Source organism: Micromonospora sp. CNZ286 (genome assembly GCF_014207755.1).
In genome coordinates, this window is the sequence record NZ_JACHIZ010000001.1 from 6,661,518 (window position 1) to 6,716,794 (window position 55,277).

Here is a 55,277-nt window from a genome sequence, read left to right on the forward strand (position 1 = left end):
GTGGACGTACCATTTCGCGACTGGCCTCGCCGATCCACCCTGGCGCGAGATCCGCGAGATGGGTCTGCGCGTGCCGTGCCGCGACGGCGATTGGCTCCCGGCGGCTGAGGCCCACCTGTCCAAGGACTGGGGCGGCCCTGAGCCCGCGCTGCTCGACGACCTGCTGCGCCACACCGCCGAAGAGTTCCCCGAGATGGCCGCCCTGCGGCGCCGCATCCTCGCCGGGCCGGGCGCTCCGCCGTTCTCCGGCCACCCCCGGGAGCGGTGGCGGGAGCTCCTCGCGCACATCGGCGTGCGGGCCGGCCTGGTCCCAGATCCGGTGCCGGATTCGCTGCTGAACGGGCGCGGCGACGCCTTCATGGGCAATTACTTCACCCTCCCGCGCGCCTTGACCGCCGAGACCGGGAAGCTTTGGCGCCGGGCGACCGGGCGCGCACGGCCGCAGGGACGCCGGCCGCAGACCACATACCTCAGCCGAAGCCCGCTCTATCGTCTGGCCGGCCAGGACGACCACGCGCGCTTTCCCGGTCCCGCCCGGATGGCGTACGCGCGGCTGATCGCCCACGGTCTCGCCACCTGGCCTGACGAGACGCTCACGGTGACGGTGCGGCGGCACAACGACGGCGCGGACGCCTTCGATCTGCCGACTCCGGCCGCGGCCTTCCTGAGTGAAGCGGACTGGCTGCCGGTCACCGCCCCGCGCGACCGCAGCACCATCACCTATCGCAAGGCCCGCGAGGCCTGGTCGGATCGGGGGGACGCGCTGCCGTTCGCCGCCGTCATCGCGTCCCGGGTCCGCAGCCTGATCCACGCCCGCCCGGTCGCTGAGGCACGAGCTACCCGCCTCGGCATCCGCACCTGGGACGACCCGGCCACCGCGGCCGACCGAGTCCTCCTGCTGGCCCAACTGCTCGAGACCGGGCACGTGCCGGACACGGTGGTGCCCCCGTTCCGCAACGCGTACGAGGATGCCTGGACGGACTTCATCCGCCAGCGCTCCGCCGGGACGCCGCTCGACCACCAGAGCCGGGCACCGCTGGTCGTCACCCGCGGCACCACCATCGACGTGATCGATCTCGCCGCCGAGACGGCGACCGATCCTGTGTTCGTGCAGGACACGGACGAGCGGCAACGACTCCGGATGCTCGAGCAGTGCGGACTCCCGGTGCTCCGCCTGCGCCGCCCGGAGGCGTCCGCCGTCGCCGACCGGCTGGTCGCGGCGTTCGGCGCTCGGGTGCAGCGGGTCTCCGGCGTGCACCCGGCGGTGACCGTCGACGGCATCCCGTTCACCCCGTCGGACGCGCCGCCGCTGCTGGTGCAGCCGGACCAGGACTGGTTCGCTGACCTGGTTGCCGCGGTGATCGACCTGCGGGGGCGCAGCGTCCGGGCCAGTCGGACGGACGTGCTGCGCCGGGCGAACACCATGCTCCGCCGGATCCGAGTCGTAGAGGCCGACCGGATCGAGGCGGGCTTCGGCGGTAATACGATCGAGGCGCGGCACTTGGCCGTGCCAGACGACACCCATCCAACTGTCCTGCTGCTGCGCTCGCCCGACCGCCAGCGGCTACTGGAATGCGCCGCCCCAGCCGTCGGCGAACTGCTCGGTCATCCGTCGCTGGACGAGTCCCTCCGGCTCGCCCTGATCGAGCTGGCCCGAGACGGCTACGGACCCGACCAGTCCCCGTCGCCGGCCGCGATCGCCGACGTACTCGGCGAACCGGTCGCCAGGGTGGAGGAGGTGCGCGCCGCGATCCGCCGGCCCGACGAGGTCACCCTCGAGGTTCTCGTCCCGCTGGTCGCCGCCCTCGACCCGGCCCGCGCGCACGATCTGGACGGCGACGACACGGCAGCCACCCCCGGCGAGATCGCGGCATGGCTGTGCGACCGCAGCGACGCCACGGCCACGCCGGACGCCCTGCTCCAGGCCGCCGCCGAGGGCCTGGACGCGGCTCGGCGGTTGCTGGGTATCGAACTGCGCCCGTTGAACGCGGCGATTCGGGCGCTCGGGGCGCCGTACCATCCTCTGACCGACCCGGAGGGGATCGCCCAGCAGTTCCGGGCCTTCGTCGCCGAGCGCACCGGGCCGATCCTCGATGCCCTGCGGGCGGCCTTCCTCGCCGACTTTCGGGCCGGCCGCCCGCTGGACCGATACGTCGCGCACCGAACGCTGGCAAACCTCGGCCCCGATCCGGATTGGGCACTGGACTACTATCCCGCCGTCCCCGTCGCCCAGATGATCAAGCGAGTCAACGCCTGGCTGGCCGCGTCCGGCGCCGATGATCTCGGCGTTAGTTCCGGGCTCGAACCGCTCGACCGGCTACGGATTGTCAATCGCACTGCAGCACTGAACTGGGCCACCGATGCCGCCCGGGCCGTCCGGGCGTACGAGACCCATCGCGGCCTTACCCCGTCCGGCCTGCCGGGTGAGCCAACCGCGGTCGCCGACGCGGCTAGTAGCGCAGGCATCCTGGACTTCGAGCCAGTCGACGCGGACCGCTTGCTGGCCTGGGCAGCAGACACCAAACGCTGGCCGGCCGACATGCCGCGCTCCACCGACCTGGGCACGCTCGGCCTGCCCGCCGACGCCCTCGACCTGGCCCGAAAGCAACAGCGGGAGATCCACGACCGCCGCGAGCTGGAACGTCGGACCGTCCAGATTGACGGAGTTCGGCTGGTAGCCGACGAGACGAACTACGCACAGATCGCCACGGCCGTTCGGGCGAGCATCACGCCCGAGTTCCGCGCCGCCAACGGTCGCACCTCACTGGAGGCCGCCGCACGCCCGTCGCGCCGTGCACCCGGGTGGGGCGGCCCCGGGACGACCGCCGCCCGCCAGAGCCGGCCGCCAGAGGCCAAATTGGCTGCAATCGGTCTGGCCGGCGAGATCGCGGCGCTGGAGTGGCTCAAGGAGCGCTACCCCGGCCTGAACGAGCTGCAGTGCTGGCATTCCGGCTATCGCAACCAACTGCTCGGCGACGACGGCGGGGACGACACCCTCGGATACGACATCCTGGTCGAGCAGGGCCGCCGGCGTCTGATGTTCGAGGTCAAAGCAACCGAAAGCGAAGCATCCGAGTTCCTGCTCACCCCGGCGGAGATCACCCGAGCACGGGGCCTAAGAAAGAACGAACGCTACACAATCCTCTTCATCACAAACGTCTTCGGAGCCGCCGAGCGGCGGATCCATCTTCTACCCAACCCGTTCGACCCAGCTCACAGCGGCGTCTACCGGCCAGTCGGCGACGGCGTCCGCTACCGGTTCACCATCACCTCACCGTGACCTAAGGAGGCAAGTCCTTCGCCATCGACACAACCTCCGCCAGGGTGGCTCCGGGTGGACACCTGACGTCCCCTACCTCGTCAGCGCACGATGTGGTCGCCGTCGACGGAATCGCTTCACCGCAGGAACTGGTTCGGCACCGCCCCACGCTGCGCCCGTACACCCACGACCGGCTCGACGTTCCGGCGCCACCCGGCCGGCCCGCTCATCCGCAACCAGCTCAACGCCCATCTGAGATCGCTCGGCGCGGGCGACAGCATCGCAACACCGCACCTGCCGGGGGAGCTCGGCTGAGTCAACGGCCGAGGTTAGTGCTGTCGGGCTCGTGCGCCTTGACGATGGTTTCGAACGTGTCGTCGAAGCCGTGACCAGTTCGGCATCCCACGGGTGCCCGTCGAGGTAGGACGCCCAAGACGCCGCAAAACTCGGTGCGCCGGCTCTCGGCGCGGTCGAGTCGTGCGAACGCCAGGTCGAACAGTTCGCTCATATGATCGAGTTTACGGTGGGCCGTCATCGGGTTTGATCGACGCAGGGCGCCAGCTCCACACTACCGACAGCCCTCGCTCTGGGCCGACCGTGCCGCCCGGCCCGTCCGGGCGCCAACCAGGTCAGAACGTCGCGCAGTTCTGTTAGGCGCGCATAGCCTTAGGCATGGACCTTGTTGAGGTTCAGGCGCAGATGACCTTCGCACTGAGGCGCCGGGAACTGGGTTGGCGGGTACCGTCCGAGACACGGATACCCGGGGATGATGCGGACCATTTGGCGCTGCTAGATGGCCATGTAACCGCCGCCGTGGTCTCCCACGCCCCGTGGCCCTACCCAGACGAACCTGAGACGTCAGCCCGATACTTCTTCGGCATGGCGGTGAACGGCCGCTACCAGCGGCAGGGGCACGGCCGCCGATTACTGGCAGCCGTAGCAGACCGAGCGCGTGCGGCCGGCCAGCCTCTTCTCTGGGCAGAGGCACGGGAATCCGCCATCGGCTTCTACGCCAGCTGCGGTGCCCGCTGCACGGCGGCCTTCATCAACGAGGCCGGCCTGACCGTCCGCCGTGTGGTATTCCGCCTCTGACGCCCTGATGGCGACCGATACCAGAGCTGGTCATGGGGCTCCGGCCGGGGGCTGGACCAGCGGCATCCCTGCGGAGCTTCGCCTCGACGGCCCGGCTCAGCAGGCAAGCTGCGCTGGCCTAAGAAGCGGGCTGGGCCGGGGCCTTCGCAATCCTCGCGTCTCCGTCGAGTAGGCCAAGCAGGCCGGCGGTGAACAGTTGCCGCCGGACCGCGGGCGGGATGTTGGTCAGCCGCAGGGTGCCGCTGCGGACGTGTACGGCCCGGTGGCAGGCCACCAGCGTGCTGGTAGCGGCGGCATCGAAGCGGTCGAGGCCGGTGAGGTCGAGGTCGACGTCCCTGACGGTGTCGACGCGCAGCGCGGCGAGCACGGCGTCGTACACGAGCCCGCTGCTGGCTGCGCTGAGGCGGCCGGTCAAGCTCAGGCGCACGAGCGGGCCCTCGCCGCTGGTGGTGATCGTCAGGTCCATGATTCCTCGCTCCGCACTTCGCCGCCAAAGGGAGGGGGTTGTGAGACGCGGCCGAGTGCTGGGTGACGACTGAAGGTTACTCTGCGCGTCGGCGTGGCGTCTGACCGCGAGGAGCCGGCGGCGTCAGTCGGCGAGGGGTGGCAGGTCGATGCCGTCGTCGGTACCGGGCAGCGGCACCCATCCCGGGCCGCCGGCGGCGGGCATCAGGTGCGCGGCGGCGGGCCGGGAGCGGCCCAGGCGAGAACGGTTTCGCGGGTGCCCTCGACCTGGTCGATGCCTGCGGAGTGGCCGTTGATCTCGTCGACCCAGGTGGCGGCCCAGACGACACGCCGGTGCAGGTCCCGGCCTTTGTGCACGTAGACGGTGCCGTAGCCAGACCGGGGCTGTTGCTCGGGTGCGATCTCCTGGTCGCGGAGTTCCGGCGGCAGGTAGTAGGCGTTCTCGCCTCGGCGTGGGGTGTCCACGACCCCCATCGTCGTGTCACCGCGCGGCGTAGGTCGCCCAGGCGATGGATCCTCACTCGGCCGACATTCGGATGAAGAGGGCTGCGCCCGCCCGATGCGGGCGGGCGCAGGTCACGCGGCGCGTGGCGGTGCGGTTTGGTGCAGGCGGAGCAGGCGGGCGAGTGTGGCGGCTTGGTCGACGGTGGGCAGGCCGGCTTCGGCGGCGAGGGCTTGGATCTCGGTTTCGGTGGCGGGGTCGGTCAGGTAGCGGGCCATCGACAGCGTTCCCGGCAGGACCGGGGGGTCGGTGTCGGGGTGTGCGGTCGGGGCCTCGCCGTCGGTTGTCCGCGTGGGCGGGGTCGGCGGCGACGGGTGTGGTGTGTTCGCGCGTGATGTCTGGTCACGGCGGGTGGCCATGTCCCTCCCAGGACGGCTCGTGGCGTGAGGACGTGGTGTGGGGCCATGGGCGTCTCCTTCGCGTTGGTAGGAACTCTCTGGAATCGATCGCCGGACCGCGCCGGTCAGGGGCGACGGCGAAGTCGGTGTCGGTGAAGGGCCGCGGACTGTAGCTCCGGTGGCCGTGGAAGTGAAGACGTTCGCCACTCACAGCGACTCACAGCGGCGCCGCTGGTGTGAGTGGGCAGGGCGGTCTCACCGTCCGTCACCGAACAGCGTCCGGCGACAGACGGTGACCGCTTCCGGGCACCGCCGCTCCGCTGCCGCCCGGCGCGTAGCCCGGCCTGGTCGCCTCGGTGAGGGCCGCAGGGCGGGCGGTGACGGCTGCCCCGGGGTTGGGGCGGGCGGGGCGGGTTCGGCGGCGTGGCGGCGCGTGGGCCGCCCCGACGCGCCGTCCGTTTCGCTCCGGCCGCATCAGGCGGCCCGGTCTTCCTGGTCGGGGGCGGTGTGGGTAAGGAACTCGTTGTCGTGGCGGGTGTCGGTGTAGGGCAGGTCGATGAGGCGGTGACGGCCGCTGCGGTCGACCAGTTGCCAGACCTGATGTGCGGGGCTGGCGGCGAGTGCGCCGCGCAGGACGGCGGTGGTGGTGGCGACGACCGATTCCAGGCCGATGCCGGCGATCCGGTGGTGCAGGTTCGCCTCCCGGCGGGCGGAGGGGAGGTGGAACAGCACCGGCCACGCCCAGGTGCTCATCGTGTACAGCCGCTCGTACTTGATGACCTTGTCGATGAGGATGTGCAGGTGTTCGAGCCCGGTGTCGTACTCGAGGAAGAACGGCACGGACCGTCCGTCCTCGGTCCACACCCCGGCGCCGTCCGGTCGGGGAAACCCGATCGCTCCGGCGACGATGATCTGCGGGTCGCCGCCTTCGCGGTAGAGGGTGCCGGGTTCGTGGTAGGCCGACGCGGGCTGCCAGCGGACCAGCTCGGTGTCGGGGTGGGTGCGGGCGTGGGCGGCGAGGTCGATGAAGACCTGGTTGCCGCCGAGCAGGTGCGGCAGGTCCGGCCGGGAGGTGAGGGACTGTTTGCGGCGGCGGGCCTGGTCCCGGCGGGGCCGGCCGAGTCCGCGTTGGGCGTGGACGTGGTCGTAGCCGAGCTGGTCCAGGACGTAGTGGTACGGGTGGGAGCCGCCGTCGGCCTTGTTGGGCCGGAACCGGTCCACCGCTCGCAGGGCGGTGAGGCGGCGCAGGCGGCGTTGGGTGAAGTCCAGGGACGGGAACAGAGCGGCGGCGATCTGATCTGTGGTGAGCACGCCGTGGTCGTAGAGCCAGTCGAGGAGCCGGTCGTCGCGGGCGGTGATGCTGGCCTGCAGGCGCAGCAGCGGATCCGCGGTCGGTAGGTGTTTACCCATGGGCACAAGCCCCTGGGGGGAGACCCGAGACTGGAGGGTCTGTCTGGAGCGGTCCCGCACTGCTGACAGCGGGGTTGACCTGGGCTGTGAGCGGCTGTGGGGGGTCAGGTTGGGGGTCAGGATCAAGACGGACGGTAGAACGGAGATCCGCGCTGACCCCTACACCGCCGGACACACCGGGTCCGCGGTGAGAAGCAGGCGGGAGTGGATGTGAGTCTCGCCGGTGACGGGACAATCGACGAAGGTGAGCGTTGTACTGCGGCATCATTATTGCTGCTCCAAGGTCAGGTAGAGGTGAGTGGGTGTGCGGTGCGGCGCCGGCCGCTGGGCGGGCGGGCACGCGCTGACAGGTCTGGTCAGGTGGTGTCAACTGCCGGGTCTCCTGACAGGCACGGGACTGACAGCGGTGAGCCGGTCTGACAGGCGGCATGGCGTCGACGTTCTGTCACGCGGCCTCCGGCGGTGACAGATCCGGTGCGGGTGCAGTGGTCTCGGCGCGCAGGACGCGCACGAGCGCGGAGGCGGTGGCGTTGGACAGCTGGTGCCCGTCCGCGCGGAGCTGGTGTGCGAGGGCCTTGCGGGACAGCGGTGTGCCTTCGGCGGTGAGGGCGCGGACGGCGGTCCGGGCGGCCGGGACCAACGCGGCAACCTCCGGACCGCCCTCGTTCGTCGACGCCTCGTGGTCCGGGCGGTCCAGGACCGCCGGTGGTTGGTCCGCGACGGCGGGGACCGCCGCCGTGGAGTCCGGGACCGCGGTGGCGGTGACGGGGACCGGCGGGTGGATGTTCGGGACCGACGCTTCGACAGTCAGCGGCGGTCCGGACTCAGCCGGCACTGGCTGGCCGGTCGGGCGGGGTGGGGTAGGGTCGGCGCGGCCAAGTGCGATCTTCACCATCGCCAGAAAGCCCAGGGCCGGGAGGGCGGCGGCGATCCAGCCGATCACCGATGCCTCCGCCTCCACCACCTGCGCGGCCAGCGACAGCGACACCGCCACCACGAGCACCGCGGCAGGGAAGACGACACTCGTGCCCACGCGCCGCTTGCGACGCAACTCGAGACCAGCGGCGATCGACATCAACTCCAGCACGACCGCGTCGGCCCAGGCCAGCCAACCCGGCTGCCCATGCCCAGCGGCGACGTCATGCACGTGCGTGAACGACGCCGCGCCGGCCGCACCACCGATCAACAACATGATCGACACCTGGACGCGGTCCTCCCACCGCCCCCGCCCCGCGCCCGGACGGACAGGTGGGCCGGGACGCCGTCGGTCAGGTGTCGCCAACGGCCCACCACCTGGCTCCAGGCCGCGAGTGCACGGCCGCGTTCAGCGTTGTCGTGTAGAGGCGGGCCGCGGCGGCAGCCGCCTCCGTGCAGTTGTTGGTTGAGGTCACGTTCTGCTCCCGGAAGAAGTGGTTGAAGGGTGTGGTTCAGGTGGTTAGGGTTCCGTCCCAGGCCGCGCCTGCCCGGCTTGCGGTCAGTTCCCGGGCAGGCGCGACCCTGCCGGGTGACGCCCGGCCGGGCGGACCCCTCGCGCATGCGGGGGACGACAAACGTCACTATGGTCGAGTCAACGAACACGCCAGACCCCGCGCAGGGGCAGGCATCAGGGCAGCAGGCGTCGCCACAACCCGCACAGCAGGCTCTGGTCAACACGGGCGGGCACAGGGCAGGCGGCCTAGCCGAGCCACAGAGGATCAACACTCACCACCGGCAGCGCCACAGCAGCGCTCAGGTGGTGTGGTACGGCGGCTCAACTCGCCGACGAACGGTCCTTCATGCGGGGGCCTCCCATCTCTGCACGCCCCTTGCGCGGCGTCGGCACGAACAACGGCAGGCACCCCCGGTGGGGTGCCTGCCCGCTGCATGTGTGGCCGACCGCGCCGGTCGGCGCTGCGGGAACGTATTTCCATTACGCCCCGGGAATCTGACGGAGTCAACCCCCGATTCGCGACGGATCGCCACCGAGTCTTGCCAACGGTCCGATTAAGTGCTAACGAGTCCGCCTGCGTCCGTCGTTGTGCCGGCTCGTCCACTCCACGTGGGCAAAAGATTTCCCCGACCGGTCCACATGTTGAGATGCGAGCGTCCGAATGTGGGCCTGGCTGTTGGGGTTAGCGGCGCTCGCCGGGCCTCACCTCAGCGTCTAGCCGGCTGTGGCGGCTTTGGGTTGGGGTTGGGGTTGGGGTTGGAAGATCAAGACTGCTGTCAGCCGGCGTCGGATACTGCGACTGACCTGCTCGTTCCCTCGGCTCGCGTCGACGTATGGCCGGCTAGGTCTGTTGGCTTGGCTGTACGGTTGGCTGTACAGCCAACAATGGGACTGTGCACGCCGAACCGACGATGCTCCTTGTCCACAGTCCGCTCCTCACCTCGGCGATGTGGGACGCCCTGCGGCCACACCTCGAAGCAGCCGGGTGGCGCACGGCGGTACTGAACCTTCGTCCCTTAGTCGAGGCACCGTCCTTCCACGCGGCGGTCTGCGCGGAAGCGGCAACCAGCATCGCCCCCGGCGCACTTACCGTCGTCGGTCATAGCCGCGCAGGTCCCTACCTGCCCGGCACCGCCGACGCAGTCGGCAGCCACCGGCTAGACGTCGTCTTCCTCGACGCCCGCCTGCCGCACCCCGGCGCCAGCTGGGTTGGGTCACTACCGCGGGAGCGGGCCACGTGGCTGCGGGAGATGGCGGTCTCGGGTCGGCTGCCGACCTGGCATACCTGGTTCCCCACCACCTCCCTTGCCGATCTCCTACCCGACCCCGACCACCGGCGCCATGTACTGCGCGACTTGCCCGAGCTGCCGTGGAAGCTCGCTTCCGAGGTGCTGCCCGTGCCAGGTGCGGCGTGGAACTCCGCCAGGCGGATCTACATCCAACTGAGCGCTGCATACGGGTCCACGGCAGAGCAGGCGGAAGAAGGCGGCTACCTGGTCCGGCGCATGGACGGCGATCACCTGGCGATGGTCACGCAACCCGCGAAGGTCACGGATCTGCTTCTGTCGGCGATCGGGACGTCCGACTGAAAATCGGAAGGTCGGCGGTTCGGCCCCGCCCCTGGCCCCATAGCCTTTCGCCGGCTACCGAGACCCACCAGCGGAAACGCGGGTGGAGATCTTGCTCATGGCACCCCTGCTGCCCCGATCGTCGTGGTCCGTCGTTGACCGCTCTTTGCCGATGATCACCGCCACATGCACGTTGGCGCACGCCGACGGGCCGGGGTCCTTGTGTCACCTCCGGGGAAGGCGCAGCATCGGGCAGTGGATGACGCATCAGACCAGGTGGCACCGAACCCGGTGTTCAGCCGCGATCTCTCCGTGCTCATCGGCGTCCTGGCCGAGCTCGAAGGCTCGTTGATGGGCAATGGCGACATGACCCAGTACCTGGCCGACAGGCTCCGCCACCGATTTACTCAGAAGGGCCTTCTCGATCCCGGGGCCGACGAACGAGCCTTCCGGCAGGCGATCAATGACCTGAACCACCGCCTCCGCTACGGCTTGGGCGAATACCCGGAGCTGCCACCGCCCATCCCAGTTGTTGATCTGACGTAGAGCGCGCAGCAGCAAACCGCCACTGCCTGCCATCCCGCCACCCACGAACCGGAACCGTTAGGCAACTCCATCTTGGAGTCGTCTGGCCCCCGCCGAAGGCATGCCCCTTGAACGGCTGGCCCGCCGGCCGACGCCAGCGCTTGCGCCGCCGCCAGCAGGCCGAGCGCGGCCAGTTGTCGGCGTACGGGTTCGGATGCAGAGCCAGGTACGCCAAATGTGCAGAGGCCTGGCGAGTGGTGCTGGGGGACCTTGTGGCGCCCGGTCGCTCCGGCGACGCACGTCCGTTGCTCACGATGAGTAGCCGGTGGACGTGGGCCGTCGCCCGAATCGCGGCATGCCCTTGCGTCGGGCCTGTACCCGAAAATGCGAACATCTTCGGCATGACCGACGAGCAAGAACCTACGACGACAGACAGCGACAGGGATCGACGCGAGGTCATCAATCTCGATGACATCAAGCATGTGCCCACCGGGGACCCGCTCGTCGACCGCGGCATGCAGATGACCCTTGATGAGATCGAGGAAGCTGAAGCCGATACGGACCACCCCGACCATGAGGCGGCGAAGGCTGCCATGCTCCACATCAACAAGAGGCTGGGCAGCATCGTCAGCTCGGTGTACGGGGATCAGTTACGCCGCATCAGTGAGAATCTCGCAGCAGCGCTAAAGCCTAACCTTGGCAATCTGTTCACTGCGCCGAACGTCAAGTTACTTCCCACCGCAGCGGAGCAGGCGGGTCCCCCTGTTCCGACTATGCGGGAGATGCCCGAAGCCGAAGAGTGGGAGATCGACGAGACGCCGCAGCAGACCCTTCAGGCATTGCTGGAGGTTTCTGAGCGCATGTCGGAGATGGTGCGTGTTTCTGCCGAGCACCGCGACGTCGCGGTCCAGCAGATGTCGCACTTCAAAGGGGAGGCGGACGCGTCGCGCAAGTCCGGGCGGTGGATGTTTTGGCTCGCGATGCTGGCGCTCATAGGCACCTGGGCCGCAGTGGTTGTCGCCCTCGTGGCGCTGTAGGGAACGGACGCGGAGAGGGTTCGACTGGACGTCGGATGTCGGCGAGTCCTTTGGCGCGCCGTCGGTGGCTCCGGGATGTCGCGCCGCGAGCGCGATCAGCGCGCCGAGCAGGCCCGTCGCGGCGAAGCCCCAGGCCGGCGCGGTGGCATCGATCACCGCCCCGGCCAGCGGGGCGCCGAGCGCCACTCCCACCACCATCGCCGAGCCGTGCAGGCCCATCGCCTCACCCCGCACGCTCGCCGGCACCAGCCGGCTCACCGCGTCGGCGGTGGCGGCTACGGTCGGCGCGGTGAGCGTCCCGGACGGCAGCAGCACCAGGGCCAGCAGCAACCACTGTCCGCTGCCCACACCGACCGGAATGGTGACCAGACCGAGCACCACGGCAAGGGTCAGCGACGGCACCGGACGGGAAAGCGCACCGTAGATGAAACCACCAACCAGCGAGCACGACGCCCAGAGCGCCAGCACCACACCGGTCCAGTCGACCTGACCGGCGTCACGCAGCACCGCCACCCCGGACACATCGATGCCGGCGATCACCAGCGTGCCCGCCGCGCCACCAGCGAGCAGCCCGATCAGCCGTGGGGTCATCCACTTCCGCCGGGGCAGCATCTCCGCTTGCGTCGTCCCCTCGTCACTCGCCCGGGTCGGCGGTTTCAGGACCAGCAGGGTGAGTCCGGCCAGCACGATCCCTCCGCCGACGGCGTACATGGTCAGGGTGGGCGAGACACTGGTGGCCAGGGCCACCGCCCCCGCCGGCCCGACCATGAAGCTCACCTCGACCGACATCGAATCCAGCGCGTACGCCTGACGGCGCTGGGCCGGCGGGACCAGCGCGGCGATCGACTGTCGGACCACCGAGAAGACCGGGAGAGTGAGCAGCCCGCCGAGGAAGGCGGCACCGAGCAGCAACGGATACGGCAGGACCGGCGCCGTTGCCCAGAACAGGGCCGAGACCGCCGTGGTCAGCAGCAGCATCGGCCGCAGGCCACGCCGGTCGACCAGCCGGCCGAGCAGCGGTGCGCCGAGCGCCGAACCGACCGTCAAAGCGGCCCCGACCAGTCCGGCGGCGAAGTAACCGCGGCCCAGATCGAGTACATGCAGCGTCATCGCCACCGCCGTGGCCGCCACCGGCACCCTGGCCAGGATCGCGACCAGCAGCAGGGGCCGCAACCCGGCAGCGCGAGTGCGTCCCGGTACGGCTTCACGTCCAACACGGTCCGCACCTCCCGGGTCGCCCTGCCCCAAGACGAGTAGCTCCTAGATCCAGCTCCAGCGGGGGTCGCCGTGCGCGACGCGTGACCCATCACCGGTCGAAGACGATCCAGTAGCGCCGCACTGGACCGTGCTCGGTGTCGCGGATGCCCTCGAGGACGCCGCCGTTGCGTTCGATCGTCCGGGCCGACGCGATGTTGTCGGCCAGACAAGAGATGAGGACGCGTTCCAGGTCCAGGACGACGCGAGCCTCCGTGAGCATCTCGCCGAGTGCCCAACTCGCTAGTCCTCGGCGGCGGGCGGACGGCCGGATGCCGTAGCCGATCTGGCCGATCTCGTCGTCGATGTGGTGCCGGAGGGCGATTGCCCCGAGTACGTGGCCGTTCTCGACGATCCACCGGGGTGAGGCGTGCTGTTCGTCCGGGCACGGGTCGCTGACCGGATGGGTCAGTCGGACCCGCTCGCGCACCCATGCGGCGAAGCCTTCGGGCGAGTCCACGTCGGCGTCGGACCCCAGGCCGAAGCCGTCCTCGTGGAGGCCAGGCCCCCAGTCATCGCGGCACTGCAAGAACGCGGCGTGCAGGCGGATCGTCGGCAGAATCAACTCGGGCATGCGGTCACGGTATGGAAAGCCGGACCGCTGAACGAGCCGCTTCCTACCAGCATCGATCATCCCCAGAAGCCGATCCAGCTCCCTGAAGTCCACGCGCTTCGACAGCTACCAGGAGGCGCTGTACGGCCCTACTCGGCAGTGTCAGCCCGGCAAAAGACGTAATCCAGACGAGGAACGCCGCGAACTGAGTAGGCCTCACGCGCAGCGATTGTGTGACTTGCGTCATATCTGAGCTGGCTGTAGCCGTCGACGTCATCCGACTGGCCGCCCGGGTGCCGCCACCATGACCGGCTCGCCGCGGATCAGCCTGCCGTAGCGTCGCCAGACTGATCCGATCCGCGAGCAGCATCGGCGCTGCGGCACCGGTCACCTGACCACTACCTGTGGATCATGACCGCCGTCGCGGTGACCGGCTGCTGCCGCTCCTCTGGCGTCATGGCGGTGGCCGGCACCATGCCGCCCGCCGCCCCTCACGGTCTAAAGCCGGCCGAGCGTCCAGCGGAGCAAGGCGCGCAGTACCCGCCGGGCAGCCCGGCGGCGCCGGGGGCACTTCGACCAGACCGCCGGATACACCACCCCGTACAGCACGGACGCCAACAGGATGGCGCCGGTGACGAGCACCAACGTGTTGTGCAGTGCTGCGGTGAACCATGCGGCTAGGATCGTCCCGGCCGTGGCGGGCAGTATCAGTCGGGCGTGGGAAGGCCGCAGCGACTGGTCGTCGCGCGGGTTCGGATCGCGGTCTGCGTCGCGCGAGGAACGGCTTCCGGGCATGGTGAAGCTCCCTGGGAGCGCTGCTGGGCGCTGCCCAAAGAGCGGAAACCCGGAGCGGCGGGCCGCAGACCCGTCCATGCTGCACGGACGCAGGCTGGAGTTCTGCGGGCAAGAGTACCCTCTGCCCCATGGTGACGGGCAACCCAGGCGCGGGAATCGTCAAGGTCCGGTGCGACGACAGGGGCAACGGCGGTTGCGGCCGGCCCATCACCGAGCTCACGCGGGATGGCAACGGTCACGTGATGGTGCTCGGCGCGTTGGAGGCACAGAACGGGGACCCCGGCGGGCGCCTCACGCACCGGGTGCCGGGCATGAAGATCACCCGTCGGCGTCGCGACGCGGTGGTCGGCGACACCACGGACCCGGCGGACCGGAAGCCGCCCGAGCCACGGATAGACCTGATCGAGGTGCGCCTCATGGCCCACGAGGCCGGTCAACCGTTCACCGACGGGCTGTGGTTCGAGGAGGGCGTTGCCGCCGACCGCGCGAAGTACGAAAAGCTCGTCGCCGAGTGGGATCCAGCCGGAGTCTCCTCAGTAAGGGGTCGGCGTACGGTCGCGTGCAACTGCCGGGGGAAGCGCGTGGCAACGGTGACCCAGGAGCAGCTGAACGCCGCGTACGAGGCGGCGATCGCCGCAGGCCGCCGCTCGATCACGCTGAACGACCTGCGGAAGTCGCACCTTCCGGCGGACCGTTGATCCATTGCGCGTCGCAGACCATCGAGCAGCGGTGCACCGCGACCCGGACGGCGATGACGCTGCCATCGTCACCATCACCGCAGCATGGACCTGATCAGCCGCATGAACCGATACACGTCATGCCGGAAACTGGCTTGGCTAGTCCTGCTGTCCTCGCCCCTGGCCATGCCGGCGCCTCGGTGGCCGAGGTACTACAACATTGAATCCTTCAGGTACATCAGCACGTGGAAGGCGATCCAGGCGACTTGCAGAGCCATGCCAACTGCGCCGCCCGCCACTCCCAGGACTGCCACCGCGCGGCAGAGAGGGTGAGCGCTTGCGCGTATCGCGAACAGGCCGAACACGACGCCGGCGGCTCCGGGGAGCGCGCCGAAATCGAAGTGCGGGAACAGCGGCATCCAGATCACGCCTGCGGCCAGCGCCAGGAGCGACAGGATCGGACCTGTGTAGTCGACAACCGGACTGCGGTGCCCGGGCTGCGGCGGCGGCAGGTCCGCGACCAGAGCCTCCAGCTCGCCGTAGGTCTTCGCGGCATAGGCCTGCCCTGATCGATCGCCGAACTCGGCGAGGGTCAATCGTCCCTCAGCGGTAGCGGTACCGAGCCGGGCCATGACGGCTTCCCGGTCACGGTCGGACACCCGCAGGTCGTTCACAAGCGGAGCCTACTGATGACCTGGTCACGCTGACGGGATCTCGCCAAAGATGCCCCACCGGATGTGCGAGGTCGGCGTTTGTCCGTCAACGGAGGCCGGGGCCGCTCACGCCACCGCACGCCTCGAATCCGACCAGCACGGCAGCGCCTCCGGACGGCTGGTCGGGCGTGTCGCCTCGACCGGTGAGCGTGCGGTGAACCAGCCGGCGAAACTGGATGGGCCGACAACTGTGGCGCGGCCCCGAGGAGGTAGCGGGGGCGGCGCGGTCATACGCGGTGCCCGCGCCGCGGTCATCGCGCGGCGGGCGGCGTGAGCGGCGGCGCACATGCCGCGCTGCCCGTGGCACTGGAGGTTGCGGCACTCGCCGCGCTCGTCGGGCTGGTGTGCGGAAGCGACGTCGAAGGCGAGCCGCCACAGCAGCGGATCGGTGACATCGTCGGGCAGCACGGCCAGGGTGCTGAGTCGTTCGCGGGGCACAGCTGAACACCTTCCGTCGACGGATCACGCCGCCCGCCTCGGTGGGCGGGCGGCGGACACCACCGACGCTCAACTCTTCCCGCAGGTCAAGTCACCCATCACGGCTCCCAGCTCAGCATTCGCCGAGTTCAGGCCGCCTGTTGGTCTTGCGGGCCGAACTTCCACCGCCAGTCGAGGCGGTGGCGGCCGAAGGTGCGGCGTTCGCCCTTGAACCCGGCGCGCAGGAGTTTGATGTCGGCGACGAGGCGGATGATCTCCCGCTTGACCGCAATGTCGTCACCGAGTTCCCGCCAGGCCTCCACGGCTTGGTCGCCGATGCGTCCGCGCAGCACGGCGGGGATCCCGGCGTCGGCGGCGCGTTGCTCGTACTCGGCGATCTGCGCCAGGAGGCCCTTCTCGGCGCGGGCGTAGGCGATCGCGGTGACCTCGCCCTCCTCCCCGAGCTTGCGCCAGTCCTCCAACTCGCCCCGCAGGCGTTGCGCTTCGGCGCGGGCGTGGGCGACCTCTTCGTCGGTGGCGCTGGCGGCGGTGAGGATGTCGTGCACGTCGGGGCGGGCCAGCCACGCCACCACCGTGCGCTGCACGTACTCGTCGAGAAATTCGGCCTTCACCGCGGCGCAGCGCTTGTGCAGGCAGGAGTACACCTGCCCGGTCCAGCCGTGCCGGTTCACCCGCTGTGACGACAACGGGCCGTCACACACGCCGCAGCGCACCAGGTACGACAGCAGATGCACCGCGCGGGCGGGCCGCGTGGTCGTGCGGGACGGGTCGCCCAGCATCCGTACCACCGACCAGTACGTCTCCTCCTCGACCAGGGCGGGCCAGATTCCGTCGCCGACGATCTCGCCGCGCAGCACCCGCTTGCCGATGTAGGCCGGGTTCATCACCTGCTTGCGCAGAATCCCGCGCCGCCAGATCCCGCCCTGCGAGGCAGGAATCCCGAGGCGGTTGAGTTCTGCCTCCCGGACGGTGAGGGGCATGCCTTCGGAGATCTTGCGGAAGTTGTCCCGCACCACCTGAGCGTGCGAGTACTCGGTGACGCTCCCGTCCGCGGCGACCGCGGTGCGGATCTCGCTGTCCGGCTCCTGCCGCAGCAACGCCTTCGTGCGCTGGTCGTAGATCCGCCGGTACCCGTAGGTGATCTTCCCATGCGGGCGGCCCGCTTCGGCCGCGCCGACGATGCCGCGCAGCACGTTGTCGCGGATCGAGTCGGCCATCCACTCGGCCTGCACCGCCTGGAAGCCGAGCATCATCCGGTCGTTCTTGTCCCGCAGGTCGTACAGCACCCCGCCGACCAGCCAAAAGTTGAGACCGACCTCGTGGCACATGTCCCGGATCTTCACGAACACCGCGAGGTCGCGTTCCTTGCGGGAGATTTCCCAGACCACGAGCACGTCGCCCTTGCCCGCGCGGATCTGCTCGATCAGCAACTCGAACTGCTCTCGCTCCTTGGTGGCGCGGCGGCTGGCCGAGCGGTGGTTGTCGGTGAACGACCCGGCGTCGGTCCAGGACCGCTTCGTGATCTCCGCCAGGTTGAGCACTCCCTGGTCGTGGACGCTTTTGCCCTGCTCCTTCTTGTCCTGACTGGCGCGCTGATACCGCAACGCCCGCACCTCTACGCCACCGGCCAGCAGCGCGTCCTTGCTGTCGAACCGGCCCCGGTTTCCCGACCGGGCCTTACGCCGTACCATCAGAACCGTCCCCCTAGATCGACGTTCGTGTCGGCAACATCGACCATAGCTTCTAACGATTCTTGACAGTGCCGACGGTCACGCCGAGCAGGTCGGCGGCCTCGGATTCGGTGCGGTCCTCGAAGAACCGCAGGACCAGCACGGCCCGTTGCTTGGCGGACAGCCGGGCCAGCGCGGCCCGGAGAGCCAGCCGGAGCGTGGTCTGCTGGGCGTGGTCGGGGGCCGAGTCGCCTCCGCGCGGCTCGGGCATGTCGCCCGGCATCGACTCGGCCACCCGGCGGCGCCGCCACCAGGAGACCTGCAGGTGGTACATGGTCTTCCGGGTGTACGCCTCCGCGTTGCCGGTCTCGTGCAACCGGTTCCAGGCACGGTGGGTACGGGCGAGGGCGGACTGGACGAGATCCTCGGCCAGATGCTGGTCGCCGGTCAGCAGGTAGGCGGATCGCAGTAACGCGGGGGTGCGAGTTCGGACGAACAGGTCGAACTCATTCAGGAGAGGGTCCACACGAGCCGGTCCTTGGGGTCAGGTGGTACATCAGCGTGACGCCTTCCGAGACGCCACCTGTGCACGCCATGGTTGCCGCCGCCGGTGACTCTTTCTCGGCAGCCCTCGGCCGGGCGTCAGCAGTCGAAGACCGACCAGCAGATGTCGTTGCGCAGGCGCTGGTCGTCCAGGACCAGGTCGCGGATCTCCGCCGGGAGCTGGTCGCGCTGCCACCGGCACTCGTCGCGCCCGGCCGCCTCGCCGAGACCGGCGGGCGCCGCCGCGCGTACCGCCTTGATCGCGTACGCGGCGGCACCGAGTTCGTGGGCGGCCACGTGGGCCACGACGGCGGCCTGACCGGCGGCGTACGCGGCGTTGCGTGCCGCCCCGCGCAGGTCCCGGGCCGCACCCATGGCGTGACCGCCCGCCGCACGCGCCTCCATCATCCTGACCTCGCCCCGCACCCAGGCCCGGGTGTGCTCGATCGCCTCGCGCGGACGGCTGTCCTCCGGCCGGACCGCCTCGAACAGGCCGAGGACGTGCTCGGCGCAGGTGGCGGCCCAGAGCGCCAGCAGGTGGTGGTGCTCGTCGGTGAGAGTGCCGCCCCGGCGGATCGTCGTGAACCGGGGATCGCGGACCTTCGGCAGGATCACGACGCGGCCTCCGGCCCGGCGGTGCCCTGGCGCAGGTCGTGGTCCAGAGTGCTCATCAGCCGGGCGACCCGGCTGCCGCCGCCGGTCAGCGGCGGATAGCGGCGGAGCACGTCGACGAGCACCGGCGTGGCGAGCCGTCGGGACCGGTCCACCTGCGAATCCCCGACGGCCTCGTCGCCGCCGGCCTCCAGTTCGGCGACGCGCGCGGCGTTGGCGGCCGCCCGCAGGATGTGACCGACCTGGGTGGCCTTCGCGATCGGGTGCAGGTACGCGGCCGCGGCGGCGTCACCCGCGGCCCGGGCGGCCAGACGCGCGGCCTCGGTGGGCGCGGACCGGGCGGCCCGGTGCGCGTCGAGGGACGTGACCCGCTGGAGTCTCGTCCGGGCGGCGCCGCGCGCGAACGTCCAGGCCGCGTCGACAGCCGCGCGGGGACGCGGGTCACCGGGAACCGCCCGCTCGTAGACCGGGAGCACGTCCTCCGCGTGCCGGACCGCGTACCGCGCCACCTCGCGCAGCTCGTCCGTCGTCAGGTCGAAGTCCCCGGGCGCTGTCATGACGCGGGCATCGTATCGGTGATGCTGCGCCGGTACGGGCCCCAGCCGACGAACCGCTCGAACAGCTCGCGCGGGGTCGGCCCGTCCTGCGGGTTGAGGCGGAACAGGTCGTGGGTGGCCTCGTGGTAGAGCCCGGACAGGTAGACGGCCAGGTCGACGGGGTGGTCCGCGTACTCGACCTTGAGCAGCAGGCGGGCCTGCGCGCAGGGCCACGGCCCGCCGCAGGCGCGACAGAGCCAGAGCGGCCGGATCGGTAGGTGGGCCGGGTGGTCCGGCGGGTAGGGGCGGGGCCGATCGGGGTACGGCCCGAGCCGCGGTACGGGAAGGTTCATGCGTGACAGTCTGCTGACGACACCACTACGCTCGGAAGTCGTCGCGGCCGGTCCGGGGAGAGACCGGGAGACCGGCGGCCGACTGGGGAGGGCGTGTGGAGAACGAGCCGACCGCCGAGCTGATCCGTGCGCAACTGCGGCGGCTGCGGGTGCGGGCCGAGCTGAGCCAGGAGGAGTTCGGGAGGCTCGTGCACTTCTCCGGCTCCCAGGTGTCGGCGGTCGAGCTGGGCCACCGGCCGCTCGACCGGTTCTTCCTCGCCCGGGCCGACGAGGTGCTCGGCACCGGCGGGCTGTTGATGTCGCTGCTCAAGCTCGCCGAGCGCGACGGCCAGCCGAGCTGGTTCCGCCCGTGGCTCGAAGCCGAACGCCAGGCGCAGCAGTTGCGCTGCTATCAGCCGAGCCTCATCCCGGGCCTGTTACAGACGGAGAACTACGCCCGCGCGATGATCCGCACGGACGACATGCTCGCCGAGCAGGAGGCCGAACGGCGGCTCGCGGTCCGGCTCGACCGGCAGACCGTTCTGGCCGGCGCCGATCCACCCAAGTTCGTCGCGGTGATCGAGGAAACCGTGCTGCGCCGCGCCGACGAGAGCTTTCGCGGGTTGATGAGTCAGCAGGTCGCGCACCTGATCGAGGCGAGCAGCCACCCCCATATCGCGGTACACGTCATTCCGGCCGACGTGGGACTGCACATCGGACTGACCGGACCGTTCACCCTCGCCCGAGGTGGTGACGGCGGTTGGATCGGCTATCTGGAGAACCAGCTCGGCGGAACAGTGATCGACAAAGATGAGCACGTGGCTATCCTGCTGTCCAGATGGGAGAGCGTCCGAAGTGAGGCGTTGTCCCGTCGCCAGTCGATCGAGCTGATGAAGGAAGTGGTCGAGTCGTGGAGCTGATCGGCGCGCTCTGGCGCAAGTCCAGTCGTAGCGGGCAGAGCGAGTGTGTCGAGGTGGCGGACAACCTGGCCGGAGTGGTCGGGGTGCGGGACAGCAAGGACCCGGCTGGGCCGGTGCTCACCTTCACGCCCGACGCCTGGCGCACCTTCGTCCGGCTCAGCGGGCGCCGCGCGTCGAGCTGATCAGCACTGTGTGCTTGCGTACCCGGAAGGCGCCTTCGGCGTCGATGCGGGCCTGGATCGCGGCGCGGGCGGCCGCCTCCTGCGCGGCGGTGAGCGGCCCGATCATGCTGGCGACGTACGCCAGGATCGGCTCTGCGGCGGGCACCACCAGCTCGTCCGGGTAGCGCTCGACCGTCACGTCGTCGAAGTGGGCGGCGACCCGGGCCGGTGTCGCCTCGGCGGTCACGTCGTTCCGGTCGTGGAACCGGACGGCCAGGTCCGGACGGCCGATCACCGGGCCGAGCGTGTTCAGCTCGGCCAGGTGGTCGCGGCCGTTCACGGCGACGGCCAGCCGCCCGCCGGGGCGCAGCACCCGGGCGAACTCGCGCAGCGCGGCGTCCGGGTCGTCCAGGTGGTAGAGCATGCTGTTGGCGATCACCGCGTCGGCGACGCCGGCTCGGAACGGCAGGTACGTGGCGTCGCAGCGCAGCACCCGGGCGCCGGGCACCTCGCGCAGCCGCGCGCACATGGCGGGTGAGAAGTCGGTGAGGGTGAGCCGGCCGCGACGGCCGACCCGGCGCCACAGCTCGCCGGTGCCGGCACCCACCTCCAGCACGTCCCCGGTCAGCGGCAGCCGCTCGCCCAGCCAGGCGAACCAGCCCTGCGGGTTCGTGCCGTACGAGTGCAGTGCGATGCGGGCGGTCAGGTTGCCGGTGGTCGTCGCGTACTGGCTCACGGCGCGAGCCGACGGAGTGGTGGTCATCCGCCGAACCTAGAGGAAGCGGCTCTCCGGGATCCCCGGTATTAAGCGTTGCTAGCTACCGGTACCTAGTGTTACTTTCTACTGGTACTCAGCGACGCTTGATAGCGAGGGGACGAGGACATGGCCAACCAGATGACGGAGATGCTGAAGGGCACCCTCGAAGGCATCGTCCTGGCGATCCTGGCCCGCCGATCCGCGTACGGCTACGAGATCACCGCCTGGCTGCGCGACCGCGGATTCTCGGACATCGCGGAAGGCACCATCTACGCGCTGCTCGTCCGCGTCGAGCAACGCGGTTTCGTGGACGTGGAGAAGGTTCCCTCCGAGAAGGGGCCCCCGCGGAAGGTGTATTCGATCAACGCAAAGGGGCGGGATCAGCTCGCCGAGTTCTGGCGGACGTGGAGCGTCCTCGCGGAACGCATCGACAACCTTCGTGACAACGACGACCGGCATGATGAAGGAGCATGAGCATGGCCGCGAAGTGGATCGAGACGCTCGTCGGATCGCTCGACCAGAAGAAGCAGTACAAGCGGCACATGGCCCGCATGGAGGCCCTGCCGGAACCCCATCGCAGCGCGACCAAGGCGCTCCAGCGGTACTTCATGTACCAGGGCGGGATCGTCGACGGGAACACACTCGTCGCGATGCTCGGCGACTCCGTGGACCTCTGGGAGCGCGCGGTCGCCGACAACACGCCCGTCCGCGCGATCGTCGGCGACGACCCGGTCGAGTTCGCCGAGACGTTCGTGTCCGCGTACTCCGGGAGGCAGTGGATGGACAAGGAGCGCGAGCGCCTCCGGAAGGCGATCGACGCCGCCGCCGGCAACAGCGGGGAGGAACACTCATGACCACCGCGACGCGCGAACCCGCCATCCGGGTTCGGGGCATCATCAAGTCCTACAAGGACCTGCACGTGCTGCGGGGCGTCGACCTCGAGGTGACGGCCGGGAGCATCTTCGCTCTGCTCGGCTCGAACGGCGCCGGAAAGACCACGCTCGTGCGGATCCTGTCGACGCTGCTCAAGGCGGACAGCGGCACCGCGACCGTCCACGGCTTCGACGTCGCTTCGGTTCCCGCCGAGGTACGCAAGTCGATCAGCCTGACCGGCCAGTTCGCCGCCGTCGACGAAGTGCTCACCGGCCGGGAGAACCTGGTCCTGGTCGCGAAGCTCCGCCACCTGAGGAATCCGGGTGCGGTCGCCGACGACATGCTGGCCCGTTTCTCCCTCACCGACGCCGGGAACCGCCGGGCGGGGACGTACTCGGGCGGCATGCGCCGGCGGCTGGACATCGCGATGAGTCTCGTCGGCAACCCGCCGGTCGTGTTCCTCGACGAGCCGACCACCGGCCTCGACCCGCAGGCCCGCATCGAGGTCTGGCGGACAGTGCGGCAGCTCGCCGAGGACGGCACCACCATCCTGCTCACCACCCAGTACCTCGACGAGGCCGAGCAACTCGCCGACCGGATCGCGATCCTGCACGAGGGAACGATCATCCAGAACGGCACTCTCGCCGAGCTGAAGCGGCTCCTCCCGACCGCGAAGGTCGAGTACGTCGAGAAGCAGCCGACCCTTGAGGACGTCTTCCTCGCCCTCGTGGGCCACACCGCCAGGGCCTCCGACAAGGCAGCCGTGCCCGCAGGAGAGGAATCCCGATGACCATCCACGTCCTCAGCGACACCGGAACCCTCACCGGCCGTTCCCTGCGGCACATCCTCCGCAGCCCGGACACCATCATCACCACGGCGGTCACCCCCGTCGCGCTGATGCTGCTCTTCGTGTACGTGCTAGGTGGAGCCATCAACACCGGATCCGGCGAGTCGTACATCAACTACATGCTGCCGGGCATCCTCCTCATCACGATCGCGTCCGGCATCGCCTACACGGCGTACCGCCTGTTCCTCGACATGCAGGGCGGCATCTTCGAGCGCTTCCAGTCGATGCCGATCCCGCGGCCCTCAGTGCTCTGGGCGCATGTCCTGACCTCGCTCGTCGCCAACCTGGCCTCGCTCGTGATCGTCACAGGCGTCGCCCTGATCATGGGATTCCGGACGGGCGCATCGGTGGTCGGCTGGCTCGCCGCAGCCGGCATCCTGATCCTGTTCACCCTCGCCCTGACCTGGGTCGCCGTCATCGCGGGCCTGTCCGCCAAGACCGTCGACGGCGCGAGCGCCTTCAGCTACCCGCTGATCTTCCTGCCCTTCATCAGCTCGGCCTTCGTCCCCACCGACTCGATGCCCGGCCCGGTCGCCTGGTTCGCCGACAACCAGCCGGTGACATCGATCGTGAACACCCTCCGCGCGCTCTTCGCTCAGCAACCCGTCGGCAACGACGTCTGGATCGCGCTCGCCTGGTGCGCCGGCCTGCTCCTGGCCGCCTACACCGCCGCGACGGCGATCTACCGCACCAAGGTCAGCTAGCCGGCCGTAGGAGCCGGTCACCCGTCACAGGTAGAGGCAGAACGGGTGACCGGCCGGGTCGAGGTGCACCCGGACGTCGTCCTGCGGCTGGAAGTCGGCCAGTGTCGCGCCCACCGACACCGCGTACGCCGAGGCGGCCTCCAGGTCGTCGACCTTGATGTCCAGGTGGGTCATCATCGGCGGGTCGCCGGGCCCGGCGGGCCATACCGGGCGCACGTAGGCCGGCTCGTCCTGGAAGGCCAGCCAGGTGCCGCCGTCCGGCGGAGCCAGCACCACCCAGTCGGACTCGTCCTCGCGACGGGACCAGCCGAGCAGCCGCTCGTAGAACGCGGCCAGGTCCTCTGCGGACGGCGCGTCCAGCACCGTGGTCGTCAGCTTCATCAGCGGTCGCTCAGCCATGCCGCATTCCTACCCGACCCCCGCGACGTTTGCTGGACCGTCCGCGCCAGCTCGGCGGGGTGGCGGTATCGACACCAGTCGGATGCCGCCACCTCGCCGAGCTGGCGACGATCGATCCGACACGAGCGCGGAAAGGGATCGCCCGGTCGTCCGCTCGCGCCATAAGCTGCGCCAATGCTGCTGCGCATGTCGACCCTGCTGCTCCGGACCCTGCGCGAGGACCCGGCCGACGCGGAGGTGCCGAGCCACCGGCTGCTGCTGCGCGCCGGTTACGTCCGCCGGGCCGCGCCGGGCGGCTACACCTGGCTGCCGCTGGGCAAGCTCGTGCTGGACCGGATCACCGCGATCGTGCGGGACGAGATGACCGGAATCGGCGACCAGGAGGTGCACTTCCCGGCGCTGCTCCCGGCCGAGCCGTACCGGACAAGCGGGCGGTGGACCGAGTACGGGGACGACATCTTCACGCTCGCCGACCGCAAGGGCGCCGAGCACCTGCTCGCGCCGACCCACGAGGAGCTGGCCGCGCTGCTGGTGAAGGACCTGTTCACCTCGTACCGGGACTTCCCGGTGACGCTGTTCCAGATCCAGACCAAGTTCCGCGACGAGGCCCGGCCCCGGGCCGGTCTGCTGCGCGGGCGCGAGTTCCTGATGAAGGACGCCTACTCGTTCGACCTGGACGAGGCCGGGCTCCAGGCGGCGTACGACCGGCACCGGGCCGCCTACGAGCGCGTCTTCACCCGGCTCGGCCTGGACTTCACCACTGTCCACGCGATGTCCGGCGCGATGGGTGGGTCCGCCTCGGAGGAGTTCCTGGCCGCCACGCCGGTCGGCGAGGACACGTTCGTCGGCTGCACCGCCTGCGACTACGCGGCGAACACCGAGGCGGTGGTGACCCGCGCCCCGGCCGCCGGCGACCCCGACGCGTACCCGCCCGCCGAGGTGCACGACACCCCGGAGACGCCGACCATCGCTGCACTGGTCGAGCTGGCCGAGGCCCGGGAGCTGGGCGGGCGCACCGGCTGGACCGCCGCCGACACGTTGAAGAACGTGGTCCTCACCGTCCGACGGTCCGGCGCCGAACAGGGCGAACCGCTGGTGATCGGCCTGCCCGGCGACCGCGAGGTCGACCTCAAGCGGGTCGAGGCGGTGCTCGCCCCGGCCACGGTGGCGGTCTTCGAGGACTGGGACGCGCACCCGGAGCTGGTCCGCGGCTACATCGGCCCGCAGATCCTGGCCAAGCACGGCATCCGCTACCTGGTCGACCCCCGCGTGGTGCCCGGCACCTCCTGGCTGACCGGCGCGAACGAGCCGGGCCGGCACGCCACCGACGTGGTGTGCGGGCGCGACTTCGTACCGGACGGCACGATCGAGGCCGCCGAGGTGCGGCCCGGCGACAGCTGCCCTGCCTGCGCCGACGGCGAGCTGACCATCCGGCGGGGCATCGAGATCGGGCACATCTTCCAGCTCGGACGCCGGTACACCGACGCGTTCGCGGTCGACGTCCTCGGCCCCGAGGGCAAGCCGGTCCGGCCCACGATGGGCTGCTACGGCATCGGCGTGTCCCGGGCGGTCGCCGCAGTGGCCGAGCAGCACCACGACGACCGGGGGCTGGTCTGGCCCGCGGCGGTCGCGCCGTGCGACGTACACCTGATCGCCGCCGGGAAGGGGCCGCAGCTCGACGCGGCGCTCGACCTCGGCGGGCGCCTCGCCGCCGCCGGCCTGCGGGTGCTGGTCGACGACCGCACGCACGTGTCCGCCGGGGTGAAGTTCACCGACGCCGAGCTGATCGGCATCCCGCGCGCCGTCGTGGTCGGCCGCCGCCTGGCCGAGGGGTACGTGGAACTGCGCGACCGGGCCACCGGCGAGCGCACCGAACTGCCGGTGGAGGCCATCGTGGAGCGCCTGCGCGACGAGGCGGGCGCGACGCGCCGCGACGGGGTGTAGCGAGCGCGCCACCGGGTACCGCAGACGGATCGACCAAAGCGTTCGGAGGCTCTCATGTTCCGCGTCAGTGACGTGATGACCAGGCAGGTGGTCTACCTCTCGGCGGAGACCCCGTTGGACGAGGCGGCCCGGGTGATGAAGGAGTCGGACATCGGCGACGTGGTGGTGACCGACGGCGCCACGCTCGCCGGCATGCTGACCGACCGCGACATCGTGGTCCGGGCGGTGGCCGAGCGTGCCGACCCCGGCACCACCACGATCGGCTCGATCATCACCCGCGAGGTGGTGATGATCGAACAGCACTGCACGGCGAACGAGGCGGCGGCGCTGATGCGCGAGCGCAACATCCGCCGGGTGCTGGTGTGCGACAGCGACCGCAAGCTCGTCGGCATCGTCTCCCTCGGTGACCTCGCCATGCAGCTCGACCCCCACTCGGCGCTCAGCGACATCAGCGAGGCCGCGCCGAACGTGTGAGCGCGGGCTCCGCACGTGCGGCGGGGCCCCGCTCGGCACCGCCGGGTGGCGACGCGCGGCGGCGGATAGCCTCGACCCATGCCCGAGATGCCGACCAAGCTGGCCGAGATCGTCGACGAGTTCGCCGCCGCGCCCCGCGACGTCGTCCTGGAGATGCTGCTGGAGTTCGCGGACGTGATCCCGCCCCTGCCCGAGGGTGTGAACCGGGAGGAACTGGAGCAGGTCCCCGAGTGCCAGACCGCGTTCTTCCTGCGCGCCGAGGTGAACGCGGACAAGACCGTGAGCACTGTGTTCGACTGCCCGCCGGAGGCGCCCACCACCCGGGCGTTCGCCGGCATCCTCGCCGAAGGGCTGGCCGGGGCGAGCGCCGAGGAGGTGCTCGCCGTACCGGACGACCTCTACCAGCGGATGGGCCTGGCGCAGGCGATCAGCCCGCTGCGCGTACGCGGCGGCACCGCCATCCTGGCCCGGCTCAAGCGCCAGGTCCGGGAACAGATCTCCTGACCCGCGGGTTGTCGCTGGTCATGGACATCGAGATCTACGCCGACGTGGTCTGCCCCTGGTGCTGGATCGGCAAGCGCCGGCTGGAACAGGCCCTGGAGTCGTACGACGGCGAGGTGAACGTCCGGTTCCGGCCGTTCCAGCTGGACCCGACGCCGGTCACCGAGCCGAAGCCGCTGCTGGAGGCGCTCGGCGACAAGTTCGGCGGGCGGGACAAGGCCGAGGGAATGGCCGCGCACGTGACGGGCGTCGCCGCGGGCTCGGGCCTGGACCTGCGGTTCGACCGGGCGGTGGCCGCGAACACGTTCGACGCGCACCGGCTGGTGCGTTTCGCCACCGAGCACGGGCGCTCCGCCGAGATGGTCGAGCGGCTCTACCGGGCGCACTTCCACGACGGCGTCGACGTCGGCTCGATCGACGCGCTCGTCACGCTGGCCGGCGAGGCCGGGCTGGACGAGACCGAGGCGCGGCAGTACCTGGAGTCGAACCTGGGCCGCCGGGAGGTCGCCGCCGACCTGAGCACCGCCCACCAGCTCGGCGTCTCCAGCGTGCCGACCTTCGTGCTGGCCGGAAAGTACGCGGTCACCGGCGCCCAGGAGCCGGAGACGCTGCTCGCCGCGCTGCGCGAGGTGGCGCAGCGCGAAGCGGCAGCCTGATGTTTCACGTGGAACAAGATCGATGCGGATGAGGACCTAGGCCGGCCTGGCCAGGTCCTCCACCACCCTCGCCCCGGGCAGCGCGCCGAGCGCCGGCCCGGGCAGGGCGATCTTGCTGTGCCGTACGCCCGAACCGATGATCACGTGCGGCGTGGCGATCACCCGGGAGTCGACGAGGATCGGCCAGTCCGCCGGCAGGCCGATCGGCGTGATGCCGCCGTACTCCATGCCGCTCGACTCGACCGCCTCGGCCATCGGCGCGAAGCTCGCCTTGCGCACGTCGAGCAGCTTGCGGACCACACCGTTGACGTCGGCGCGGGTGGTGGCGAGCACGACACAGGCCGCGTACCGGGTCTCGCCGCCGCGCTTGCCGGCGACCACCACGCAGTTGGCCGACTCCTCCAGCCCCACCCCGTACGCCTCGCAGAAGGCAGCGGTGTCGGCCAGGTCGGCGTCGATCGGGGCGACCAGTACGTCGTCCACGTCCACCGGGGCCTCGGCCGGCCAATCCTGCAGGGCCGCGGCGACCGGCGGGGCGAGCAGGTCGAGCCGGGTCCGGGCCGGCTCCGTCTTCAGCGTCCCCATCATGCCGCGATCCTCGCACCCGCCCGGCGGATCGACCGGCCGGACCCCGCCCCCGCCCTTCAGTTGGGATTGGTGAGGAACGCGTTCTCCTGCGCGAAGTCCCGGCTCTCGGTCGTGGTGAGCTGCCGGCGGCGCAGCACCTCGGGACGGTTCGCCTCGGCGTCCTCGATGCCGTGCCGGACGCCGACCCGGATCACGCCGTAGAGGAAGACGAAACCGAAGACGTACAGGACCACTGTGGCGACGAAGACCAGCATGCGGTCACCGTAGGCCGGTGCGGACCCGACCGTTTCTCATCTTCCGGCGGTTCCCCCGTACGTGTCCGCGAGGTGGTCGGCCCAGGTCCGGGTGCCGGTCGGCGTGGCGGTCGTGGTGAGGCCACCCGCGCGCAGCTCCCGTCCGAGCCGGCCGGGGATCCGGACCGGCAGCAGCGGACGGCGTACCCGCCGGGCCGCGAGCCAGGCGCGGGCCGCGTCGTCGTAGCGCAGCACCTCCGGTCCGCCGAAGTCCTCCACCCGGTTCGACGGTCCGGCCAGCAGCAGAACGGCGAGCCGGTCCGCCACCTCACCGGGGTCGACCGGCTGGGCGAGCACGGCCCGGTCCCCGATCACCGGGCCGAGGCGGCTCGCGCCGCTGAGCAGCCCCTCCAGAAACTCCGGGAACTGGGTCGCCCGCAACACGCTCCACGGCACCGGTCCGGCGGCCACCACCTGCTCAGCCGCGAGCTTGTGCCGGTAGTAGCCGAGCGGCACCCGGTCGACGCCGACGATCGACACGAAGACCAGGTGACGTACCCCGGCGTGACCGGCCGCCACCGCGAGCCGGCGGGTGCCGAGCACGTCGATGTCGTGGGTGCGCCGCTGCGGCGACGAGGCCAGGTGCAGCACCGCGTCCACCCCGGCGACCGCCTCCGCCAGCCCGGCGCCGGTGGCCAGGTCGGCGGTCACCCACTCGACCCCGTCCCCGGTACGCGGCCCGCGGCTCATCGCGCGCAGCGTGAAGCCCTCGTCCCGCAGCCGCGGCACCGCCACCCGCCCGAGCCGCCCGGTCGCCCCGGTCACCAGCACCCGCATCGCCCACTCCTCCCGCCCACGCGCAACCGCCACACCGCGGCTCCCCGATGGGACGGAACGCCGACCCGGATCGTGACAGCCGCCCGCCCCCGCCCCTTTCACCCCGATCCTGCGCCCCCGAGGGCCACCTCGGCCCTGCCCTCCCTTTGTTGACCAAGGAGTTCGTGTCGGACGGAGGCTCGAAGACCGACCCGAACTCCTTGATCAACCGGCAGAGGGTGGGAGGGCGGGGGCGGGCAGGGCGGGTCAGGGGGTGGGGCGGAGGACCACCCGGCCGGCCAGCAGCAGGCCCAGCAGGCCGCAAGTGGCTGCCACAGCCAGCGTGGTCGCGAAGCCGGCCGGGCCGGGGGACGCACCGGCGGCCAGGACCGCGCCGGTGAGCGCCAGCACTGTGGCGGCGGCGAGCGAGTCGCCCAGTTGCAGCGCGGAGCTGTTGCGGCCCTGCTCGGCCGGGGCGGACTGCTCCAGGGTGAGCACCGACAGCGACGGGTAGAGCAGGCCCATGCCCAGCCCGGCCACCGACCAGCTCAGCACGGCCGGCAGCACCGGCAGTCCGGGCACCAGCGCCGACGCCACGCCCGCCGTACCGATCGTGATGCAGGCCAGCCCGGCCCGGGGCAGCGTCGCCGCCGAGCGGGGTGAGCGGATCCGCCCCTGGATCCACGAGCCGACCGACCAGGACAGCGCCCCGACCGTCAGCACCAGGCCGGCGCCGGTGGGCGAGAAACCGCGCTCCCGGGACAGCATCAGCGGGATCACCACCTCGGCGGCCACGAACGCCGCCGACGCCAGCGCGCGCAGGCCGATCACCGTCGGCAGTCCCCGCGCCGCGCGCAGGAACCCGGCCGGCAGCAGGTGCGGCACGCAGACGAACAGCCCGGCCAGCGCCCCGGCGATCAGGGCGGCGGCGAGCACGCCGCGCTGCTGCCCCCCGTAGTGCAGCAGTGCGGCGCTCGCCCCCGCCCCGCAGGCCCAGCCGATCCGGGCCAGGGCACCCGCCGGCGGCCGGGTCGCCACGGTGGCGGTCAGCGCCCGCAGCCCCGGCTGGACCAGCAGCGCCGCCGGGATCGCCACCGCCGGCACCGCGAGGAACACCCACCGCCAGCCCAGATGTTCCACGATCAGTCCGGCCAGGGCCGGACCGACCAGCGACGGCACCACCCAGGCCGCGGCGAACGCGGCGAAGATCCGCCGCCGCAACTGCTCCGGGTACGCCTGCCCGACGACCACGTAGAGCGCCACCGAGACCAGTCCGGAGCCGAAGCCCTGCACCACCCGCCCGACGACCAGCACCTCCATGGTCGTGGCGGCGCCGGCCACCACGAGCCCGGCGACGAACCAGACGACACCGTGCCACATGGCCGGGCGCGGCCCGCGCGCGTCGCACCAGATGCCGGAGGCGACCATCGCCACCACGCCGGAGGCGAACGAACCGCCGAACGCCAGCGCGTACAGGCCGAGCCCGTCGAGGCTGCGCGCCACGGTCGGCATGGCGGTGCCCACCGCCAGCGCCTCGAACGCGAGCAGGGACACCAGGGCGACACTGCCCACCGTCATCGCCCGCAGGCGCGGCGACCAGAGGTCGACGGGTGGATCAGCCGGAACGGCGGTGGTGCTGGTCATGGCGTTCAGCCTCGGACCTCACCCCCGGTTGAGGTCAACTGTGGCGCGCGTCTCGTCGGCCGGGAACGGCGGGGCGATGCCCGGAAACTTCTGCCGTCGGGGTGGCATAACGGACGCCGCGCCGGGAAGTCGGGCCGCCGGGACGAGACCGGGAGGCGAGATGGCGTACGGCTGCGACACCTTCAACCGACTGCCCGGCCGTACGACTCGATGACCTCGCTGGGACGGTTCGCCGGCCTCCTGCTGTCGCCGACGGTCGTACCGGAGACCGCCGCGCGCGTCGCGCGTACCGTCGGTTCGGCCCTGCCCACTGATGCCGTGCCGGCCCGGGTCAGCGAGGTGGCGGGCAGCGTCGGTACGGCGGCGGCCCGGCTGGCCCGCCTCACCGGGCTGACCAGCCGCCGCGTGTGGTCGCAGGACGGCCGCCACCACATCGAGGTGCACGGCGTCTGCCAGGACGGCGGCGACCGGCTGGCCCGTCAGGTCGAGGCGGCGCTGGAGTCGATGCCGGGTGTCGCCTGGGCGCGGGTGAACGCGCCGTCGGGCCGGGTGGTGGTGGCGACCGGGGATCCGGCGCCGAAACTGCGCGACCTGATCGCCACGGTGGCACGCGTGGAGCAGACCTGCCCGTACGAGCCGGACCCGGAGATCGAACCGCCGCAGCCGCCCGAGGACGGCCCGCGTACCGCGCGGACGTTCGGCGCGCTGCTGTCCGACGTGCTCGGGTTGAGCATCTCCGCTGCCACCCGTGTCCTGCCGCTCACTCCCATTCCCGCCGAGGTGGCCGGTCTGCTCGGCGCTGTCGACCTGCACCCGAAGCTGCACGCGCTGGCCGGTCTGGGCATCCGCGCCGACCCGCGCGCCGAGGTGCTGTTCCCGCTGGCCGAGGCGGTGGTGCAGGGTCTCACCGGCGGCTGGGCGGGCATCGTGCTGGACGGCGCGCAGCGGGTCGTGCAGTGGGGTGAGGGCGCCGCTCAACTGAACGCGTGGCGGCGGGCCGAGCCGCACCTGACCGGTGACCCGGAGCGGGCTGTGGCCCGGGTGCCCGACGGCGAGCGGCCCTGCCCGGTGCCGGACGGGCAGCCCGAGCGGTACGCCAAGCGGGTGCTTCCGGCCGGCGCGGTCGCCGGGGCGGCGGCGCTGCCGGTGCTGGGGCCGAAGCGCGCAGCCGCGCTGGCGCTGTCCTCGCTGCCGAAGGCGCCCGGCTCCGGCCGGGAGGGGTACGGCGCCCAGCTCGGCCGGATGCTCGCCCGGCGCGGCGTGATCGCGATGGACCGCAGTGTGCTGCGTGAGCTGGACCGAATCGACACGGTGGTGCTCGACGCGGCGGTGCTCGGTTCGGACCGGGGCGTCCTGGCCGATCTCGCGCCGCTGGCCGACGCCGACACCGGGCAGGTCGCCGCCCGCGCGTTCGCGTTGTTCGACCCGGCCGAGCCGGACGCGGTACGCGCCGCCGAGGGCTGGCGGATCGGCCCGCTGGACCGCCTCGGCGCCGACGATCCCGGCGACACCCCGGACAGCGCCCGGCTGCGCGCCGACGGTGGACGGCTGCTCGGGCTGGCGGAGAACGGCCGGCTCGCCGCCGTACTGCGGGTCGAGCCGGAGCCCGCGCCGGGCGTGGACGCGCTGGCGTCGGCCGCACGGCAGGCGGGCCTGCGGCTCGTGGTCGGCGGCGCGGACGACGGCCGGTACGACTTCGCGGACCTGCTCGTACCCGGTGGTGCCCGGCTCGCCGACGCGGTGCACGACCTGCAACGCGAGGGCGCCGTGGTGATGGTGGTCTCCGGTGAGCGGTCGGCGCTCGCCGCCTCGGACTGCGGCCTCGGCGTGTACGGCCCGGACGACCTGCCGCCGTGGGGCGCGCACCTGCTGGTCGGTGACGACCTGCGGGTACCGGCCCTGCTCGTCGACGCCGCCGGGGTGGCCCGCCGGATGACCGAGCAGAACGTCCGGATCTCGATGGCCGGCAGCGGGCTCGGCGCGCTCGCCGCGTTCACCGCCGACCGGCGGCGGCTGCCCCGCCCGACGCTCGCCGCGGTGAACGGCGCGGCGGCGCTCGCGTTCGCGCACGGCGTGTTCCGGGCACACCGGCTGCCGGACCGGACCGGCGCACCGATGCCCGCGCTCACCGCCTGGCACCTGATGCCGGCGCAGACCGTCCTGGACCAGCTCGCCACCGACCCGTCCGGGCTTGCCGAGGACGAGGCGGCCCGTCGCCGGCGCGTCGAGGTCGGCGACGAGCACGGCCCGGCCGGGCTGCTCCGCGCGTTCGTGGAGGAGCTGTCCAACCCGCTCACCCCGGTGCTGGCCGCCGGTGCGGTGCTCTCCGCCGCGTTCGGCTCACTGGTCGACGCGGCACTGGTGGGCGGCGTGGTGGGCGGGTCCGCGCTGGTCGGCGCCGTGCACCAGCGCAACACCGAACGGTCCCTGGCCGAGCTGCTGTCCCGCTCGGCGGTCACCGCCCGGGTGCTGCGCGACGGCGCCGAGCGGGTGGTGCCCGCCGAGGAGCTGGTCCGCGGCGACGTGATCACGGTCAGCTCCGGGGACGCCGTACCGGCCGACTGCCGGGTACTGACGAGCGACGGGCTGGAGGCGGACGAGTCGTCACTGACCGGCGAGTCGCTGCCGGTGGCGAAGAGCCCGGAACCGGTGGTGGCGGCGGCCATCGCCGAACGGCACTCGATGCTGTTCGAGGGCACCACTGTGGCCGCCGGGCACGGCACCGCAGTGGTGGTGGCCACCGGTGCGGAGACCGAGGCCGGGCGGAGCCTCGCCATGGCCCGGCAGGCCCCGCCCGCCAGTGGCGTGGAGGCGCGGCTCGGCAGGCTGACGAGCAGCGCCGTACCCCTTGCGGCCGCCTCGGCGATCGCTGTCGCAGGCGCAGGGCTGCTTCGGGGCGTACCCCTTGCCGAAACGGCGGCGACCGCCGCGAACCTGGCCGTGGCGTCGGTGCCGGAGGGGTTGCCGTTCCTGGTCAGCGCCGCGCAGCTGGCGGCGGCGCGGCGGCTGGCCGAGCACGGCGCCCTGGTCCGCAACCCCCGGACCATCGAGGCGCTGGGCCGGGTCGACGTGCTCTGCTTCGACAAGACCGGCACGCTCACCGAGGGGAAGTTGCTGCTGGCGGGGGTGGGTACCGGTGACGGCCGGTACGCCGTGCTGGACGAACTCGACGAGCAGCTCCGGTCGACGCTGGCCGCCGCGGTGCGGGCCACCCCGGCCGCGGCGGATCCGGACGAGTTGCCGCAGCAGACCGACCGGGCGGTACGCCACGGCGCGGACGCCGCCGGGGTGACCGAGCGGACCGGTGCGGCGGAGTGGACCGCCAGGGCCGGGCTGCCGTTCGAGCCGTCCCGGGGCTACAGCGCCACCGTCGGCCGGGCCGCCGACGGGCTGCTGCTGAGCGTGAAGGGCGCCCCCGAGTCGGTGCTGCCGCGCTGCGCGTCCCGGCGCACCGCCGAGGGTGACCGGCCGCTTGATGCGGCCGGACGCGAGGAGGTGCAGGCCATGCTGGCCGGGCGGGCCGGTGCCGGGCATCGCATCCTCGCCGTGGCCGAGTGCCAGGTCTCCATCGAGCAGGTGAGCGACGAGCAGGTCGACGGGCTGGTCTTCGTGGGTTTCCTGACGCTCGCCGACGGGGTGCGGGAGAGCGCACGGCCGGCGGTGGCCCGGATCCGGGCGGCGGGCGTGCACACCGTCATGATCACCGGTGACCACCCGGCCACGGCCGAGGCGATCGCCGCCAAGATCAGCCCGGACGACGGCGGGCAGCGCGTGGTCACCGCCACCGATCTGGACCGGCTGGACGACGCCGCGCTCGCCGAGCGCCTGATGGCCACCGACGTGGTGGCGCGTTGCACGCCCGCCCACAAGGTACGGATCATCCAGGCGTTGCAGCGCCAGGACCGGACTGTCGCGATGACCGGTGACGGTGCCAACGACGCGCCCGCGATCCGGCTCGCCGACGTCGGCATCGCGCTCGGCCAGCGCGGCACTCCCGCCGCCCGCGCGGCGGCCGACCTGGTGGTCACCGACGACCGGCTGGAGACGATCATCGCCACGCTCGTCGAGGGACGGGCCATGTGGTCGTCGGTGCGGCACGCGCTGAGCATCCTGGTCGGAGGCAACCTCGGCGAGATCGCGTTCAGCGTGCTGACCGCCGCCGCGACCGGCCGGTCCGCGCTGACCGGCCGGCAACTCCTGCTGGTCAACCTGCTCACCGACCTGGCACCCGCGCTCGCCATCGCGGTCCGCCCGCCCGCCGACGACAGCGCCGACCATCTGCTGCGGGAAGGGCCGGACTCGTCGCTCGGCGTCACCATGACCCGGGAGATCGGGCTGCGCGCGGCGTCGACCACGCTGGGCGCGACCGCCGGCTGGACGATCGCCAGGTGGACCGGCACCCAGCGGCGTGCCAGCACCGTCGCGCTCGCCTCGCTGATCGGCACCCAGCTCGGCCAGACAGTGCTGGCCGGCGGCACCAGCCCCAGCGTGCTCGCCGCCACCGCCGCGTCGGTCGGCGTGCTCGTGGCTGTGGTGCAGACGCCGGGCGTCAGCCAGTTCTTCGGCTGCACCCCGCTCGGCCCGGTGGGCTGGACCATCGCCACCGGGTCGGCGCTCGGCGCGACGTTCGCCAACGGTGCGCTGACCAAGCTGGTCGACCGCCTGCCGCAGCCGGGTTCGCATCGGCGACCCGACGCCGACCAGTCCTAGCGCCAGGTGGCGGCGGCCCGGCGCAGCCGGTCGTTTATCGCGCGGCCCACGCCGGTCTCCGGCACCGGCTCGGCGACGATCTCGGTCACCCCGGCCGCGTCGAGCCGGTGCAGCGCGTCGAACAGGCGCGCCGCCGCCGCCGTCACGTCGCCGTCGGGCGACAGGACCTCCGCCGCCGCCCAGTCGCCGTCCGCCGGTGGCTCCCGGAAGGCCAGGAAGCCCCGCCGGCCGCCGCCGGGCTCGGCCGCCGCGCCCAACCGCAACGGGGTACGCGGGGCGTAGTGCGCGGCGAGCGTCCCGGGCGCGACCGGCTGGCCGGAGCTGCCCTGGCGCACCTCGACCGGGCCGACCGCCTCGACGAGCGCCTCGACCGGCAGCGCGCCCAGCCGCAGCACCACCGGCCGCTCACCGCGCGCGTCCACGATCGTCGACTCGATCCCGCACCGGGTGGGCCCGCCGTCGAGCACCACGTCCACCGCGCCGCCCAGCCCGGCCACCACGTGCTCGGCCCGGGTGGGGCTGAGCTGGCCGAACCGGTTCGCGCTCGGCGCCGCCACCGGCACTCCGGCGGCGGCGATCAGCGCCCGCGCCGACGACTCGTCCGGTACGCGTACCGCCATGGTGTCCAGACCGGAGGTGACGATCGGCGGGATGATCTCCGGACGGTCCACGATCAGGGTGAGCGGGCCGGGCCAGAACCGCTTCGCCAGCTCGGCCACCGCCGCGGGCACCTCTCCCACCAGCGCGGCCAGGTCGGCGGCGTCGGCCAGGTGGCTGATCAGCGGGTCGAAGCTGGGCCGCGCCTTCGCCTCGAAGATCCGCGCGGCGGCCCGGGCGTCGAGCGCGTTGGCGCCCAGCCCGTAGACCGTCTCGGTGGGAAAGGCGACCAGCCCGCCGGCACGCAGGACGGCGGCTGCCTCGTCGATGCCGCGCTCGGCCGGCAGGACGCGCGGGGATCCGGTGCTCACGCTTCCGACGCTAGCCTGCCCGGTTCGCCGTCCCGGCAAGACCCTGCCGTCGCGTGGTGGGGCCGTCAGTCGCGTGGGTCGGTGGCGGGGTCCGTGTCGGGGAGCGTGGGCGCGTCGGTGGGGTAGAGGCCGGCGGCGAAGCCGTACACCTGGTCCCCGGCGCGGGGGATCTGCGCGAACCGCCGGGCCAGCGCCTGCACCTCCGCCCAGAACTCGCGGACGTCCTCGATCGGGATGCGCGCGTGCACGAGCGTGCACCGCAACTCGTCGGCGGCGTGCGCGGCCGCCGCTTCGGCTGCCGCCTCGGCGAGCGCGTTGATCCGGGACACCACCTGCTTGTCCTCGGCCCGGCTGAGCGCGCCGACGTAGTAGGTGCGGGCCACCCGCCCGTAGAACCGCTCCTCGATGGCGCGTACCCGGCGGGTCCGCACCACGCGCAGCAGACCGGCGTCGACCAGTTGGTTCACGTGGTACGCCACGCTGCTCTTCGGCCGGTCGACGGCGCGGGCCATCTCGTTGACAGTGGCGGCGCGCTCCAGGAGCAGTTCGAGCAGCGTGCTCCGCAGCGGGTCGGCGAGCGCACGCAACTGCTCCGGAGCGGTGACCACGAGCAGGTCGTCGAGGTCGTAGTCCGGGATTCGCTCATTGACCGACATTTCTCGACCGTTCTAAGATTCTGGTTCGTTCGACAACTCTGGTCTGACAACTCAGGAGTGTAGTGATGGCCGAGATCGTGCTCTTCCACCACATTCAAGGGCTCACGGACGGCGTCCGCGCGCTCGCCGACTCCCTCCGGTCCGGTGGCCACACAGTCCACGCCCCCGACCTCTTCGACGGCGAACGGCCGGCCACCATCTCCGACGGCGCCGCGCTGATCAAGCGGATCGGCGGCGACGTCCTCGACCGGCGCGCCGACGCGCTCGTCGCCGACCTGCCCGCCGGCCTCGTCTACGCGGGCGTCTCCTGGGGCGCCGCCATCGCCCAGCGGCTCGCCCAGACCCGGGCCGGCGCCCGGGCCGCCCTGCTCTACGAGGCCTGCCTGCCGGTGACCGGCGAGTGGGCGATCGGCCCGTGGCCCGACGAGGTGGCGGTGCAGGTGCACGGCATGGAGCGTGACCCGTTCTTCGGGCTCGAAGGCGACGTCGACGCCGCGCGCGAGCTGGTGTCGATCGTCGGTCCCGAGCGCGGCGAGCTGTACGTCTACCCCGGCGACCGGCACCTGTTCACCGACAGTTCGCTGCCCTCGTACGACGCCGAGGCCACAGCGCTGGTGGTGAGCCGCAGCCGCGAGCTGCTCGACCGGCTCGGCTGACGCCTACTCGTCACCGCGCAGCCGCGCCAACGCGGCCGCGTACTCGGCATCGGTCAGCACCCCGCGCTCGTATTGCCTGGTCAGCGCATGGATGTCGCGCCGCTGCGCGGCGCTCGGAGCGGGCCGCCGGATCTGCCCCGGCGGGACCGGACGGTCGGTGCGGACCGGATCCGGCGCCGGGCTCGCCGCCGCGCGCTGCTCCGGGGGCCGGGCGTTGCGATGGCACTCCCGCAGGTTCGCGAGGATCTCGTCGTAGTGCTCCGGCCAGGTGACCAGCCGGGTCAGCTCCAGGCGGAACGGCCGGACGACGGCGCCGGACTGGATCGGCGTCTGCACCGGCTCGCCGTCGATCCGCTCGATGACGATCGCGTCGCGTCCCACGTCCAGGCCCACGATCGAACCCGTACCGCTGTGTATCTCCGCAACCGACGCCCACGGCACTGTGGTCGTGCGGAGCAGCGAGCGCGAGCGTACGCCGACAGGACTCACCCAGACGCCGAGCATCGCGCGGCGGACCGCGACGGCGAGGCCGACGGCGTTCCACACGCCGAGGAACACCGCATCCCGTCCCGGCATCCTGCCGCTCCTGACCTCGAACACGAGGAGCACGAAGAAGCCGACCGCCAGCACCGCCACGACCATGAAGCCGGAGGTGGTCAGGTCCAGCGAGTACGGGCGCCGCCACACCGTCATGCGGCCAGAGTGACCGATCGTGTCCAGCGGTTCCGCGCGGAGTCAACGACCTCTCGCCAACTCCACGACCTCGGCGAGGCTCACGACCCGGTCGCACTCGTCGTCGGTCAACGTGTTGACGAGTGCCTTGGCGGCCTGGGCCTGGGGAGTCGTGGGCAGGGCGCCGGCCAGCAGGTCCGGCAGGACCAGCTCGTAGCCGACCCGCGCCCGGGGTGAGTAGCGGTGGCGGCTGCGGGTCACCGCCGTGGCCACGCGCAGCGCGTGCTCGTTGCCGGGCGGCACGTGCGGGCGGTCGCGCTCCCGGGCGCCGAACCGCATCCGGTGGCGGAACTCGCACGTCTCGCACGTCGCCGGTCCGGCGGTCAGCCGTGCCCCGCAGTCGGGACAGGTCAGCCGGTCCACCGCGCCGTCCACGGTCCGCCAGTCGTACGCCCCGGGGTCGTCGACGACGAGCCAGGCCAGCTCGCTCTCCTCGGGCGAGCCCGGCGCCACGTCCAGCTCACCGCGCAGCCGCGCCCAGGCGTCCCGGATCTCGTCCTCCAGGCACGCCACCGCGACCGCCAGCGCCGGGCTACGCCACGGTCCGGCCACTGTCGACCCGCTACCGGTACTGTGCGATCTGGATCAGGTTGCCACAGGTGTCGTCGAACACCGCCGTGGTCACCGGGCCCATGTCGACCGGCTCCTGGGTGAACAGCACGCCGAGGCCCCGCAGCCGGTCGTGCTCGGCGGCCACGTCGTCCACCGCGAACTGCGTCAGCGGTATCCCGTCGCCCGCGAGCGCCTCCTTGAACGCCTTGGCGGCCGGGTGCGCGTCGGGTTCCAGCAGCAGCTCCACGCCGTCCGGGGCGTCCGGCGAGACCACAGTCAGCCACCGGTACTCCCCGGTCGGCACGTCTGTCTTCTTCACGAAGCCCAGCACCTCGGTGTAGAAGCGCAGTGCCTTGTCCTGGTCGTCGACGTACACGCTGGTGAGGTTGATTCTCATGGATTCTCCTGGGTGGGTGCGTCGGACCTGAGCCATCGCTCGGTGATGGACCGCAGCGGCCGGGTGTCGAGGTGGTGGAACTTGTAGCGGCCCTGCCGCCGCGTGACGATCAGGCCGGCGGCCTCCAGGACGTCGAGGTGCTGGGAGATCGCCTGCCGGGACGAGCCGACCTGGTGCTTGGTGGCCAGCCGGCCGCAGATCTCGAACAGGGTCTGACCGTCGCGCTCGGTCAGCTCGTCGAGGATCAGGCGGCGGGTGGGATCGGCCAGCGCCTGGTACAGATCGCCCACGTCACCCACCATAGGCAAGTGTCGGCTTGCCTATCAAGAGGCTTTCTGCCAACGGAGGACGTCATGCCCGGATTCATCCTCACCGGCGCTCCCGGCTCCGGTAAGACCGCGATCCTGCGCCACCTGGAGGTCGACGGCCATCCCGTCGTGGAGGAGGCGGCGACCGACGTGATCGCGCTGCACCAGGCGCTCGGCCGGCCCGAACCGTGGCGGGAGCCGGACTTCGCCGAGCGGGTGCTGGCTCTTCAGCGGAGGCGTCGGCGCCGAGCCGAAGCGCACGCCGGGGAGATCGTCTTCCACGACCGCTCACCCGTCTGCACGCTCGCGCTGTGCCGCCACCTGGGGTCGACGCCGCCGTCCGCCCTGCTGGACGAGGTCGAGCGCCTGACGACGGAACGCCGCCACTACGAGCGGACCGTCTTCTTCGTACGGAATCAGGGCTTCGTCGAGGCGACCGCCGCCCGCCGGATCAGCTTCGAGGAGTCGCTCGTCTTCGAGCGCGTCCACGAACTGACGTACCGCGACGCGGGATTCGACCTCGTCGAGGTGCCCGCGGGACCGCTCGCGACGCGGGTGGCCGCGATAAAGCAGGCGGTCGATCGTCTGCGCGCCGCTAGGGTGCGGACATGACGTTCCGCGTTGTCTCGCCGCCACCGGTCACCCGGTAACGACGCCGTTCACCGAACCCGGCTTTCGATCCAGAGCCCGGGTGCGTTCGCGGTGCCCGGGCGGCGACGACAACGGAGAATCCCGTGCGCAGAAATCTGCCCCCGACCGTGGGGCGAGGAACCCTGTACATCCTCCTGGCGGCAATCGCCTGGGGCACCGGCGGCGCCGCGGCGGCCGTCCTCTACGACACCAGCGGGTTGGGCCCCGTCGCCGTCTCCTTCTGGCGGTTCGCGGGCGGCGTCCTGCTGCTCGCCGCCGGACACCTGACACGTCGGCGACCATCCTCGCGTATCCGGGTCGTCAGCACCCGGCCGCGCCACAGGTGGCGGCAGGTCGTGACGACAGGCGTAGGGCTCGCCGTCTACCAGACGGCGTACTTCGCCGCAGTGGGGTACGCCGGTCTGGCCGTCGCCACCATGGTCACCCTGGGCGCCGGGCCGGTCCTCATCGCCCTCGGTTCACGCCTGGCCCTCGGCGAGCGACTCGGCCGATCCGGCGGAGTCACAGTCGTGACAGCACTCGTCGGCCTGGTCCTGCTGCTGGGCGGTGGTAGCGCCGGCAGCGCCCCGGCTCCGCTGCTGGGGTTGGCCTGCGCGCTGCTGTCCGCGGCCGGGTACGCAGCCGTCACCCTGCTCAACCGGAAGCTCGGCCGAGACGGCGGCTGGCACACTCCGCTACTGGGCGGATTCGCCGTCGGAATGATCTGCCTGCTTCCCCTGGCCCTGCTCGAAGGGATCCTGCCCACCGCCGGTGACATCCGTCAGACAGTGGGCCTGCTCGCCTTCCTCGCCGTGGGGCCCACCGCCGTGGCGTACACCCTGTTCTTCGCCGGGTTGGCCTCGGTCCGGGCGACCACCGCGTCGGTCATCGCGCTCGTGGAGCCGGTGACGGCGGCGCTCATCGCGGTGCTCCTGCTCGACGAACGGCTCACAGTGACCGCCGTTCTCGGGTCGATCGTGCTGCTCGCCGCGGTGGTCACGCTGATGCTCGGCGAACCCGGGCCGGCGCCGTCGTCGACTGCGGCGCTCAGGGACCGTGACGCCGACATGCGGAACCGCCGCCGGCCTCGACGAGCGAGGGCCGGCGGCGGTGTGGCGACGCGCCGTCCGGGGTGACGGATCAGCCGGCGAGCTGGCGCCGCACCGAGTCGGTGTCCATCAGGTACGACATGAACTTGAACTTGACGTACTGCTGCACGAGCTAGGGCATCACGTGCTCCAACACCGCAGCCGGAAGGTCGGCCGGGTGCAACGCCGATCAGATCATGAACGGTTCGCCGAGGCTTTCGTTGATCGATGGAAGCCGACTGCCGAGGCGGCACGCGACACAACTGCATCGACAGCCGCTGATGATCCGGCGAAATGATGTGGTGGAGCCCAGGGGACTCGAACCCCTAACCCCTGCCTTGCAAAGGCAGTGCTCTGCCAGTTGAGCTAGGGCCCCGTGACGGCGTTCAGCGCAGGTCCGGCGCCGTGGTCGCCTCGTGCCACAGGGCGCGCTCGTCGTTCGAGGCCTTGACCTTCTTGGCCACGACGGCGGCCACACCGACGATGCCGGCCAGGATCAGGAGCTTCTTGAACATGTGCTTGACCCCTCGCGCTCGACTGTCGTCGGACGATGTGCGGTGGGGCTAGCTGGAATCGAACCAGCGACCTCAGAGTTATCAGCTCTGCGCTCTAACCGACTGAGCTATAGCCCCGCGTAGCGACGAGCTAGGTTAACCCATCGCCTCCACCGCGCCCAAATCGGGGGTCTGTGGTGGGAAGCACCCGCGCCACCTCGAACCTACCCGGACGCACGACGCCGGGGCGACCGCTTTACGCGGTGCCCCGGCGCCGGTCGATCAGTCCCGCTCGGCGAGCGTCAGCTCGATCCCGCCGACCAGGTCGGCGCAGACGTTGTAGACGAACGCGCTGAGCGTGGCCAGCGCGGTGAACAGCACGACGTTCACCAGGCCGATCAGCGCCGACGTCAGGATCACGCCCTTGGCGGTGATCCGGAAGCCGCCGCCACCCTGGCCGCCGCCGGCGTTCACCAGGTCGGTGAGGCTGTCGTTGACGCTCTTGAACACACCCATGGCGTCCAGCGCCAGGTAGAGCACCGACGTCGCCACGACGACCACGATGAAGAGCACCACTGACACCGCGAAGGCGAACTTCATCACCGACCACGGGTCGATCCGCTTCAGGTTCAGCCGGGCCCGTCGCGGTCCGCGCGACGCGGCCGAGCTGACCGAGGTACGCGCGGCGCGTACCGCCTCACCCACGCGCGCGGCGCCGACGGCGGCCGCGCCGCTGATGCCCGGCGGCAGGCCGCCGCCGTTGGCGGGCCGGGCCTGGGCGCTCGCGGCGCCGCTCGGGCGCGAGCCGTCGGGCGACGTCTTCGGGGCGGTGCCCAGGCCGGCACCGATCCGCGGCTGCGTGCCGGTCGTCCCGGTGGAGGCCCGGCCGGCGGCCGACGGGGTCTTGATCGGCTGGGTGCTCGTGGCGTTCGCGGGCTTGGCGGCCGGAGCGGCCAGACCGTCGGCCGACGTCGGCGCGTCGACCTTGGTCTCGGCCGAGTCCCGGGAACCGGAGTCCTCGGCCGGCTTGTCCGGAGGCGGGGCCATGCCGGGAGCCCGGGTGAACTTCGGGGCAGGCGCGTCGGCGGGAACCGTGGCCCGGCCCACAGCCGCGCGGCCGGTCGCTGGTGTGCCGCCCTGCGCGGCCTCCTCCTCGACCGGAGTGGCCGAGGTCCCCTTGTTCCCCGACTTCGCCTGTGTCTCCGTCATCAACTAGTCCTGTTCGTCAGGCTCGTCGGCATTGCGAGCAATCGCCACGATAGTCACGCCGTCCGGGAGGTCCATCAGCTTGACCCCCATTGTGTTCCGGTCACGCGTACGGCGTACAGGCTTCACCGGAGTCCGGATGACGCCGCCGTTGCTCGTGATGGCGAACAGCTCGTCCTCCGGATCGATCACGACCGCGCCGACCAGGCCACCGCGTCGCTCGGTGATCTTCGCGGTCAGCACGCCCTTACCTCCCCGGCCCTGGACCGGGTATTCCTCGATCGGGGTACGTTTCGCGTAACCCCCGTTCGTCGCGACCAGAACGTCCAGACCCTCTCGCACCACCTCGACGGCGAGCAACTCGTCCTCGCCGCTGAAGCGCATGCCGATCACACCGGAGGTGGCCCGGCCCATCGGACGCAGCGCCTCGTCGGTGGCGTTGAAGCGGATCGCCTGGGCGTTCTTCGACACGAGCAGCAGGTCGTCCTCCGGAGCGACCAGTACCGCACCGACCAGCTCGTCCTCATCGCGCAGGTTGATCGCGATGATGCCGCCGGAACGGTTGGAGTCGAACTCCTCGAGCCGCGTCTTCTTCACCAGGCCGTTCTTCGTGGCCAGTACCAGGTAGGGGGCCACCTGGTAGTTCGGGATTTCAATGATCTGCGCGATCTGCTCGTCGGGCTGGAACGCGAGCAGGTTGGCCACGTGCTGGCCCTTGGCCACCCTACTGGCCTCGGGAAGCTCGTACGCCTTCGCCCGGTAGACCCGACCCTTGTTCGTGAAGAACAGGATCCAGTCGTGGGTAGAGCATACGAAGAAGTGGCTGACGATGTCGTCCTGGCGGAGCGTCGCCCCGCTGACGCCCTTCCCGCCACGCCGCTGCGACCGGTAGAGATCGACCTTGGTCCGCTTCGCGTACCCGGTGCGGGTGATCGTCACCACCACGTCCTCGCGGGCGATGAGGTCCTCCATCGAGACCTCGCCGTCGAACGGGACGATCTTCGTACGCCGGTCGTCGCCCCACTTCGCGACGATCTCGCCCAGCTCCTCCGAGACGATCCGCCGCTGCCGCTCCGGCTTGGCCAGGATGTCCTTCAGGTCGGCGATCTCCACTTCGAGCTTCGCCAGGTCGTCCAGGATCCGCTGCCGCTCCAGGGCGGCCAGCCGGCGCAGCTGCATGTCCAGGATCGCGGTCGCCTGGACCTCGTCGATGTCCAGCAGCCGGATCAGACCCTGCCGTGCGTCCTCCACAGTGGGCGAGCGCCGGATCAGGGCGATCACCTCGTCCAGCGCGTCCAGCGCCTTGGACAGACCGCGCAGGATGTGCGCCCGCTCCTCGGCCTTGCGCAGCCGGAACGCGGTCCGCCGCCGGATCACCTCGATCTGGTGCTCGACGTAGTAGCGGATGAACTGGGCCAGGTTCAGCGTGCGCGGCACGCCGTCGACGAGCGCCAGCATGTTGGCGCCGAAAGTCTCCTGGAGCTGGGTGTGCTTGTAGAGGTTGTTCAGCACCACCTTGGCGACCGCGTCGCGCTTGAGCACGAGCACGATCCGCATGCCGGTACGCCCGGAGGACTCGTCGCGGATGTCGGCGATGCCGGCGAGCTTGCCCTCCTTGATCAGCTCGGCGATGCGCTCGGCGAGGTTGTCCGGGTTGACCTGGTACGGCAGCTCGCTGACCACGAGCGCCGGCCGGCCCCGCTTGTCCTCCTCGACCTCGACCACGGCGCGCATGCGGATCGAGCCGCGCCCGGTCCGGTACGCGTCCTGGATGCCCGCCTGACCGACGATCAGGCCGTGGGTCGGGAAGTCCGGGCCCTTGACGATCTCCAGGAGAGCTTCCAGCGTGGTGGCCTCGTCGGCCTCCGGGTGCTCCAGGCACCACTGCACGGCCGCGCCGATCTCGCGCAGGTTGTGCGGCGGGATCTTGGTGGCCATGCCGACCGCGATGCCCTCGGAGCCGTTGATCAGCAGGTTCGGGATACGCGACGGCAGGATGGTGGGCTCCTTGGCCCGGCCGTCGTAGTTGTCCTGGAGGTCGACGGTATCCTCGTCGATGTCCCGCAGCATCTCCATCGCCAGCGGGTCGAGCTTGCATTCCGTGTAGCGCATGGCGGCAGCCGGATCGTTTCCGGGCGAGCCGAAGTTGCCGTTGCCGTCGACCAGCGGGTAGCGCAGCGACCACGGCTGCGCCATCCGGACCAGCGCGTCGTAGATGGCCGAGTCGCCGTGCGGGTGGAACTGGCCCATCACGTCGCCGACGACGCGGGAGCACTTCACGTACCCGCGGTCCGGCCGGTAGCCGGAGTCGAACATGGCGTAGAGGATCTTGCGGTGGACCGGCTTGAGCCCGTCCCGGACGTCCGGCAGGGCCCGCCCGACGATGACGCTCATCGCGTAGTCGAGGTACGAGCGCTGCATCTCGACCTCGAGGCCGACCGGCTCGATCCGGTCGTGCTGGACGACCGCCGCCAGTGGTTCCGGGGTCTCCGGCTCGTTCGGGGTGGACTCGGGAGTATCGGTCACTGTTAACCCTTATCAGACTCAGAGTCGTGGTCTCGCTGTGGATAACGGCTGTGGAAAGCGGCCAGACTGTGGATAACTCTGTGGATCGCCGGGCCGGCCGGTGGATCGCCGGCCGACCCGGGCGCGTCCGTCAGATGTCCAGGAACCGCACGTCCTTGGCGTTGCGCTGGATGAACGACCGGCGAGCCTCGACGTCCTCACCCATCAGGACGCTGAACAGCTCGTCCGCGGTGGCGGCGTCGTCGAGCGTGACCTGGCGCAGCGTACGCGTGGCCGGGTTCATCGTGGTCTCCCACAGCTCGGGGTAGTTCATCTCGCCGAGACCCTTGAACCGCTGGATGTCGTCCGGGCGGGCGTTGGGCTTCTTCTGCTGGCGCAGTGCGATCAGCCCGTCGCGTTCCCGGTCCGAGTACGCGTACTGGGCGTCGTCGCCCTTCTTGTTCCACTTGATCTTGTAGAGCGGCGGGGCGGCCAGGTAGACGTGCCCCAGCTCGACCAGCGGCCGCATGAACCGGAACAGCAGCGTGAGCAGCAGCGTCTGGATGTGCTGGCCGTCGACGTCGGCGTCGGCCATCAGCACGATCTTGTGGTAGCGCAGCTTCTCGATGTCGAAGTCGTCGTGGATGCCGGTGCCGAGCGCGGTGATCAGCGCCTGCACCTCGTTGTTCTTCAGCACCCGGTCGATCCGGGCCTTCTCCACGTTGAGGATCTTGCCGCGGATCGGCAGGATCGCCTGCGTACGGGGGTCGCGGCCCTGCTTGGCCGAACCGCCGGCCGAGTCGCCCTCGACGATGAAGACCTCGGACTCGCGCGGGTCGGTGGACTGGCAGTCGGCCAGCTTGCCGGGCATCGAGCCGGACTCCAGCAGCGACTTGCGCCGGGCGAGCTTGCGCGCCTGCTGGGCGGCGATCCGGGCCCGGGCCGCCTGGGAGGCCTTCTGGATGATGATCTTCGCCTCGGCCGGGTTGCGGTCGAACCAGTCGACGAGCGACTCGTTGCAGACCCGCTGCACGAAGCCCTTGACCGGGGTGTTGCCCAGCTTGGTCTTGGTCTGACCCTCGAACTGCGGATCGGTGAGCTTGACCGAGATGATCGCGGCCAGGCCCTCGCGGATGTCCTCACCGGAGAGGCGCTCGTCGCCCTTGAGCAGCTTCTTCTCGGCGCCGTAGCGGTTGACGACGCTCGTCAGCGCGGCCCGGAAGCCCTCCTCGTGGGTGCCGCCCTCGTGGGTGTTGATGTTGTTGGCGAAGGTGTAGACCGACTCGCCGTACGACTCGTTCCACTGCATGGCGATCTCGACCGACATGCCCGTCTCCTCGGCGCCGAACTCGACCACCGTCTTGTGGATCGGGCTCTTGGAGGCGTTGAGGTGCCGGACGAAGTCGGCGATGCCGCCCTCGTAGTGGAAGGTGACCTCGCGGGTCTTGCCGTCCTCGTCCTCCGGCACCCGCTCGTCGAGCAGGTGGATGGTGAGACCCCGGGTGAGGAAGGCCATCTCCTGGAGGCGCCGGTAGATCGTGTGGAAGTCGAAGTCGACGGTCTCGAAGACGTCCGGGTCGGGCCAGAAGGAGACAGCCGAACCGGTGCGGTCGGTCGCCTCGCCCTTCTCCAGCGGCGTCGGCTTGGAGTGGTGGTACTGCTGACGCCAGACGAAGCCGTCCTTGTGGATCTCCACGGCCATCCTGGTGGACAGCGCGTTCACCACGGAGACGCCGACGCCGTGCAGGCCGCCGGAGACGGCGTACGCCTTGCCGTCGAACTTGCCGCCCGCGTGCAGCACGGTCAGGGCGACCTCGACACCCGGCTTCTTCAGCTTGGGGTGCAGGTCGACCGGGAAGCCACGGCCGTTGTCGGTCACCCGGACACCGCCGTCGGCCAGCAGCACCACGTCGATGGTGTCGCAGTGCCCGGCCAGCGCCTCGTCCACCGCGTTGTCGACGACCTCCCACACCAGGTGGTGCAGACCGCGCTCGCCGGTGGACCCGATGTACATACCGGGCCGCTTCCGGACCGCTTCCAGGCCTTCGAGAACGGTGATGGACTCGGCACCGTACTTCTTGTTGTCCTCCGCTGCCACGCTCGGCCACTTTCTCGCACCGGCCGCGCGTGGGCGCGGGGCGCGGGTTCGGCGGACAGGACGCGACGTCGGCGCGCATGGACCGCCCCTGGGATCGCCAGGCTCGGATCATGTACGCCGGGCGCCGCGGTTGCCCGCGGATCGCGATCGGCTCGGACCCGATGCGGGACTATGATCGAGGGCTCATGCGGGCCCCTGTCCGTCGCTCCGTCTCGGGTCTTTCGTCTCGCCCTCAATCTTACTGTGCGGAGCCGACCAAACCGCCACTCGGCACCCTCTCCGAGGCGGCTGAGAATGCCGTAGCCGGACGAACCGCGTCGCCCACGACTCCCCCTACACGCCATTGGGGCGGTACCGCGCCACCGGCCACCGTGAGCCACGACGGTCATCCGACCGGTGATCGGCGGCTGCCCCGACCGGGGGTCGCGGCCGGGCCCGGCGTGCCGTAGCTTTTGCGGCGCCGCCGTTGCGGTCTTGATCTTTTGCGCCCGGAACCGGGACGATCGTCGGAGATGGTCCGAAAACGCTTGGTGAGAGGTGACGCCAGATGGGGCTGGACAACGTCGCGGTGCACTGGCCGCGGACCGGCCGCTTCTACGATCCGGTCGCGCCGGCTGAGTTCGTGGACTTCGGCGAGATCGTGGACATGCCCCGGATCTCCGCGCCGACCGCGGCGCTCGCCGAGCTGATCGCGAAGACCGGCACGGTACGCGCGACCGCGTACACGGAATTGGTCGATTTGATCCTCGGGCTGGAGAATGTGCTCTACGCCACGGAGAACGCGGTCGAGGACGAGGACCCGGTGATCGACCCGGACGGCTGCTCCTGGATCGCCGAGGGCGTGGAGAAGTTCGTCGCCCGGCACCGGCCGTACGGCGAGCCGGTCACGTTCGAGTCGGTGAGCGAGGTGCTGCGCGCGCTGCTCGGCGACGGGCGGCTGGCCGAGCAGCAGCTCCGCTGGCTCGACAGCCGGCTCGACCGGCTGCGGGACGAGAGCGGCGATCCGCCGCAGTGGAACTTCACCTGCGCCGAGCTGAGCGTGCTGGCGGCCTTCTACCGGCGCTGCGCGGAGCGGGGCTTCGCGGTCTACGCCGACGCCTGACCGGGCGCCGCAGCGCCGGAAGAAGACGTGGCCTGGTTGGCGGCCGCGATCACCTCGGTCAGCGCCGTGTGCAGGTGCCGCAGGTCGGCCAGCGGCAGGCCGAGGCGCTGCACGATGGCCGGCGGGATCCGCTCGGCCTGCGCCCGTAGCGCCTGCCCCTCGGCGGTGAGCGAGACGGCCAGGCTGCGCTCGTCGGCGGCGTCGCGTTCCCGCCGGATGTAGCCGGCCGCCTCCAGCCGCTTGAGCAGCGGTGACAGCGTGCCCGGATCGAGCTGGAGCAGCCGGCTCAGATCCCGGCCGGACAGCGGCGCGTGCTGCCAGAGCGCCAGCATGACCAGGTATTGCGGGTGGGTGAGCCCCATCGGCTCCAGCAGCGGCCGGTAGACAGCGACGACGCTCCGGGCGGCGACTGAGAGCGCGAAGCAGACCTGCTGCTCCAGCGCCAGGGGGTCCTCCTCGATGCCGTCGGTCACCCGCGTCCTCCTCGTCGTCGTTGCGATCGTAGCAATGATTGGTGTACCAATGGTTTGCACACAAACAGAGAGGGCGGCGGGATGAGCGACGACGAGCAGGTGGGCGACGCCTCCGGCAAGGGTGGCCGTCTGCTGGGCTGGGTGTTCCGCAACCTCGCCGGCCCGTCCCAGGTGCAGGGCGCGGTGCAGGGCGGCTCGAAGCTGGCCCGCGACGCGTGGAAGGAAGACCTGGAGCGCCGCAAGCAGTGGAGCCGCGAGCAGCGCGAACTCAAGCGCGCCCGGCGGGAGGCGCGGCGTTCGGGCGGTGTCGGTCAGCCGTAGGTGTCGCGGGGGCCGCGCCCACGTACCCGTCGGGGGCCGCGCGACCACGACGGCGCCGCCGGCCCGTGGATGTGCAGCTTGCGCACCACGTTGTGGCCGACCTCCCGGGCGATCTGCTGCAACAGCGAGCCCGCCAGCAGGCGCAGCTGGGTCGCCCAGGCCGTCGAACGCGCCTCCACGGTCAGCTCGCCGTCCTCCAGCTTGACCGGGCGACTGTGCTGCGCAACCTCCGGGCCGACCACCTTCTCCCACGCGCCGAACACGGTCGCCTCGGCGGCCGGCTGCTGCCAGCCGCGCGCCTTCATCAGCTTGTCCAGCACCGCGCCGAGCGGCTGCGGGTCGCGCGGGTCCGGCCCCGGGCCGGAGTAGCCGCGCAGCCGCTTCTCGCCGTCGCCGCGGACCGCGCCGCGCCGTCGCGGGGCCGCCGCCTGCCGCCGGGCCTTCGCCGCGTCGAGCACCGCCCGCGCCAGTTCCGGCCCGGCCGTGCCCTCCGGCAGCTTCGCGGCCGGCTCGCCGTCCGCGGGCTTCCCCGGGGTACGCGCGTCGCGTCCCGGCCCGAGCCGCGCGGGCGGGAGCTGCACCTCGTCATCCGGCACGTCGCACCGTCCCCTCGCCCACCGCGTACCGGGTGCCGCGCAGCGTCGCCGGCACGTCGTCGTCCACCGCGCAGGTGACCAGGAGCTGGCTCGCGCCGCCGACCAGCTCGGCCAGCCGCTCCCGCCGGCCGGTGTCCAGCTCGGCGAAGACGTCGTCGAGCACCAGCACCGGCTCGATCCCGTCGGCGCGCAGCAGGTCGTAACCGGCCAGCCGCAACGCCAGCGCGTACGACCAGGACTCGCCGTGGCTCGCGTACCCCTTCGCGGGCAGCGGGCCGAGCGTCAGCGCCAGGTCGTCGCGGTGCGGGCCGACGAGCGTGGTGCCGCGCTCGATCTCTGCGGCGCGGTTCGCGGTGAGCGCGGCGGCGAGCGCCTCCGCCAGCGCCGCGCGGTCGGCGCCGGGTTCGGGCAGCTCGACCGAGGGCCGGTACGCGATGCCCGCCGCGCCGCGGCCGGCCGCCACCGCGTCGTACGCCTTCGCCACGTGCGGGGTCAGCGCGGCCACCAGCTCCAGGCGGCCGGCGAGCAGGTCCGCGCCGTGCTGCGCCAGATGCGCGTCCCACACGGCCAGCGTCGACAGGTCACCGCCGCGTGTGCCGCCGGTCTTCCGAGCGAGGTACGACGTACGCAGCAGCGCGTTGCGTTGCTTGACCACACGCTCGTAGTCGGCACGGACACCGGCATAGCGGGGCTGGCGGGTGACCAGCAGGTCGTCCAGGTAGCGGCGGCGTTCAGCCGGGTCGCCGCGGACCAGTTCCAGGTCCTCCGGCGCGAACAGCACCAGGCGCAGCGCGCCGAGCACGTCCCGGGCGCGGCGGGCCGGGGACCGGCCGAGGCGGGCCCGGTTGGCCTTGCCCGGGACGATCTCCAGCTCGACCAGCAGCTCCCGGCCCTCGTGCACCACGGCGCAACGGATCACCGCCGAGGCGGCGCCCATCCGCACCAGCGGGGCGTCGGTGGCGACCCGGTGCGAATCCAGGGTCGCCACGTAACCCAGCGCCTCGACCAGGTTGGTCTTGCCGACGCCGTTGGCGCCGACGAGCACGTTCGGCCCCGGCTCCAGGTCGACGCCGACGCGCTCGTACGAGCGGAAGTCGACCAGTTCGAGCCGGCGGACGTACACAGCCTGTGGATACCGGTCAGCGCTTGTGGACGGCGTGGCCGCCGAACTGCTGGCGCAGCGCGGCGACGGCCTTCATCGCGGGCGAGTCGTCCTGCCGGGAGGCGAACCGGGCGAAGAGCGACGCGGTGATGACGTTGAGCGGTACGGCGAGCCGGACCGCCTCGTCCACGGTCCAGCGGCCCTCGCCGGTGTCCTCGGTGTAGCCGCTCAGCTCGGCCAGCTCCGGGTCCTCGTCGAGTGCCCGGTCCAGCAGGTCGAGCAGCCAGGACCGGACCACGGTGCCCTCGCGCCACGACTTGAACACGCCGGGAACGTTCGTCACCAGCTCCGAGGCCGCAAGCAGCTCGTAGCCCTCGGCGTAGGCGTGCATCAGGCCGTACTCGATGCCGTTGTGCACCATCTTGGCGTAGTGGCCGGCGCCGACCGGGCCGGCGTGCACGAAGCCGAACTCGCCCTCGGGCTTGAGCGACTCGAAGATCGGCATGAGGCGCTCGACGTGCTCCTGCGCGCCGCCGACCATCAGCGCGTACCCGTTCTGCCGGCCCCAGACGCCGCCGGAGACGCCGACGTCGATGTAGCCGATGCCCTGCTCGTTCAGCCGCTCGGCGCGCGGGGCGTCGTCGCTGAACCGGGAGTTGCCGCCGTCGATGATGATGTCGCCCTCGCCGAGCACACCGGCGAGCTCGTCGATGGTGGCGTCGGTGACGCCGGCGGGAACCATGACCCACACCGCGCGGGGCGACTGGAGCTTCTCGGCAAGCTCGGCCAGGCTCGCGGCGTCGCTGATCTCCGGGTTGTGGTCGTAGCCGACCACCTCGTGCCCGGCGGCGCGCAACCGCTCCCGCATGTTGCCGCCCATGCGGCCGAGTCCTACCAGGCCGAGCTGCATCTGCTCCTACCTCCGTACGTCAGGGTCGTGCTGCCTGCGATCAGCGGGACACGCGGATCGGCATGATGAGGTACCGGTACCCCGGGATGACCTCGCCATCCTCGCCGGCCGGGGAGATGACCGCGGGCTTGAACGCGTCGACGAACCGGAGCAGGGCGTGCTGCGCGCCCAGGTTGGCCAGGCCGTCGATGAGGTACTGCGGGTTGAACCCGATGGTCAGCGGCTCGCCGCTGAAGGTGGCCTCCATGGCCTCGCTGGCCCGGGCCTCCTCGGTGCCGCCCGCCTCGACCACGAGACCGTCGGCGCTGAAGCTGAGCAGCACCGGGGTGGTGCGCTCGGCGACCAGCGCGACGCGCTTGACCACCTCGATGAGCGCGGCGACGGCGACGCGGGCCTCGGCGTTGTGGTCGGCCGGGAACAGCGAGCGCACCGGCGGGTAGTTGGCGCCGTCGAGCAGGCGGCTGGTGGTCCGGCGGGTGCCACCGGAGAAACCGATCATGCCCTCACCGGCGCCGCCGGAGGACAGCGCCATGGTGACGTGGCCACCGAGCGGGCCGAGCGCCTTCGCGGTGTCGTGCAGCGTACGGGCCGGCACCAGCGCGTTGAGGCTGATCTCCGGGTCGTCCGGGTTCCACTCCATCTCGCGCAGCGCGAGGCGGTAGCGGTCGGTCGCCAGCATGGCCATCGTGCTGCCGCTCAGCTCGATCCGTACGCCGGTCATCATCGGCAGCGTCTCGTCGCGGCCCGCGGCCACCGCCACCTGGGCCACGGCGGAGGCGAAGGCGGCGGCGTCGACGGTGCCCGCGCTCTCCGGCATCTCCGGCAGCGTCGGGTAGTCCTCCACCGGCATGGTGGGCAGCGTGAACCGGGCGCTTCCGCAGACCAGTTCGAGGTGGGCGCCGACGGCGGCGATGTCCACCGGCTTGGCCGGCAGGGCCTTGGTGATCTCGGCGAGCAGGCGGCCGGAGACCAGGGCGGCGCCGTCCGCGTCACCCTGCACCTCGACCGTCACCTGGCTGGAGACCTCGTAGTCGAAGCCGGAGACCTGCAGGTTGCCGTCGGTGACGCGGAGCATCACCCCGGCCAGCACCGGTACGGAGGGTCGGTTGGGCAGGCTCTTGGCGGTCCACGCGACCGCCTCGGCGAGCGCGTCGCGCTCCACTCGGAACTTCATCAATGCCTCCGCGTCGACGTCAGCGACAACTCTCTCATGCCGACCGCTGCCACCCGTCCCGCCCGACCGTGCGGGTACCCATCGCACCTTAAGGCGCTGGGACATCGGCTGTGCGCCCGACCCCGTGGATCCAGGTGCCCCGGGCGACTGCCGACGGCAGTGCTCCGGCCCGATCCACAGGAAGTCCAACGGTGATGATTGGTTTTTGTTGTTTAGAAGAGATAACTCATCGTCTTCATCGCACCTGTGCAAACTGTGGAGAACCGGCGTCCGCGCAGGTCAGACACGTTATCCACCGGTGGTTTGGCTGTGGAGAACCAGGGGTAAAACTCGTGTCCCGGTCCACAGCCCTCGCCGGCCGCCGGGTTTTCCACGGCTGTCCACCGGTTGTCCACCGGTAATCCACCGGTTTTCTCCCCAGCGCTGTGGACAACGCCGACAGGGTCGAGAGCCGTCATCCCCAGAACCTTCAACAGCTCGCCCACAGGCAGACCGTCGTCTGGGGATGACGACTGTGTTGTCCCCAGGCATCCACAGCGTCGTCCCCAGGAGTTGTCCACAGTCTGTGGGTAACCGGCCGGGTGCAAAGCGTGGTTGTCCACTGCCTGTGACACAGGGGCTGTGGACAACGGGTACGAGCTGTGGACGAGCACACGACAGATCCTGGGCCCTCCACCGGGTCGAGGGTCAACCGATCCCCGCTGTCGGCTACTTGCCACCCGCCCGAGCCCGCCGCGTCGGCGCCGAATTGGTCACGAGGTCACCCCACCCCTCCCGCGATTCCGCCCGCCCCGCCCAGCCCTGCTCGGGTTGATCATGAAGTTGGCGGCATCTGGCGTCCGGTTTGTCGCCGCTAACCTCATGATCGACGCGAACGGTCGGCCGGTGAGGGCGGGGACCGTGGCTGCGTTCAGGTCACGCGTGAGGTGTGACGCTCAGCTCTGGCGAGATCTTGGTAGGAGACGGCCCCTATGAGGGCGCCAAGCTTCCAAGATCTGCGGGGACGTCCGCGGCGGGAGCGGTGAAGGAAAGAGGCAGCGCGAGGAGAGAGACGGTCAGGTGTTCTGCTTGATGCGGTTCGTCAGCTCGGCGATCTGGTTGTAGAGCGAGCGCCGCTCCGCCATCTGCTGGCGGATCTTGCGGTCCGCGTGCATCACCGTCGTGTGGTCCCGGCCGCCGAACGCCTGCCCGATTCGGGGCAGCGACAGGTCGGTCAGCTCGCGGCACAGGTACATGGCCACCTGACGCGCGTTCACCAGCACCCGGGAGCGGGAGTGGCCGCGCAGGTCCTCCAGGCTCACGCCGAAGTAGTCGGCCGTGGACACCATGATCTG

Annotated in this window: 59 protein-coding genes, 2 tRNA genes and 1 pseudogene (2 of these 62 cut by a window edge); 21 read left to right on the forward strand and 41 right to left on the reverse strand. The window is 71.3% G+C overall.

The genetic code is table 11. The annotated features are described in order from the left end of the window. Positions 1-3,280 carry the 3' portion of a sacsin N-terminal ATP-binding-like domain-containing protein gene (locus tag FHX31_RS29980; protein WP_184977583.1) on the forward strand. 1,985 nt of this gene lie to the left of the window's left edge, so only the last 3,280 of its 5,265 coding nucleotides appear in the window; the start codon falls outside the window, past its left edge; the stop codon is at positions 3,278-3,280. Positions 3,281-3,575: 295 nt separating this feature from the next. Here the strand turns inward: FHX31_RS29980 and FHX31_RS29985 are convergent, their stop codons facing one another. After that, the gene (locus FHX31_RS29985; RefSeq protein ID WP_184977584.1) at positions 3,576-3,767 is read right to left on the reverse strand and encodes a hypothetical protein; all 192 of its coding nucleotides are present in this window, start codon (positions 3,765-3,767) and stop codon (positions 3,576-3,578) included. Positions 3,768-3,958: 191 nt separating this feature from the next. Between FHX31_RS29985 and FHX31_RS29990 the strand changes: the two genes are divergently transcribed. After that, positions 3,959-4,351 (forward strand): GNAT family N-acetyltransferase, encoded by a 393-nt coding sequence (locus FHX31_RS29990; RefSeq protein ID WP_486481726.1) that lies wholly within the window; start codon positions 3,959-3,961, stop codon positions 4,349-4,351. Between the two features lie 118 nt (positions 4,352-4,469). Here FHX31_RS29990 and FHX31_RS29995 read toward each other — a convergent pair whose 3' ends face one another. The 5 genes from FHX31_RS29995 to FHX31_RS30015 form a co-directional block, all read right to left on the reverse strand. Continuing rightward, positions 4,470-4,817 (reverse strand): STAS domain-containing protein, encoded by a 348-nt coding sequence (locus FHX31_RS29995; protein ID WP_184977586.1) that lies wholly within the window; start codon positions 4,815-4,817, stop codon positions 4,470-4,472. Between the two features lie 203 nt (positions 4,818-5,020). Continuing rightward, complete coding sequence (locus FHX31_RS30000; protein ID WP_184977587.1) at positions 5,021-5,281, reverse strand: hypothetical protein; 261 nt, start codon at positions 5,279-5,281, stop codon at positions 5,021-5,023. 111 nt (positions 5,282-5,392) lie between these two features. After that, positions 5,393-5,536, reverse strand: coding sequence for a hypothetical protein (locus FHX31_RS32915; RefSeq protein ID WP_486481713.1), 144 nt, complete (start codon positions 5,534-5,536; stop codon positions 5,393-5,395). Positions 5,537-6,130: 594 nt separating this feature from the next. Further along, positions 6,131-7,066 (reverse strand): replication-relaxation family protein, encoded by a 936-nt coding sequence (locus FHX31_RS30010; protein WP_184977589.1) that lies wholly within the window; start codon positions 7,064-7,066, stop codon positions 6,131-6,133. Positions 7,067-7,511: 445 nt separating this feature from the next. Further along, positions 7,512-8,267, reverse strand: coding sequence for a DUF2637 domain-containing protein (locus FHX31_RS30015; protein ID WP_486481714.1), 756 nt, complete (start codon positions 8,265-8,267; stop codon positions 7,512-7,514). A gap of 1,121 nt (positions 8,268-9,388) precedes the next feature. On the opposite strand from FHX31_RS30015, the gene FHX31_RS30020 reads away from it, so the two are divergent. Then, on the forward strand, positions 9,389-10,084 hold the full coding sequence (locus tag FHX31_RS30020; RefSeq protein ID WP_184977591.1) for a hypothetical protein: 696 nt from the start codon (positions 9,389-9,391) through the stop codon (positions 10,082-10,084). A 234-nt stretch (positions 10,085-10,318) separates the two neighbouring features. Continuing rightward, complete coding sequence (locus tag FHX31_RS30025) at positions 10,319-10,609, forward strand: hypothetical protein (protein WP_184977592.1); 291 nt, start codon at positions 10,319-10,321, stop codon at positions 10,607-10,609. 1,103 nt (positions 10,610-11,712) lie between these two features. On the opposite strand, the pseudogene FHX31_RS30030 reads toward FHX31_RS30025, so the two are convergent. From FHX31_RS30030 to FHX31_RS30040, 3 genes and pseudogenes are all read right to left on the reverse strand, one after another. Then, positions 11,713-12,839, reverse strand: a pseudogene (locus FHX31_RS30030) (MFS transporter); the annotation flags it as partial. Positions 12,840-12,931: 92 nt separating this feature from the next. Then, entirely contained in the window at positions 12,932-13,546 is a 615-nt protein-coding gene (locus FHX31_RS30035; RefSeq protein WP_486481715.1) for a GNAT family N-acetyltransferase, read from the reverse strand. A 384-nt stretch (positions 13,547-13,930) separates the two neighbouring features. After that, complete coding sequence (locus FHX31_RS30040; protein WP_184977593.1) at positions 13,931-14,227, reverse strand: hypothetical protein; 297 nt, start codon at positions 14,225-14,227, stop codon at positions 13,931-13,933. A gap of 128 nt (positions 14,228-14,355) precedes the next feature. Here FHX31_RS30040 and FHX31_RS30045 point away from each other — a divergent pair, with 128 nt between their 5' ends. Continuing rightward, positions 14,356-14,925 (forward strand): hypothetical protein, encoded by a 570-nt coding sequence (locus tag FHX31_RS30045; RefSeq protein ID WP_184977594.1) that lies wholly within the window; start codon positions 14,356-14,358, stop codon positions 14,923-14,925. Positions 14,926-15,116: 191 nt separating this feature from the next. On the opposite strand, the gene FHX31_RS30050 is transcribed toward FHX31_RS30045, so the two are convergent. From FHX31_RS30050 to FHX31_RS30080, 7 genes are all read right to left on the reverse strand, one after another. Continuing rightward, complete coding sequence (locus tag FHX31_RS30050) at positions 15,117-15,578, reverse strand: DUF1707 SHOCT-like domain-containing protein (protein WP_221488170.1); 462 nt, start codon at positions 15,576-15,578, stop codon at positions 15,117-15,119. 105 nt (positions 15,579-15,683) lie between these two features. Beyond that, entirely contained in the window at positions 15,684-16,055 is a 372-nt protein-coding gene (locus FHX31_RS30055; RefSeq protein ID WP_184977595.1) for a hypothetical protein, read from the reverse strand. Between the two features lie 128 nt (positions 16,056-16,183). Continuing rightward, entirely contained in the window at positions 16,184-17,746 is a 1,563-nt protein-coding gene (locus tag FHX31_RS30060) for a recombinase family protein (protein ID WP_184977596.1), read from the reverse strand. Positions 17,747-17,798: 52 nt separating this feature from the next. Continuing rightward, complete coding sequence (locus FHX31_RS30065; protein ID WP_486481716.1) at positions 17,799-18,251, reverse strand: SigE family RNA polymerase sigma factor; 453 nt, start codon at positions 18,249-18,251, stop codon at positions 17,799-17,801. 116 nt (positions 18,252-18,367) lie between these two features. Then, a complete protein-coding gene (locus FHX31_RS30070; RefSeq protein ID WP_184977597.1) occupies positions 18,368-18,883 on the reverse strand; it encodes a putative immunity protein in 516 nt (171 codons plus the stop codon). Then, a complete protein-coding gene (locus FHX31_RS30075) occupies positions 18,880-19,437 on the reverse strand; it encodes a putative immunity protein (protein ID WP_030269600.1) in 558 nt (185 codons plus the stop codon). The genes FHX31_RS30070 and FHX31_RS30075 overlap by 4 nt, the downstream gene beginning before the upstream one ends. Further along, positions 19,434-19,769 (reverse strand): hypothetical protein, encoded by a 336-nt coding sequence (locus FHX31_RS30080; protein WP_013283266.1) that lies wholly within the window; start codon positions 19,767-19,769, stop codon positions 19,434-19,436. Before FHX31_RS30080 ends, FHX31_RS30075 begins: the two co-directional genes overlap by 4 nt. Positions 19,770-19,864: 95 nt before the next feature. On the opposite strand from FHX31_RS30080, the gene FHX31_RS30085 reads away from it, so the two are divergent. Both FHX31_RS30085 and FHX31_RS30090 read left to right on the forward strand, forming a co-directional pair. Next, positions 19,865-20,668 carry a helix-turn-helix domain-containing protein gene (locus FHX31_RS30085; protein ID WP_013283265.1) on the forward strand — a complete coding sequence of 268 codons (804 nt, stop codon included), beginning with the start codon at positions 19,865-19,867 and terminating at the stop codon, positions 20,666-20,668. Continuing rightward, a complete protein-coding gene (locus FHX31_RS30090; protein ID WP_013283264.1) occupies positions 20,659-20,850 on the forward strand; it encodes a DUF397 domain-containing protein in 192 nt (63 codons plus the stop codon). Before FHX31_RS30085 ends, FHX31_RS30090 begins: the two co-directional genes overlap by 10 nt. On the opposite strand, the gene FHX31_RS30095 is transcribed toward FHX31_RS30090, so the two are convergent. Next, the gene (locus FHX31_RS30095) at positions 20,825-21,592 is read right to left on the reverse strand and encodes a methyltransferase domain-containing protein (protein WP_184977598.1); all 768 of its coding nucleotides are present in this window, start codon (positions 21,590-21,592) and stop codon (positions 20,825-20,827) included. The genes FHX31_RS30090 and FHX31_RS30095 overlap by 26 nt on opposite strands. A gap of 120 nt (positions 21,593-21,712) precedes the next feature. Here FHX31_RS30095 and FHX31_RS30100 point away from each other — a divergent pair, with 120 nt between their 5' ends. Genes FHX31_RS30100 through FHX31_RS30115 form a run of 4 tightly spaced genes read left to right on the forward strand, consistent with a single transcriptional unit; the run spans position 21,713 to position 24,010 of the window. Beyond that, positions 21,713-22,060 carry a PadR family transcriptional regulator gene (locus FHX31_RS30100; protein ID WP_184977599.1) on the forward strand — a complete coding sequence of 116 codons (348 nt, stop codon included), beginning with the start codon at positions 21,713-21,715 and terminating at the stop codon, positions 22,058-22,060. Positions 22,061-22,062: 2 nt separating this feature from the next. After that, positions 22,063-22,440 carry a DUF1048 domain-containing protein gene (locus tag FHX31_RS30105; protein WP_184977600.1) on the forward strand — a complete coding sequence of 126 codons (378 nt, stop codon included), beginning with the start codon at positions 22,063-22,065 and terminating at the stop codon, positions 22,438-22,440. Further along, a complete protein-coding gene (locus FHX31_RS30110; RefSeq protein ID WP_184977601.1) occupies positions 22,437-23,249 on the forward strand; it encodes an ABC transporter ATP-binding protein in 813 nt (270 codons plus the stop codon). Before FHX31_RS30105 ends, FHX31_RS30110 begins: the two co-directional genes overlap by 4 nt. Further along, positions 23,246-24,010 (forward strand): ABC transporter permease, encoded by a 765-nt coding sequence (locus tag FHX31_RS30115; RefSeq protein ID WP_184977602.1) that lies wholly within the window; start codon positions 23,246-23,248, stop codon positions 24,008-24,010. Before FHX31_RS30110 ends, FHX31_RS30115 begins: the two co-directional genes overlap by 4 nt. A gap of 24 nt (positions 24,011-24,034) precedes the next feature. On the opposite strand, the gene FHX31_RS30120 is transcribed toward FHX31_RS30115, so the two are convergent. After that, entirely contained in the window at positions 24,035-24,409 is a 375-nt protein-coding gene (locus FHX31_RS30120; protein WP_013283258.1) for a VOC family protein, read from the reverse strand. A gap of 174 nt (positions 24,410-24,583) precedes the next feature. Between FHX31_RS30120 and FHX31_RS30125 the strand changes: the two genes are divergently transcribed. The 4 genes from FHX31_RS30125 to FHX31_RS30140 all read left to right on the forward strand — a co-directional run bounded on the left by FHX31_RS30125 (position 24,584) and on the right by FHX31_RS30140 (position 27,984). Beyond that, positions 24,584-26,353: a proline--tRNA ligase gene (locus tag FHX31_RS30125; RefSeq protein ID WP_184977603.1), complete on the forward strand. Its 1,770-nt coding sequence runs from the start codon at positions 24,584-24,586 to the stop codon at positions 26,351-26,353. 54 nt (positions 26,354-26,407) lie between these two features. Next, entirely contained in the window at positions 26,408-26,827 is a 420-nt protein-coding gene (locus FHX31_RS30130) for a CBS domain-containing protein (RefSeq protein ID WP_013283256.1), read from the forward strand. 78 nt (positions 26,828-26,905) lie between these two features. Beyond that, positions 26,906-27,331 (forward strand): SufE family protein, encoded by a 426-nt coding sequence (locus tag FHX31_RS30135; RefSeq protein WP_013283255.1) that lies wholly within the window; start codon positions 26,906-26,908, stop codon positions 27,329-27,331. Between the two features lie 20 nt (positions 27,332-27,351). Continuing rightward, positions 27,352-27,984 (forward strand): DsbA family oxidoreductase, encoded by a 633-nt coding sequence (locus FHX31_RS30140; protein WP_184977604.1) that lies wholly within the window; start codon positions 27,352-27,354, stop codon positions 27,982-27,984. Between the two features lie 36 nt (positions 27,985-28,020). Here the strand turns inward: FHX31_RS30140 and FHX31_RS30145 are convergent, their stop codons facing one another. The 4 genes from FHX31_RS30145 to FHX31_RS30160 all read right to left on the reverse strand — a co-directional run bounded on the left by FHX31_RS30145 (position 28,021) and on the right by FHX31_RS30160 (position 31,265). After that, the gene (locus FHX31_RS30145; protein WP_013473323.1) at positions 28,021-28,569 is read right to left on the reverse strand and encodes a YbaK/EbsC family protein; all 549 of its coding nucleotides are present in this window, start codon (positions 28,567-28,569) and stop codon (positions 28,021-28,023) included. Positions 28,570-28,628: 59 nt separating this feature from the next. Next, positions 28,629-28,826, reverse strand: coding sequence for a hypothetical protein (locus FHX31_RS30150; RefSeq protein ID WP_013283252.1), 198 nt, complete (start codon positions 28,824-28,826; stop codon positions 28,629-28,631). Between the two features lie 36 nt (positions 28,827-28,862). Then, positions 28,863-29,675: an SDR family oxidoreductase gene (locus FHX31_RS30155; protein ID WP_236619339.1), complete on the reverse strand. Its 813-nt coding sequence runs from the start codon at positions 29,673-29,675 to the stop codon at positions 28,863-28,865. A gap of 213 nt (positions 29,676-29,888) precedes the next feature. Then, entirely contained in the window at positions 29,889-31,265 is a 1,377-nt protein-coding gene (locus FHX31_RS30160) for an MFS transporter (protein ID WP_013283250.1), read from the reverse strand. 210 nt (positions 31,266-31,475) lie between these two features. Between FHX31_RS30160 and FHX31_RS30165 the strand changes: the two genes are divergently transcribed. After that, a complete protein-coding gene (locus FHX31_RS30165; protein ID WP_184977605.1) occupies positions 31,476-35,975 on the forward strand; it encodes an HAD-IC family P-type ATPase in 4,500 nt (1,499 codons plus the stop codon). Here FHX31_RS30165 and FHX31_RS30170 read toward each other — a convergent pair. Together FHX31_RS30170 and FHX31_RS30175 are read right to left on the reverse strand one after the other, a co-directional pair. Beyond that, entirely contained in the window at positions 35,972-36,919 is a 948-nt protein-coding gene (locus FHX31_RS30170) for an L-threonylcarbamoyladenylate synthase (protein WP_184977878.1), read from the reverse strand. The two genes, FHX31_RS30165 and FHX31_RS30170, sit on opposite strands and share 4 nt — an antisense overlap. 89 nt (positions 36,920-37,008) lie before the next feature. Next, positions 37,009-37,599, reverse strand: a complete 591-nt coding sequence (locus FHX31_RS30175) for a helix-turn-helix domain-containing protein (RefSeq protein WP_184977606.1) — start codon at positions 37,597-37,599, stop codon at positions 37,009-37,011. A 65-nt stretch (positions 37,600-37,664) separates the two neighbouring features. Between FHX31_RS30175 and FHX31_RS30180 the strand changes: the two genes are divergently transcribed. Continuing rightward, a complete protein-coding gene (locus FHX31_RS30180; RefSeq protein ID WP_091330512.1) occupies positions 37,665-38,255 on the forward strand; it encodes a dienelactone hydrolase family protein in 591 nt (196 codons plus the stop codon). 3 nt (positions 38,256-38,258) lie between these two features. On the opposite strand, the gene FHX31_RS30185 is transcribed toward FHX31_RS30180, so the two are convergent. The 4 genes from FHX31_RS30185 to FHX31_RS30200 are packed head-to-tail and all read right to left on the reverse strand — an operon-like array spanning position 38,259 to position 40,238. Continuing rightward, on the reverse strand, positions 38,259-38,948 hold the full coding sequence (locus FHX31_RS30185) for a PH domain-containing protein (protein WP_184977607.1): 690 nt from the start codon (positions 38,946-38,948) through the stop codon (positions 38,259-38,261). Between the two features lie 42 nt (positions 38,949-38,990). Next, complete coding sequence (locus FHX31_RS30190; RefSeq protein WP_013473317.1) at positions 38,991-39,539, reverse strand: hypothetical protein; 549 nt, start codon at positions 39,537-39,539, stop codon at positions 38,991-38,993. Positions 39,540-39,549: 10 nt separating this feature from the next. Beyond that, complete coding sequence (locus FHX31_RS30195) at positions 39,550-39,936, reverse strand: VOC family protein (protein WP_013283243.1); 387 nt, start codon at positions 39,934-39,936, stop codon at positions 39,550-39,552. Next, a complete protein-coding gene (locus FHX31_RS30200; RefSeq protein ID WP_013283242.1) occupies positions 39,933-40,238 on the reverse strand; it encodes an ArsR/SmtB family transcription factor in 306 nt (101 codons plus the stop codon). Before FHX31_RS30200 ends, FHX31_RS30195 begins: the two co-directional genes overlap by 4 nt. 51 nt (positions 40,239-40,289) lie before the next feature. Between FHX31_RS30200 and FHX31_RS30205 the strand changes: the two genes are divergently transcribed. Together FHX31_RS30205 and FHX31_RS30210 are read left to right on the forward strand one after the other, a co-directional pair. After that, positions 40,290-40,856: an AAA family ATPase gene (locus FHX31_RS30205; protein WP_013473316.1), complete on the forward strand. Its 567-nt coding sequence runs from the start codon at positions 40,290-40,292 to the stop codon at positions 40,854-40,856. Between the two features lie 122 nt (positions 40,857-40,978). Continuing rightward, complete coding sequence (locus FHX31_RS30210) at positions 40,979-42,010, forward strand: DMT family transporter (RefSeq protein ID WP_013473315.1); 1,032 nt, start codon at positions 40,979-40,981, stop codon at positions 42,008-42,010. 252 nt (positions 42,011-42,262) lie between these two features. On the opposite strand, the gene FHX31_RS30215 is transcribed toward FHX31_RS30210, so the two are convergent. The 6 genes from FHX31_RS30215 to gyrB all read right to left on the reverse strand — a co-directional run bounded on the left by FHX31_RS30215 (position 42,263) and on the right by gyrB (position 48,265). After that, positions 42,263-42,338 (reverse strand) — tRNA-Ala (locus FHX31_RS30215). Positions 42,339-42,348: 10 nt separating this feature from the next. After that, positions 42,349-42,477, reverse strand: a complete 129-nt coding sequence (locus FHX31_RS32475) for a DLW-39 family protein (RefSeq protein WP_013283222.1) — start codon at positions 42,475-42,477, stop codon at positions 42,349-42,351. Between the two features lie 43 nt (positions 42,478-42,520). Beyond that, positions 42,521-42,594: transfer RNA gene (locus tag FHX31_RS30220), tRNA-Ile, on the reverse strand. A 144-nt stretch (positions 42,595-42,738) separates the two neighbouring features. Next, the gene (locus tag FHX31_RS30225) at positions 42,739-43,665 is read right to left on the reverse strand and encodes a DUF3566 domain-containing protein (RefSeq protein ID WP_013283221.1); all 927 of its coding nucleotides are present in this window, start codon (positions 43,663-43,665) and stop codon (positions 42,739-42,741) included. A gap of 3 nt (positions 43,666-43,668) precedes the next feature. Further along, positions 43,669-46,188, reverse strand: a complete 2,520-nt coding sequence (gyrA, locus tag FHX31_RS30230; protein ID WP_013473314.1) for a DNA gyrase subunit A — start codon at positions 46,186-46,188, stop codon at positions 43,669-43,671. A 130-nt stretch (positions 46,189-46,318) separates the two neighbouring features. After that, positions 46,319-48,265, reverse strand: coding sequence for a DNA topoisomerase (ATP-hydrolyzing) subunit B (gene gyrB / locus FHX31_RS30235; RefSeq protein WP_013283219.1), 1,947 nt, complete (start codon positions 48,263-48,265; stop codon positions 46,319-46,321). Positions 48,266-48,812: 547 nt separating this feature from the next. Here gyrB and FHX31_RS30240 point away from each other — a divergent pair. Beyond that, entirely contained in the window at positions 48,813-49,367 is a 555-nt protein-coding gene (locus FHX31_RS30240; protein WP_013283218.1) for a hypothetical protein, read from the forward strand. On the opposite strand, the gene FHX31_RS30245 is transcribed toward FHX31_RS30240, so the two are convergent. After that, positions 49,352-49,840 carry a MarR family winged helix-turn-helix transcriptional regulator gene (locus FHX31_RS30245; protein ID WP_013283217.1) on the reverse strand — a complete coding sequence of 163 codons (489 nt, stop codon included), beginning with the start codon at positions 49,838-49,840 and terminating at the stop codon, positions 49,352-49,354. The two genes, FHX31_RS30240 and FHX31_RS30245, sit on opposite strands and share 16 nt — an antisense overlap. A gap of 81 nt (positions 49,841-49,921) precedes the next feature. On the opposite strand from FHX31_RS30245, the gene FHX31_RS30250 reads away from it, so the two are divergent. Beyond that, entirely contained in the window at positions 49,922-50,161 is a 240-nt protein-coding gene (locus FHX31_RS30250; RefSeq protein ID WP_013283216.1) for a hypothetical protein, read from the forward strand. On the opposite strand, the gene FHX31_RS30255 is transcribed toward FHX31_RS30250, so the two are convergent. From FHX31_RS30255 to dnaA, 6 genes are all read right to left on the reverse strand, one after another. Further along, positions 50,152-50,757, reverse strand: coding sequence for a DciA family protein (locus FHX31_RS30255; protein WP_013283215.1), 606 nt, complete (start codon positions 50,755-50,757; stop codon positions 50,152-50,154). The genes FHX31_RS30250 and FHX31_RS30255 overlap by 10 nt on opposite strands. Beyond that, the gene (gene recF / locus FHX31_RS30260) at positions 50,747-51,880 is read right to left on the reverse strand and encodes a DNA replication/repair protein RecF (RefSeq protein WP_030269563.1); all 1,134 of its coding nucleotides are present in this window, start codon (positions 51,878-51,880) and stop codon (positions 50,747-50,749) included. Before recF ends, FHX31_RS30255 begins: the two co-directional genes overlap by 11 nt. Before the next feature lie 16 nt (positions 51,881-51,896). After that, complete coding sequence (gene gnd, locus FHX31_RS30265; protein ID WP_013283213.1) at positions 51,897-52,769, reverse strand: phosphogluconate dehydrogenase (NAD(+)-dependent, decarboxylating); 873 nt, start codon at positions 52,767-52,769, stop codon at positions 51,897-51,899. Positions 52,770-52,809: 40 nt separating this feature from the next. Then, positions 52,810-53,943 carry a DNA polymerase III subunit beta gene (gene dnaN / locus FHX31_RS30270; RefSeq protein WP_013283212.1) on the reverse strand — a complete coding sequence of 378 codons (1,134 nt, stop codon included), beginning with the start codon at positions 53,941-53,943 and terminating at the stop codon, positions 52,810-52,812. Positions 53,944-54,155: 212 nt separating this feature from the next. Further along, entirely contained in the window at positions 54,156-54,428 is a 273-nt protein-coding gene (locus tag FHX31_RS30275) for a hypothetical protein (RefSeq protein WP_141722578.1), read from the reverse strand. 570 nt (positions 54,429-54,998) lie between these two features. Beyond that, positions 54,999-55,277, reverse strand: partial view of a chromosomal replication initiator protein DnaA gene (dnaA, locus tag FHX31_RS30280; protein WP_091330517.1) — the final stretch only. It continues 1,554 nt past the right edge of the window; the window shows 279 of its 1,833 coding nt (coding positions 1,555-1,833); its start codon lies off the right edge, out of view — the gene reads right to left on this strand; it ends in the stop codon at positions 54,999-55,001.

What these genes read in the sequence shown, in the direction of transcription:
- FHX31_RS30175 (WP_184977606.1), bottom strand. Translation starts at nt 37,599, where the DNA reads ATGTCGGTCAATGAGCGAATCCCGGACTACGACCTCGACGACCTGCTC.
- FHX31_RS30160 (WP_013283250.1), bottom strand. Translation starts at nt 31,265, where the DNA reads ATGACCAGCACCACCGCCGTTCCGGCTGATCCACCCGTCGACCTCTGG.
- FHX31_RS30205 (WP_013473316.1), top strand. Translation starts at nt 40,290, where the DNA reads ATGCCCGGATTCATCCTCACCGGCGCTCCCGGCTCCGGTAAGACCGCG.
- FHX31_RS30165 (WP_184977605.1), top strand. Translation starts at nt 31,476, where the DNA reads ATGACCTCGCTGGGACGGTTCGCCGGCCTCCTGCTGTCGCCGACGGTC.
- dnaN (WP_013283212.1), bottom strand. Translation starts at nt 53,943, where the DNA reads ATGAAGTTCCGAGTGGAGCGCGACGCGCTCGCCGAGGCGGTCGCGTGG.
- FHX31_RS30010 (WP_184977589.1), bottom strand. Translation starts at nt 7,066, where the DNA reads ATGGGTAAACACCTACCGACCGCGGATCCGCTGCTGCGCCTGCAGGCC.
- FHX31_RS30075 (WP_030269600.1), bottom strand. Translation starts at nt 19,437, where the DNA reads ATGACAGCGCCCGGGGACTTCGACCTGACGACGGACGAGCTGCGCGAG.
- FHX31_RS30110 (WP_184977601.1), top strand. Translation starts at nt 22,437, where the DNA reads ATGACCACCGCGACGCGCGAACCCGCCATCCGGGTTCGGGGCATCATC.
- FHX31_RS30120 (WP_013283258.1), bottom strand. Translation starts at nt 24,409, where the DNA reads ATGGCTGAGCGACCGCTGATGAAGCTGACGACCACGGTGCTGGACGCG.
- FHX31_RS30200 (WP_013283242.1), bottom strand. Translation starts at nt 40,238, where the DNA reads ATGGTGGGTGACGTGGGCGATCTGTACCAGGCGCTGGCCGATCCCACC.
- FHX31_RS30180 (WP_091330512.1), top strand. Translation starts at nt 37,665, where the DNA reads ATGGCCGAGATCGTGCTCTTCCACCACATTCAAGGGCTCACGGACGGC.
- FHX31_RS30045 (WP_184977594.1), top strand. Translation starts at nt 14,356, where the DNA reads ATGGTGACGGGCAACCCAGGCGCGGGAATCGTCAAGGTCCGGTGCGAC.
- FHX31_RS30095 (WP_184977598.1), bottom strand. Translation starts at nt 21,592, where the DNA reads ATGACCACCACTCCGTCGGCTCGCGCCGTGAGCCAGTACGCGACGACC.
- FHX31_RS30150 (WP_013283252.1), bottom strand. Translation starts at nt 28,826, where the DNA reads ATGCTGGTCTTCGTCGCCACAGTGGTCCTGTACGTCTTCGGTTTCGTC.
- FHX31_RS30250 (WP_013283216.1), top strand. Translation starts at nt 49,922, where the DNA reads ATGAGCGACGACGAGCAGGTGGGCGACGCCTCCGGCAAGGGTGGCCGT.
- FHX31_RS29990 (WP_486481726.1), top strand. Translation starts at nt 3,959, where the DNA reads ATGACCTTCGCACTGAGGCGCCGGGAACTGGGTTGGCGGGTACCGTCC.
- FHX31_RS32475 (WP_013283222.1), bottom strand. Translation starts at nt 42,477, where the DNA reads ATGTTCAAGAAGCTCCTGATCCTGGCCGGCATCGTCGGTGTGGCCGCC.
- FHX31_RS30100 (WP_184977599.1), top strand. Translation starts at nt 21,713, where the DNA reads ATGGCCAACCAGATGACGGAGATGCTGAAGGGCACCCTCGAAGGCATC.
- FHX31_RS30135 (WP_013283255.1), top strand. Translation starts at nt 26,906, where the DNA reads ATGCCCGAGATGCCGACCAAGCTGGCCGAGATCGTCGACGAGTTCGCC.
- FHX31_RS30225 (WP_013283221.1), bottom strand. Translation starts at nt 43,665, where the DNA reads ATGACGGAGACACAGGCGAAGTCGGGGAACAAGGGGACCTCGGCCACT.
- FHX31_RS30060 (WP_184977596.1), bottom strand. Translation starts at nt 17,746, where the DNA reads ATGGTACGGCGTAAGGCCCGGTCGGGAAACCGGGGCCGGTTCGACAGC.
- FHX31_RS30040 (WP_184977593.1), bottom strand. Translation starts at nt 14,227, where the DNA reads ATGCCCGGAAGCCGTTCCTCGCGCGACGCAGACCGCGATCCGAACCCG.
- FHX31_RS30115 (WP_184977602.1), top strand. Translation starts at nt 23,246, where the DNA reads ATGACCATCCACGTCCTCAGCGACACCGGAACCCTCACCGGCCGTTCC.
- FHX31_RS30240 (WP_013283218.1), top strand. Translation starts at nt 48,813, where the DNA reads ATGGGGCTGGACAACGTCGCGGTGCACTGGCCGCGGACCGGCCGCTTC.
- FHX31_RS30145 (WP_013473323.1), bottom strand. Translation starts at nt 28,569, where the DNA reads ATGGGGACGCTGAAGACGGAGCCGGCCCGGACCCGGCTCGACCTGCTC.
- FHX31_RS29985 (WP_184977584.1), bottom strand. Translation starts at nt 3,767, where the DNA reads ATGAGCGAACTGTTCGACCTGGCGTTCGCACGACTCGACCGCGCCGAG.
- FHX31_RS30140 (WP_184977604.1), top strand. Translation starts at nt 27,352, where the DNA reads ATGGACATCGAGATCTACGCCGACGTGGTCTGCCCCTGGTGCTGGATC.
- FHX31_RS30125 (WP_184977603.1), top strand. Translation starts at nt 24,584, where the DNA reads ATGCTGCTGCGCATGTCGACCCTGCTGCTCCGGACCCTGCGCGAGGAC.
- FHX31_RS30105 (WP_184977600.1), top strand. Translation starts at nt 22,063, where the DNA reads ATGGCCGCGAAGTGGATCGAGACGCTCGTCGGATCGCTCGACCAGAAG.
- FHX31_RS30185 (WP_184977607.1), bottom strand. Translation starts at nt 38,948, where the DNA reads ATGACGGTGTGGCGGCGCCCGTACTCGCTGGACCTGACCACCTCCGGC.
- FHX31_RS30195 (WP_013283243.1), bottom strand. Translation starts at nt 39,936, where the DNA reads ATGAGAATCAACCTCACCAGCGTGTACGTCGACGACCAGGACAAGGCA.
- FHX31_RS30080 (WP_013283266.1), bottom strand. Translation starts at nt 19,769, where the DNA reads ATGAACCTTCCCGTACCGCGGCTCGGGCCGTACCCCGATCGGCCCCGC.
- FHX31_RS30130 (WP_013283256.1), top strand. Translation starts at nt 26,408, where the DNA reads ATGTTCCGCGTCAGTGACGTGATGACCAGGCAGGTGGTCTACCTCTCG.
- gnd (WP_013283213.1), bottom strand. Translation starts at nt 52,769, where the DNA reads ATGCAGCTCGGCCTGGTAGGACTCGGCCGCATGGGCGGCAACATGCGG.
- FHX31_RS29995 (WP_184977586.1), bottom strand. Translation starts at nt 4,817, where the DNA reads ATGGACCTGACGATCACCACCAGCGGCGAGGGCCCGCTCGTGCGCCTG.
- FHX31_RS32915 (WP_486481713.1), bottom strand. Translation starts at nt 5,536, where the DNA reads ATGGCCCGCTACCTGACCGACCCCGCCACCGAAACCGAGATCCAAGCC.